Raw genomic sequence first — 57,671 nt, 5'->3', positions numbered from 1 at the left:
GCCCGCAAAACCACGATGCTGATCTGCGCGCTCTGCGTTGTCCCGATTTTCTTTGCCGCCCAGACGAGCAGCCTGACGGTCGCTATCGCCCTGATTGCGCTGGCAACGGCGGCCCATCAGGGCTGGTCGGCCAATATGTACACCTTCGCGTCGGATCTGTTTCCTCGTAACGTGGTAGCGTCTGTAACGGGAATCGGTGGTATGTTTGGGGCAGTAGGCGGCATTCTGCTGGCGTTGCTGGCCGGGCGTATCATCACCAGCTTCGGCTACGTACCGATGTTTATCATTGCCAGCTGCGCCTACCTGATTGCGCTGGTTATTATCCACCTCGTTCTCCCCCGTATGGAACCCGTCCGGGCGGAAGAACTGACGAATGAGTTTGTATAGGGTGCCCTGGTTTAACGTTTGTGCCGGGCCGCCGGGCGGTTTAATGTTTAAGGTTGAGTAAATGACCTTAAACATTAAACCACAAACGTTAAACCAGAGGTCCCACTCCTACCATGAAGAAAATTGTAACATTTGGCGAGGTGATGCTGCGGCTGAGTCCGCCCGGCGTGGGTCGCTTTGCCCAGACCGATACGCTGACGATGCATTTCGGCGGTACCGAAGCCAACGTGGCCGTGTCGCTGGCGCAGTTTGGGTTGCGGGCGCAGCATGTCACGCGCTTCCCCGACAACGGACTGGGGCGGTCAGCAGCAGGATATCTGCAACGCCACCACGTCGATACGCAGCACGTGCAGTACGGCGATGGGCGCATGGGCCTGTATTTTCTCGAAACGGGAGCCGGTAGCCGCGCCAGTCAGATCATCTACGACCGGGTGAACTCGGCCTTCACCCGAATCCAACCCACCGACGTCGACTGGGACGCGGTGCTCGACGGGGCCGACTGGTTTCACTGGACGGGCATCACCCCCGCGCTGTCGCAGGGTGCCGCCGACTGTCTGCTGGCCGGAATTCAAACGGCCAACCGACTGGGTGTTCCGGTGTCGGGCGACATCGTGTACCGCAGCAATTTGTGGCAGTACGGCAAAACCCCGCAGCAGATCATGCCCGCCCTGACCGAAGGATGTACGCTGGTGCTGGGCGGCAAAGCCCTGTTCTCGGAAATCTACGGCGTGGTGGGCAGCACCTTTCAGGAGGCCGGCCGGGCCATGATGGAACGCTTCCCAACCCTGCGCTACATCACCGACACTAAACGCAACTCAATCAGCGCGTCGCACAACCAACTGTCGGCCAAGCTGTTCGACGGCACGACGGTTTACAAATCGCGGATTTACGACGTGCAGCCGATCATCGATCGCATTGGCACGGGCGACGCGTACATGGCCGGGCTGATCTATGGCCTGCTGATGTTCAACGACCCGCAGCGGGCCGTGGAGTTCGGCTCTGCCGCGTCGGCCCTGAAACATACGATCACTGGCGACGTCAACCTCGCCACCGTCGCCGAAGTCGAAACCCTCGAACAGGGCGACAGCTCCGGCAAGTTGAAGCGGTGAATCGCTGGTTTGAGGTTTGTGGTTCAAGGTTTAAGGTTGCTCAGCCGACCGCTAGGCCATAACAGACAAACATTAAACCTTAAACCACAAACTTTAAACCAGACCCATGTCCCGCATACCGCGTCTTACTGTTTATCATACCATCCGGCGGGTGCCGCTGGTGCCTGTTTTTTACCACCCCGATACCGACGTGTGCGAGGGGGTGCTGGATGCCTGCTACCGGGCGGGCGTTCGCGCGTTCGAGTTCACCAACCGGGGCGATTTTGCCCACGAACGGTTCGCCGAACTGAGCAAACGCTGCGCCCGCGACTACCCCGATATGGTGCTGGGAGCCGGTACGCTGCTCGACGCGCCTACGGCCGCGCTGTACCTGCAACTGGGTGCCGACTTCATCGTTGGTCCGAACTTCAACGAAGAGATCGCCCGGCTGTGCAACCGGCGGAAGATTGCCTACCTACCCGGTTGCGCGACGCTGAGCGAAATTGCCACCGCCCACGAGTGGGGCGTCGAAGTCGTCAAGATTTTTCCCGGCGATGTGGTGGGGCCGAATTTCGTCAAAAGCCTGAGCGGCCCGATGCCGTTTGCGAGTGCGATGGTGACGGGGGGCGTCGAGCCGAACCGCGAGAGCCTGTCGCGCTGGTTCGGGGCGGGCGTCGTTGCCGTCGGGATGGGTTCGCAGCTTTTCCCGAAGGATGTGCTGGCAAACCGTGCATTCGATAAAATTGAAACCACCGTTCGCGACGTAGTTCGTATTATTGCTGACTTGTAATCTAGTTTAAGGTTTGACGGTCAAGGTTTAGGGTTATCCGATGCCGACTCTGGCAACAGTAAACTGTAAACCGAATACTGTAAACCGCTTTCCAGCCCATGCTTACCGATACCATGCCCCCGCTGAACAGAACCGTTCACCCCGCCCCGAAGCGGCCCGAAAAAGTGCTGCAATTTGGCACGGGTGTGCTGCTGCGCGGCCTGCCCGATTATTTCATTCAGAAAGCCAACGAGCGCGGCAGCTTCGACGGGTCTATCGTCATCGTCAAGTCGACGGATGGGCAGACCGACGAGTTTACCAGTCAGGACAATCTGTACACGGTGGCGGTGCGGGGAATTCAGCAGGGTAAAGCCATTGAAACGAATACGGTGGTATCGGCCGTGAGCCGGGTCATGGCGGCACAGACGCAGTGGAACGAGATTCTGATGCTGGCCCGCAATCCGCACCTGCAAATCATCATCTCCAACACCACCGAAGTCGGGCTGGACTATGTGGAGGAAAGCATTTTCCAGAAACCGCCCATGTCGTTTCCGGCTAAGCTGACGGCTTTTCTGTACGAACGTTTCCGCAGCGTGGGTGGCTCGAAAGCAAAGGGCATGATCGTGATTCCGACCGAACTGGTGACGGATAATGGCCTGAAACTGCGCGACGCTGTCGAGCGACTGACGGCCTACAACGAACTGGGTAAGCTGTTTACCAAATGGCTCAAATTCCACGTTCGCTTCTGCAATTCGCTGGTCGACCGAATCGTGACGCGCCCCACCGACGAAGCCCGGCAGGAGTTGCAGGCCGAAGTAGGCTACACCGACGATTTGCTGACGTTTACGGAGCCGTATCACCTCTGGGCTATCGAGGGCGACGACCGGGTGAAGGAAATGCTGCCCTTCGCCGATACGCCGGAGATCATCATCGACGAAGACATCAATTTTTACAAGGAACGCAAGCTGCGCGTACTGAACGGCACCCACACGCTGACCATGCCGCTGGGCTATCTGCTGGGGCTGGAAACCGTCGCCGACGAGATGAAGCACCCGCTGATGAGCCGGTTTATCGAGTCGCTGATGCTGGATGAAATCGTGCCGACGGTGCCGCATTACGACGAGCCGGGGATGGACGCAGCCGCCATTAAATCATTCGCCAACGACGTTCTCGACCGCTTCCGCAACCCCTACCTCGACCATTTGCTGCTAAATATTTCGATGCAGGAAACGGCCAAGATGCAGGCCCGTAACGTCGCGACACTACAACGCTATTACGAGCAGGGCAAGGGCGTACCGAAGCGGATGGCGTTTGGCTTTGCGGCTTACCTGCTGTTTATGCGGGCCGTGCGCGAAGAAAACGGGCAGTTTATGGGCGAAATCAGCGTACCGGGCGGGGGTGTATTAACCTACCCCGTCCGCGACGACAAAGCCGGTTATTTCTACGGTGACTGGCAGACGGTGAAAGACAAGTCGCTGACATCCGTTCAGACCTTCGTCAAAAGTGTACTGTCGGACGCCAAGCTCTGGCAGGCCGATCTGAACGCACTACCGGGTTTTTGCGAAGCTGTGGCCAACGACCTGCACGCTATGCTGACCAACGGCGTTGAATCGACGCTGGAAAAGCACATGGGCGCGGCCTAGTCCCGGCGAGCCTGCTTACCTTTGCGGGCATGAACTACGTTTTCATTCTGCTGGCTTTCCTGACGGGCGTAGCCATTTCCATTCAGGCGGGCGTCAATGCCAATCTGCGACAAACGCTGGGTAACCCAGTACTGGCCGCTGCCGTTTCGTTCGGCAGCGGCTTTTTGTCATTAGCCATCGCGCTGCTGTTCATGCGGGTTCCCCTTCCGGCGCTCGACACCATCCGGCAGGTAAGCTGGTGGAAATGGACAGGCGGCCTCATCGGGGCGGTGTACGTCACGACGGTTATTATCAGTGTGCCGCGCATCGGTACGGCCAACCTTGTCAGCCTGAGCGTGGCGGGGCAGTTGCTGGCAGCTGTCGTACTCGATCATTACGGCCTGCTGGGCTTCGCGCAGCACCCCGCCAACGCCTGGCGACTGCTGGGTCTGCTACTGATCGTGGGGGGCGTTTTGTTGGTGGTGAGAAACTAATCCGGTGGTTTCGCGTTCGGTTTCTACGCTCCCTTTCCGACGCTACCATGCCGATTCAGTACCGTTTTTACCCATCGCTGCTCAACACCTTTTCGCGTTATATGCAGGGCGGCAACCTGTCCGTTCAGCAACTTATCGACAGTATCAACCGGGTGCCGACACCGACTACGGCCGCGCAGGAACGCGGTACGTCGTTTGAAGAAGCCATCGTCAAAGGCACCGACGAAGACCGCTTCGACGCCGACATCGTCAAGCGCGTCAGAAAACTCCTCCCCCGCCCCATCGTCGATACGCAGGTGTATTGTCAGTGGGAAGTTGAGGATGTGCTGTTTTACGGGTATGTCGACCTGATCGGTACGTTCAAGGCGGTGGATTTAAAAACAACAGGCAGTTACCAGCCGGGCCGCTTCGCGCACAACCATCAAAACCTGTACCTGCACGCGCTGAAGCGTAAAGGCATCAAGCTGATGGAATACGTGATTACGGATTTTACCGACGTTTACGTCGAAAGCTACAGCCTGACGCACCCAATTGACAGGCAGATCGAAGAAATCCGGCAGTTCAAAGCGTTCTTAGACGAACACCGTGCCCTGATTACCGACAAAAAAATCTTCGTCACGCCCGGCGACAATCCCGACGCCCGACGCCGGTAAATCGGCTACTGGAATAGGTTGGCAAGTGGCAGCGAGATATTCAATCGACTGTCCGTGAGCGTTCCTTCGGTTACGTTTGTGTATTCGTCGCGGCTGTGCAGGATGTGTACAATCCGAAAGACGGGATTTACCAGCCAGTACGATTGTACGCCTGCCTGAAAGTAAGCCTCTGCCTTGTCGATCAGTTCGTCCTGAGTTTGGGAGGGCGACATGATTTCGATGACGCCAAGCGGTATCTGATTCAGTCTGACCTCGTCGTGCAGCGGGTCATACGGCATAGGCGAAAATATAGCCACGTCGGGTACGGCGCGTGGGTTTTCTAAACTGATTTCAGATAGAAACTGATACGTTCCCCGGTAATTCAGGGTTAGCTCAACCAGTAAGTTACTCTGGATAATTGCGTGATTTTTACTGGGTATGGGCTTACCGCGTTCGGCTTCATAATCTGGTAACTCAACGACCGCTTCCATATCGCACCTTTTTTGTAAACTTATCATTTTCCGGCCTGAACCGCAATCAGTCGGATAGGCTTGCAGTACTATGATTCAGCAGACATTTCGGCTTTACCGACGAGCGTATACGGGGTTGTCGCCGACGGTCTGGTTATTGGCGGGCGTCATGCTCATCAATCGGATCGGGACGATGGTGCTGCCGTACCTGACGCTTTACATGACCGAACGGCTGCACTATACGGTCGCGCAGGCCGGTATCGTGATGGCCGTGTTTGGCAGCGGGGCACTCATCGGTACGTTTCTCGGCGGTCGCCTGACCGACCGGTTTGGGTTTTACTATGTGCAGTTACTGAGTCTGGTCTTCGGCGGTCTGGCACTGGTCGGGCTTCAGTTCGTCACCAATTTTTACGCGCTCTGCGGCAGTGTATTTCTGTTTACCCTGCTGGGCGATTCCTTTCGGCCCGCCAACCAGGCGGCACTGACTTATTACGCTACGCCCGACACCCGCACCCGTTCGTTTTCGCTGAATCGACTCGCCATTAACCTCGGCTGGACCATCGGCGCGTCGCTGGGTGGTTTTCTCGCCCAACTCGATTACCGACTTCTGTTCTGGACCGACGGACTAACCTGCCTGCTGGCCGCGCTGATTCTGTTTATGCGACTGCCCATACCCGCCCGGCAGGTGGACTCAGTCACACACCCGGACACTCCTCAACTGCCCCGGCTATCGCCTTACCGCGACCGGGCCTATCTGTTTTTTGCCCTCCTGGCGACGCTGTATTTCATGGGCTTCATGCAGTTTTTTAGTATCGTCACGCTGTATTTCCGGGAAGTACTGCACCTCACCAAATCGCAGATTGGTTTGCTGATGTCGCTGAATGGCCTGCTGATCGTACTGATTGAGGTGGCGCTGGTTTACACGCTGGAACAGCGTTTTCGGAACCGGCTGATGCTGGCCGGAATGGGTACGCTGCTGCTCGGAGTGGCCTACCTGCTCATGACGCAGTCGCAACTGGCGGGGGTAGCCCTGTGGACGGTGCTTATCATCACGGCGAGCGAGATGCTGGCAATGCCGTTTATGCAGTCGTTTGCGGCCAACCGGGGCACCCCGCAGAACCGGGGGCAATATCTGGCGTTGTATTCGATGGCGGGAGCGCTGGCTCAGACCACATCGCCCGCGCTGGGCGCGCAGCTCGTAGCGCACGTCGGTTTCTCGGCCAACTGGCTTCTGTTGGCCGGACTGTGCGGCCTCGCTACGGCTGGGTTCTGGTGGCTGGGACAACGCGAAACCGATCAACCCCATCCCGAAACGGCTCCCGTTGCTTCGTAAATCAACAGTAGCCGCGACGCCCGCCCGGCTTCGGTAGGTATGACAAGATCGACTGTGTTGCCACTGCTGTTTCGTGCGTTACTGCTCACGCTGGGGATGGGCGTTGTCTGGGGATTGCTCGACTGGTGGCTGAGTGGGACTATCTGGCAACCGATGGAGATAAGCCGGTCGGCGAAAATCGTCGAATACTGCGAGTTCAACCACATTCATCGCTTTTTCCACCAGCCCAGCAACACCTATTCCAACCTGGCGTACGTGTTCTTCGGTGCATTTATCCTGCTACTGGCGAATGCCGACAGCAGCCGATCCGGCAATGCGCGGCTAAACCGGCTCGAACGATTCCCGGCACTGTCGGTACTGGTGGGTGGGTGCTTTGTGTACCTCGGCGTCGGCAGCGCATTTTTTCACGCATCACTAACGACCATCGGGCAGCGCGTCGATATGAACGCGACTTACGGGCTGATGCTGTCGCTGATTAGCGTGGCGGTGTATCACATCTTCCATACCGTCCGGCTTAACCCACGCCGACAACTGATCTGGGTACTGATTGTGCTGGTCGTGATCGCGTATTTCTGGCTGTTGGCCCCGCGCCTGCCCAGTTCGCGGCTGCTACCCGCGCTGATTGTGGCCCTGACGCTGGGGATGCTCATCAACTACGTACAGTTCCGCCGGCAACGGTCACTGTGGCTGGTGCTGGCCAGTGTCGCGCTGACGTTTATCGCCATAAAAATCAGGACGATGGACGTGCAGAAAATCAACTGCGACCCGTATTCAATCCTCCAGGGTCACGCCATCTGGCATCTGCTGACGGGACTGAGTAGCTTTTGCGCGTATCTGTTTTTTCGTCTGACAAGTATCAACATAGAGTCACGGAGAACACGGAGTACAGGGCTAGTGCAGTAAAGTCTGTGCTCTCTGTGTCTCTGTGTTGAAAACCCCTTAACCATCCCGCAAAATGTCCAGCCTGTCAATCCCTAAATCCATTGGCATTCAGTTGTTTTCACTCCCCAAACGCCTGAACAACGATCTACCCGGCACCATCGATATGCTGGCGCAGATGGGCTACACCGAAGTTGAACTGTTTGGGCCGTACCCGTTCAGCACCGACATGGCGCTGGCCGAATGGGAAGCCATCACGCCCTATCTGGGCTTTTCGGGCAGTGGCTTCTTTGGCCGGACGGTGCGGGAGATGCACGGTATTCTGTCGCAAAACGGAATGAGCGTTGCGGCCTTGCATACCGATCTCGATACGCTGCAATACCGCATGGACAAACTCGGTGAAGCCGCCCAGACGCTCGGCACCAACTACGTTGTGCTACCCGCGATTCCCGAACAGCACCGCCAAACGATGGATGACTATCGGCGTATGGCCGACACCTTCAACCAGATTGGCGAGTCGGCACGGCAGGCGGGAGTCCGGTTTGCGTACCACAACCACGGTTACGGACTGCACGAACAGGATGGGCAGACGCCCCTGCAACTGCTGCTGGACCATACCGACCCGGAGCTGGTCTTTCTCGAACTCGACATTTACTGGACCACCGCCGGAGGTGCCGACCCGATAACGCTGCTGGACAGCTACTCCGACCGCTACCGCCTGATTCACCTTAAAGACATGGCCGAACCCGTCCGGTTTTCGGGCGACGGCAGCGTATCGACGGAGTGGATGTCGCTGTTTCCGTACATGACCACCCTGGGCAATGGCGTGCTCAACGTGTCCGACATTGTCGCCAAAGCGCAGGCGGCAGGCGTCGAGCATTTCATCGTTGAGCAGGATCTGGTAGCCGACCCCGACGTGTCGCTTCGAAAAAGCAGCGACTTCCTGCGGCCGATAGGCTAACCTGTGGACGAATTCCCGTGTCTGTGTCCTCACCGCGCCACGGAGGCAGACACGGGAAACGGTATTCCTATCAAAACGCACCCCTGTTACTTGTGCCTGTTCTCGGCTATTTGCTGCGTTCTTCCCCGGCAAGTCCAGTATATTATTTTGCTGAAACCCTCTTTAAACAAATAGCAGAGCAGAATCAGCCTGTATATTCAGGCCGAAAGCGCCGTACGTTGTCATTCACTCCACAATCAGCTCTTGTATGAAGCAACCTCTTCTAATCCTATCTTTTTTAACGGTTAATCTGCTGCTGAACGACACGGCCGCTGCGGCCCAGACACTGGCCACGGCCCGGTCGGTGCAAGTTTCGTCGCAGCGCACGGCCGACCAGACCATTACGGGGCGCGTGACGGATGGGTCTACCAATAGCGGTTTGCCGGGAGTTAGCGTTGTGGTGAAGGGCACCAGCCGGGGCACCACCACCGACACCGATGGTAACTACCGCCTGAGTGTTCCGGATCAGGGTGTTACGCTGGTGTTTTCGTTTATCGGCTATGCCACGCAGGAAATCGTCGCTGGCAACCGCAGCACCCTCGACGTTACGATGGCCACCGATGATAAAACGCTCAGCGAAATCGTCGTTGTCGGCTACGGCACCCAGAACCGGCGCGAACTGACCGGTTCTGTGGCGTCGCTGAAAACGACCACCATCAAAGACCAGCCCGTTCCGAACGTGGTTGAAGGGCTGGCGGGCCGGATGCCGGGTGTGCTTATTCAGCAGAACACCGGTTCGCCTGGCAACGCGCCGTCCATCAAAGTGCGCGGGCTTGGGTCGATCAGCGCGGGCAATGGGCCGCTGGTCGTCATCGACGGGCAACCGCTCAACTCCGGCACCCAGACTAATGCCGGTGGCCTCAATCAGCTGAACCCCAATGATATCGACAAGATCGACGTACTGAAAGATGCGTCGGCAACGGCTATCTACGGGTCGCGGGGAGCCAACGGGGTCGTGATGGTCACAACCAAACGCGGCAAGGCGGGGCAAAACCGGATCAACTTCGACTACTACATCGGTTCGCAGGAGGTCAGCAAGAAGATGAGCGTGCTAAACGCGCAGCAGTTTGCTGAATTCAACAAGGAAGCTACTAATACGGCCTATCTGGAACGGGTTGCGGGGGCGTCGGTCAACGATCCCAACAGTGCGCGGCCGGCCGGTTTACGGTACCGTTACCCGCAGGGCGTGGAGTTTCCCGGCGTGAACTTCAACGACCCCAACAGCCTGACTTCCTACGACTATCAGGACATGATTTTCCGCAAAGCACCCATCAGCAACTACCAGTTGTCGGCGTCGGGCGGTAGCGAGAAAGTGCAGTATTTCCTGTCGGGCAACTACCTCAAGCAGGACGGTATTATCCGCAAGTCGGGTATCAACCGCTATACCGTCCGCTCCAACGTCGACGCCCAGCTTAGTTCGAAACTGAAAGTCGGCGTCAGCTTCAGCCCGACCTATCAGACCGAAAGCCGGGTCAATTCCGATGGTCACTGGGCCAGCAACGGGGTTATCAACGCGGCCCTGACGCTACTGCCGTTTATCCCGATCTACCAGCCCGGCACCAGCGTTTATAACTCGGAACTGTACTACGCCACGCCCTACGACTGGTCGGGCGTAACGAACCCGGTGGCCAACATTACCGAAGTCGACAACAACGTGTCACAGCTTCGCTTGCTCGGTAATGCCTACGCCGAACTGGCCATCTATAAGACGCTGCGGTACCGGGGCACCGTCGGGGCCGACCTGAACTACCTGCGCCAGAACTACTACCAGACGTCGGCAATCCCCACCAGCAGCCTGCTCCCGCTGACGCCGAACAGTGCGTACGCCTACACCAACCAGAACATAAACTGGGTTACGAACCACACGCTGAATTACACGCTCGACCTAAGCAATACGCATCATGTCGAAGCCCTGGTCGGGCTGGAGTCGCAGCGCAACGATTTCGAGGAAAGCCAGGTCAACGCCAACAACTTCCCCAATGACATCGTCCGCACCATCAATGCGGGCACCATCACGGGCGGTACGTCTAACCGGACGCAGTGGACGCTGGCGTCGTACTTCGCGCGGGTCATCTACAATTACAAAGACCGCTACCTGTTCAATGCCTCGATTCGGAGCGACGGCTCATCGCGGTTTGGCCCAACCAATCGCTTCGGTACGTTCCCATCGGCGTCGGTGGGCTGGCGCATCATCGAGGAGCCGTTTATGAAATCGGTACCCGTCATTACCGACCTGAAACTCCGCGCCAGCTACGGCCTGTCGGGTAACAACGCCTTTACCACCAACTACCCCGCCATCGGTGTGCTGACCAAAGACAACTATGTATTTGGCAACGCCCTGTCGAACGGACTGGCCACCAGCAGCATCGCCAACAACCGGCTCGGCTGGGAAAAAAGTCGGCAGACCGACATTGGCCTTGATTTGGGGCTGTTTCAGAACCGCGTTTTCCTGACGGCCGATTACTACAATCGGATAACGACGGACCTGCTGCTATCGGTGCAGGTGCCAACGCTGACGGGCTTCTCGACGGCGGTGCAGAACATTGGTAAGGTCAAAAACGAAGGGATGGAGTTTGCCCTCTCGACGCGCAACATCGACGGTGGCGGCAAGGGTCTCACCTGGACTACCGACCTGAACCTGTCGTTTAACCGCAACACGGTGCTGGCCCTCGGCCCCAACGGCGACGCCATCATCAACAACTCGGGTATCGGGTCGACCAATATCACCGTTGTCGGGAAGCCGCTGGGCAATTTCTACGGCTACCAGCAGCTCGGCATTTTCCAGAATCAGGCTCAGCTCGACGCATACCCGCACTTCTCCGACAGCCGGCCGGGCGACATCAAATACGCCGACGTCAACGGCGACGGGAAGATCGACGCCAACGACCGGACCATTATCGGCAATAACCAGCCCGATTTCATCTACGGCATCACCAACTCGCTGTCGTTTAAAGGCTTCGATTTGAGCATAGTTGCGCAGGGGGTGCAGGGTGGTCAGATTCTGAACCTGTCGCGCCGGTTTTTCGAGAACCTGGAAGGCAACCAGAACCAGCTGACGGTGGTGGAAGGCCGGTGGCGGTCGGAGCAGAACCCCGGCGATGGCAAAACCCCGCGCGCCAACGCCCGCTCGACGGGCAGCAATGGCCAGGTGTCGAGCCGGTGGGTTGAGAACGCGTCGTACTTCCGGATTCGCAACATCACGCTGGGTTACAACTTCCCGCAGGCACTGACGCAGAAGGCCAAAATCCAGACGCTGCGCCTGTATGCGGGGGTGCAGAACGCCGTTACGTTCTCGAAATACCTCGGCTACAACCCGGAAGTAAGCGGCTACGAAGGCCCGCTGACCGGTGGCGTCGACTACGGTTCCTATCCGCTGGCCCGCACCTACACCGTTGGCTTAAACCTGGGCTTCTAATCAACCTGACATCGATGAAAAAATCATATATCCTGGCGGGTCTGCTAACCCTAAGCCTGACCGCCTGCACCGATAAATTTCTGGACCTGGCGCCGATCTCGTCCATCAATACCTCGTCGTATTACCAGACCCAGTCCGACATTCTAACCGCTCTGAGCGGGGCGTATGGTGCCTTGCAGGCGCCCGGCCAATACGGGCAATACTACGTCATGACCGAAATACCGTCCGACGATACCTACCCCGTGCTGTCGGGTACCGTTACCGATCAGGATCAGTTCGATAAGTTCTATCTCATTACCACCAACCCGTACCTGCTGGCAGCCTGGAGCGACGGCTACCGGGGTATTTACCGCTGCAACACTGTGATCGGGCGTATCGAGGGCGTTACGATGGATGCGACGCTGAAAAGCCGCATTATCGGGGAAGCCAAGTTTCTGCGCGCGCTGATGTATTTCAATCTGGTGCGGTTTTTTGGTGATGTACCGCTGGTGCTGACCGAAATCACCGATCCGTTGCAGGGCTACGATTACGGCCGGACGCCTACTGCCGATGTGTATGCTCAGATCAACAAAGACCTGACGGATGCCGAAGCCGCGCTGCCCGTCAGCTACACGGGTGCCGACATCGGACGGGCCACGTCGGGAGCCGCCAAAAGCCTGCTGGGGAAAGTGTACCTGACCCAGAAAAACTACACCGGAGCCGCGACCAAACTCAAAGAAGTGATCGACCGGGGCACCTACTCGCTCCTGCCCAGCTACGCCAACCTGTTCACACCCGCCAACAAAAACAGTCGGGAGTCGATCTTCGAGGTGCAGTACAAGAAAGGCAACATCGGCGAGGGTAGCAACTACGCCAACACCTACGCCCCGACCAACTCAGGGAGCGCAGTCGTGGCATTTGGCGGGGGCGGCAACAACATCCCCACCGCCGACCTAGAACGGAGCTACGAAGCCAACGACCCGCGTAAAGCAATCTCGATGGCTACCAGCTACACAAGCACCAGCGGGGCGCGGGTCGATGCGTACTATATCAAAAAATACCTCGATCCGCCGGTCGTCGTCAACGACTCCGAAGACGACTGGTACGTGCTGCGCTACGCGGATGTGCTGCTGATGTATGCGGAAGCGCTCAACGAAACCGGCAAAACCACCGACGCCCTGCCGTACCTCAACCAGATTCGCCGTCGGGTGAGTCTGGCCGACAAAGCCATCGGCACCCAGGCTGATATGCGGCTGGCGCTGGAGCAGGAACGGCGGTCGGAGCTGGCGTTTGAAGGGCACCGCTGGTTCGACCTCGTCCGCACCGACCGCGCCATTCCGGTACTTAACTCGAAAGCGTCAGCTATCGGTATCAAAACCACGCTCACGCAGAACAACCTGATTTTTCCCATCCCGCAAAGCCAGATCGACATCAATCCGGGCAAACTCAAACAGAATTCCGGCTATTGATACCCGGTTCCCGCTGGTAGCCGTACTTTTGCGGACGCGTTCAAGGGTTTACCCCCAGCCCCCTGAGAGGTTGTTTGGGGAGCGAATTTTTGTCATCCCGACGACAGGAGGGATCTCCGGTAACAGGCGTTTTTCTGCTCCTAGCGAAGATCCCTCCTGTCGTCGGGATGACAAAAGGCACTTTTGACCCGGATTGTGCTTCCCCAAACAACCTCTGAAGGGGGAGTAGTTCATTCGCGGAATGCTCCCCCTTCAGGGGGCTGGGGGGTAAACGGGCTAGAATTTGACAGCACTGCCCCTTAGGGGTATGTCCAGTTCATGAGCCAAACGGTAGACCTTGAACCACAAACTTTAAACTAGATTCCATTGAAACTCTGGCAGAAAGAAGGCGTCTCGACGGCCGAACAGATTGAACGCTTCACCGTCGGGCGCGACCGCGAGATGGACCTGTATCTGGCTCCGTTCGATGTGCAGGGCAACCTCGCCCACGCCCGGATGCTCGAAACCATCGGCCTGCTCACCACCGATGAACTGACCCAGCTAACGACCGAACTCAACGCCATTTACGCGCAGATCGGGCAAGGGCAGTTTGAGATTGAAGACGGTGTCGAAGATGTGCATTCGCAGGTCGAGCTGATGCTGACGCGCAAGCTGGGCGATGTGGGTAAGAAGATTCACTCGGGCCGGTCGCGCAACGATCAGGTACTGGTCGATCTGAAGCTGTTTACCCGCGACCGGCTCTGGCAGGTTGCGCAGGCCATTGAGCGGGTATTTAATCAGTTAGTAAAGCGGTCGGAGCAACACAAGGATGATTTGTTACCGGGCTACACGCACCTGCAAATCGCTATGCCATCGTCGTTTGGGCTGTGGTTCGGCGCGTATGCCGAAGCCCTGTCCGACGATATGCTGACGCTGCAAACGGCCTACCGGCTGGCCAACCGCAACCCGCTGGGGTCGGGCGCGGGCTATGGCTCGTCGTTCCCGCTGAACCGAACGCTCACGACCGAACTGCTGGGCTTCGAGGGGATGCACGTCAACGTGGTTTACGCGCAGATGAGCCGGGGCAAAACCGAACAGACGGCCCTGACAGCCATTGCCGCCATTGCCGCCACCATCGGTCGAATGGCGATGGACGTCTGCCTCTACAACAGTCAGAATTTTGGCTTCCTGATTTTGCCCGACGCCCTGACTACGGGCAGCAGCATCATGCCGCACAAGAAAAACCCCGACGTAGCCGAACTGTTGCGGGCTAAGAGCAACCGCCTGAAAGCGCTGCCGATGGAAGTAACGATGGTACTAAGCAACCTGCCATCCGGCTATCACCGCGATATGCAGTTGCTCAAGGAAATTCTGATGCCCGCTTTCGACGAAATCCTCGACTGTTTGAGCATCAGCGAGTTTATGCTCGAACACCTGCAAGTAAAGCCAAACCTGCTTGATGACTCGAAGTACGACCTGTTGTTCAGCGTGGAGCGGGTCAACGAGCTAGTCTTGCAGGGTGTGCCGTTCCGCGAAGCCTATCGCGTCGTTGGGAAAGAAATCGCGGAGCACACCTACGAACGACCAACGCAACTCAACCACACGCACGAAGGCAGCATTGGCAACCTCGGCACCGACCTGATCGTCGCGCAGATGAAACAGGCCCTCGACGGCTTCGGCGCCACCCGCGCACAAGAAGCCATTCGGCAGCTAGTTGGAATGATTGAATGATGGAGTGATAGAATGAGTGAATGGGCTGTTTTCAACCTTATTCACTCATTCTATCACTCTATCATTCAATCATTGCCATTTGTACGCCACCAGCTTGTTCTTGAAGAACGTCGGGACGATCAGCAGTTTGCGCTTGTTGATGTAGGCGATGTCGGCGGAGTTAATTTTGTCGGTGCGGGTGTCGAGTACCTGCTGTTTGTTACCATCGGCGGTAACATGAAAAACCTGCCCGTTCCAGTCCGACACAAAGTAGTTTTTCTTTCCCTCCGGCTCGATACCGTCCGTAGCGGCCATGCCGTCGGCCAGTTTGGTGATGGCTTTCGTGTTGATATCGACAGCCTGCAACGCACCCAGCTTGCCGCTACCGATCAGCAGCTTATCGGTACCCACCACCAGCAAGCCGTTGGGTCCGTTGAGTTGTTCACCCTCCATCCAGACCTCCCACTTGTCGTCTTTCAGGCGGTAAATCTTGTTGTTCCGGTTGTCGGAGACGTAAACTGTACCGGCTTTATCGATGGTCACGTCGTTGAGGAAAGCCCCCTGCTGCGGTACGGCGTCCCACGTTTTTTCGGCTTGCCCGGTTGCGGTGTTGATGGCCACCAGCCGGTACAGGTCCGTCACGTACAGCCGGTCTTTGTGCAGGCCCATTCCCTTCGGCGCGTTCAGCCCCGACGTCCAGCGCAGGTTGGTGATCTTACCATCGGGCGACACTTTCGAGATAAAGCCGCTACCATCCAGCTCGTCGGATTTACCGTCGATGTTACTCACGTACAGGACGTTTTCGGAGGGATCGAACAGCACCGATTCGGGCGTTCGCAGGGTAGAGTCGGTTTCCCACGCTTTCACCAGCTTACCGGGCTTCGGTTTAGCCTGCGTCGGTAGGCTGGCGCAGACCACCAGCATACCCAGGCACAGAACAGTAGTCGATTTCATCATATAAAATTGATAATCAGTACGTTTAGGGAATGGAAAATATTTCTGATTTGGATCTTGCCGGGTTAGTGAGGGCGTCGGGTGTTGGAAAGCGTGGTTACGGTTGAACTATTCCTATTGCTCAGACCATGCGCCCAAAATTTTAACGAACAATCTCAGAATCAGCGGGTTTATGAACCCGCCTATATACCATAACCAACCGATACCAATGGAACAGTATTCGTCAGTCAACCCGCATTCTTCGCCCCTATTCTACCAGCTAAAGGAAAGCATGCGCGATATGCTTCGGCTCCAGTGTGACTACCAGCTTTCCGACGAATTATTCTGGGAAGCCTTCGACAACCGGGTTTTACTCAATATGCCGCTAAACGTTAGCCTGTACGCGGCTATGGCAGCACAGCGCTGACGGCGTATCAGCTCAGTCGTACCGAAAACAGGTTTTTCGAACGCAGGTACACGTACGAGACCACGATTATCGTGAACGCACCACCGATCAGCACCGACGGTACAGTGCCGAACAGACGAGCCATCACGCCCGATTCAAATGCACCAATCTCGTTGGACGAGCTGACGAAAATACCGTTAACAGCCGCGACTCGACCCCGCAGGTGATCGGGTGGGAAAATCTGCAAAATCGTTTGTCGGATGATAACGCTCACGCTGTCGAATGCGCCGGTCAGGGCCAGCATAAACAGCGACAGGTAGAAATTGGTCGACAGTGCGAAAATGACCGTAGCCACACCGAAGCCTGCCACCGCCAGCAACATGTTGCGCCAGGCGTTATGCGTCGGCGGGTACTGGGTCATGACCGCTAACGTCAGCACGGCCCCGACCGATGGTGCGGCCCGCAAAAAGCCGAGTCCTTCGGCCCCAACGCGCAGAATATCTTCGGCGAAGATGGGCAGAATAGCCACAACCCCACCGAACAGTACCGAGAACAGATCGAGCGAAATGGCGTACAGCACAATGGGCGTCTTGAACACAAACCGGAAGCCTTCTTTGAGGCTTTCGCGCAGGCTTTGTACCGGCCCGGCACTGACCGGTACCGGCCTGCGGTCGATCAACGTAATCAATAGCAGGCAAACCACTAGCAGGGCAATGATGATAATCAGCGTATTATCGAAGCCGAACCAGCTGTAGAAAAAACCGGCCAGCCCCGGCCCGACGATAGCCCCGGCCTGCCAGGCCGAACTGCTCCAGGTGGCCGAGTTAGCGTATAGTTCGCGGGGCACCAGAAACGGTTTCAGCGACGAACTGGCCGGCGAATAAAACCCCTTCGCCGTACCGATTAGCATCAGTACACCGTAGATGACGCTCAATTGTGTCGTCTGGGATAGCTGGCTCACGACATTGGGCTGAAACACGCCGTACAAAATCACCGATCCCAGAATAATCACCAGCAGGCTCCATTGCAGCAATCGTTTTTTGTCGCGCCGGTCGGCGAGGTGCCCGCCAAACAGCGACAGGGCGATAAACGGCAGGGCCTCCGCCAGACCGACCAATCCCAACGTCAGCGGGTCGTGGGTCATCTTGTACAGCTCATAACCCAGAATTACCTCCTGAATCAGCAGCGTGGCGGTGATCAGGAAACTGTTGGAAATGAAATAGCGGAATTCGGCAATGCGAAGCGACGCATAGGGATCGTGGGGCGGGGGGGCATCAACCATTTCAGAAAAAGGGGGTTCGGAGGGGTAACCCGAAACGGCGTATTTTTGTCCCGCCTTCATACTCATTTCACCACCGGACTATGTTTACCTGTACCCGCCTGAAAGTTTGCTGCATCAGCAGTCCCGACGAAGCCCGGCTGGCTATTCAACTCGGTGCCGACGCGCTGGGGCTGGTTGGGGCCATGCCCAGCGGCCCCGGTGTTGTGGCCGATTCGCTAGCCGCCGACATTGTTAGGCAGGTACCGCCCCCCATCGCAACCTTTATGCTGACGTCGGAAACCACGGCAGCCGGTATTCTGGCGCACCACAGCCGGGTGCAGGCTAGCACGATTCAACTCGTCGACGCGGTTCCGGCCGATACCTACGCCCAACTGCGCGACGCCCTGCCAACGGTAAAGCTGGTACAGGTTATTCACGTGACCGACGAACGCAACGTGGCCGAAGCACTAACAGCCGTAGCCAACGGAGCCGATGCCCTGCTGCTCGATTCGGGTAACCCCAACCTGAGCGTGAAAGAACTGGGCGGTACGGGCCGGGTGCATAACTGGCAGATCAGCCGGGCTATAGTCGACCAATCGCCGGTCCCCGTTTTTCTGGCGGGGGGTCTCAACCCAGCCAACGTGCGCGAGGCTATCGAGCAGGTTCGCCCATTCGGCCTCGACATTTGCAGTGGCGTTCGGACCGATGGGCAACTCGACGCCGACAAACTTCGGGCTTTCGTCGATCGGCTACGATAGCGCACAAAAAAAGGTGACCCGAAGTCGGATCACCTTTCTGCATTACCGGTACGTTTCTGGCTATTCAGATTAGCCAATCACGATTTCTTTTACTTCAGCTTCTTTAACAGCCACCTTGGGCAATTCAATGGTCAGGATACCATCCGTGTAGCTGGCTTTGATCTGCTCAGCATCGACGTTTTTAGGCAGACGGAAGCTACGCTCAAACTGACTCGTGCTGAACTCCTGACGGGTGAATTTCTCCGTCGTTTCGTCGGTTTTGTTTTCCGATTTGTAAGCGATAGTCAGTTGATCTTTCAGCACGCTTACTTTGAGATCTTCTTTTTTCAGACCGGGTGCAGCAAGAGCTACTTCAAAAGCGGCTTCGGTTTCTTTCACGTTCACAGCCGGTACGCTGGGCATGGTGTTCTGATAGCGGCTAACTATCGGACGGCCAAAATCAGCGGCAGCGTTGAATGGATTGAAGAACGTTGGGATGCGGTTGTATCGAACGAGGGTTGACATGACTAGTTTAGTTTTTGTTGTTTACTGTTCTGTTGCGAACACATCTCTCTATTTACAAACAGCGTACCAAGGCAAAAACAGCCAAAGAACACGCCATTTTGTCTTATTTTCTCAAGAAGACAAAGCGAAAACAGACAAAATGACACATGCAGATTGTATACGTTGATAAAAATGACGCATTTACCGACCTCGTTGTGTCCTGAGTGTGTTTCTTTACGTCTAAATAGTCGGATTACCCCAACAACCGTAACTTATCATGAATCAGCTTTTCCGGGCCACTACTGCCCTGGTCATCTCCTGCTTTGTTTCGTCGGCCACCACGTACGCCCAGCAAACAGCCGCTGACTACTTCGATACCGGCATTACGAAGAGTAAATCAGGTGATTTTACCGGTGCTTTGCAGGCGTTCAGCATGGCAATTACGATGAATCCGGAGAACGGACCCAGTTACTATAACCGGGGGCTGGCAAAGGCAAACCTGCGCGATCATCGCGGGGCTATTCTGGACTACGATCGGGCGGTTGAGATTAACTCGAAGGATGAACTGGCTTATCTCAGCCGGGGAATCAGCAAAAGCCGGCAGGACGATCACCGGAGTGCGCTGCTTGATTTCAGCCGGGCCATCGAACTCAACCCGACCGACGCCGTAGCCTACTACAGCCGGGGCGTTAGCCGGACGCGGTTGGGGCAGGATCGGCTTTCGCTGGTCGATTTTTCCAAAGCCATCGAAATCGAGCCAGCCAACGCGCAGTACCGCTACGTTCGGGGTATTAACCGGCAGCGGCTCAACGACTTCACGGGTAGCCTGACGGATTTCGACAAAGTGGTCGAAGCCACCCCCAAGCGGGCCCAGGCATTCGCCGGTCGCGGCTACACCCGGATTGAGTTACAGGATTATACGGGCGCTCTGGCTGACCTCAACAAAGCCATTGAGCTGAACCCGCAGGACGGCGAATCGTTCTACTACCGCGGTTTTGCCAAGAGCAAACTGGAAGATTACAAAGGTGCCATTCCTGACTACGATCAGGCGATTGCTCTGCATCCCATCAACTATAACGCTTACTACGGTCGGGGATTCTGCCGCAGCAAACTGGGGGATCAGAAGGGTGCCAGCCTGGATTTTACGCAGGCTATCGATATCAATAACGAAATCGCTGACCCCAAGACACAGGTTTATCCGGGGCGCATGACGCGGGCAATCCTCGATCAGTTGCGGAATGCCGTGGCCGACAACCTCAGGATCAACACCCTGTCGGCGGACCGGTCGGAAGCCTTTCTGGGCCGGGGAATCAGCAAAAATCGGCAGGGCGACAGCCGGGGCGCGCAGATCGACCTGAACCGGTCTATCGAACTCAACCCGACCTACACCGACGCTTATTTTACGCGGGCACTGATCCGGTCGGCACAGGGCGATCAGCGGGCCGCTCTGACAGACTGTAACAACACCATCCGGCTGAATTCGCGGTACGCCGAAGCGTACTACGTAAGAGGGCTTATCAACTACACGCTGGGCGACGACAATGCCGGGTGCCTCGACCTCTCGAAAGCGGGCGAGCTAGGCTACACCCCTGCCTACAAAATCATCAGCCAGTACTGCAACTAGCTTTCGCCAGACGGGATTTCTAGCTGACAGGATTTGTGTTCGACAGGATTACAGCCGGGCCGCCGGGCGGATTGACAGGATTTTTTCAAGTAATTGAGATCCTGTCAGTCATGTAATCCTGTCGAAATTCTTTCTACTCGAAGCGCAGGTGCTTCACCGAGTCGCCCGATGATTCGAGTTCGATCAGAGCGTCGATACCGATTTCGAGGTGTTTGTTGACAAACTGACCCGTTACGCGCTTGTCGCTTTCTTCGGTCTTCACCCCCTCCGGCACCAGCGGATTATCCGACACCAGCAACAACGCCCCGTGGGGGATTGAGTTGGCAAAGCCGACGGTGAAAATTGTCGCCGTTTCCATGTCTATCGCCATCGCCCGAATTTCGCGCAGGTAATCCTTGAACACCTCATCGTGTTCCCAGATGCGCCGGTTCGTCGTGTACACCGTGCCCGTCCAGTAGTCGAGTTCGTAGCGTTTGATGGTTGACGAAACGGCCCGCTGCAACCGAAATGAAGGCAGCGCCGGTATCTCCGGGCGCATATAGTCATTACTGGTACCGTCGCCCCGGATGGCAGCAATGGGCAGAATCAGGTCGCCGAGCTGCGTTTTCTTTAGCCCCCCGCACTTGCCCAGAAACAGCACGGCCTTCGGGCTAATGGCCGACAGCAGATCCATGACGGTAGCGGCCATCGGGCTGCCCATCCCGAAGTTGATAATCGTGATATTATTAGCCGTCGCCGTTTGCATGGCCCGGCCCCGACCCTGCACCTCAACGCTGAACTTCTCAGCGAACAATTCGACGTAGTTGATGAAATTAGTAAGCAGAATGTATTCGCCAAACTGCTCTGGTGGCGTTCCGGTATAGCGCGGTAGCCAATTGGTTACGATTTCTTCTTTTGTTTTCATAAGTAGTATAAAGAGCGAAAGAATGAAAGAGCGAAAGAGTGATAGTGGAGCAAAAAAGTTAATCGCTTATCAGTCGCTCTTTCACTCATTCGCTCTTTCACTCTTTATATTCGTGTATGGTTACGTTAAATCTGCCGACGTTCGAGCACAAAACTAAACAAGTCGAAGGCAAGGATTATATTTTCGATTTGTTACGCCGGAAGTACGTCCGGCTGTCGCCCGAAGAGTGGGTGCGGCAACACATCGTCAACCTGTTGCTGACGCATTACGCTTATCCCAAAGCCCTGATCCGTTCGGAGGGTGGGCTGGTACTCAATCAGACAATGAAACGTACCGACGTGATGGTGTTCGACCGGCAGGGACAGCCGTTTCTGATTGTGGAGTGCAAAGCCCCCACATACCCCTGAGTCAGGCCGTATTCGATCAGATTACCCGGTACAACCACGTCCACCGGGCTCCGTACGTGGTGGTGTCCAACGGCCTGACGCATTACTGCTGCGGGATCGACCACGACACGGCGCAGGTGCGCTTTCTCGACGATTTTCCGGCTTACGACTCGATTACTGGCTAGCACAGGTCTTTATAAAAACGAAAAAGCAGCAAACATAGCTGTCTGCTGCTCCCGCGTGCTTGTGTGAGGGTATCCGAACCGGGCTGACTGCGCATTCAGCTGGCCGGGCCTCAACCGGTGCCGGTCCTACTGCTCGGTGTGATTACCGTACATCCGCTCTTTGTAGGTGGCTTTGATGATTTCGGTGCGACGCTTTACCGATGGTTTCTGGAAAGCCGTCCGCGACCGCAGCTGCCGCAACACGCCCGTCTTCTCGAATTTCTTCTTGAAACGCTTCAGGGCTTTGTCGATCGACTCGTTGTCTTTGACGTTAATAATGAGCATTGTTGTAAAAAGTCTATTTTAGCTAAAACCGGACGGCAAAGGTAATAGATTTGCGGGCATGAAGCAAGCCATTATCGACTTAGGAACCAATACGTTTCATTTATTGATCGCGGATCGGCAGAATGAAGGTACAGAAACACTATTCCGCGAAAGTCGACCCGCCCGTATTGGTCAGGCTGGCATCAATCAGAGCCTTATTACGGAAGAAGGTATCGGCCGCGCCCTCGACGTGCTGACGTATTTCCGCCAGAAACTCGATGAGTTCGGCGTCGGCGACGATCATGTGCTGGCTACTGGTACGAGCGCGATTAGGGTGGCGAGCAATCAGGCCGAGTTCATCGAGCGTGTGTTTGCCCAGACGCGCATCCCGATTCGGGTACTGTCGGGCGAGCAGGAAGCCGAATACATCTATCAGGGAGTCAGGGCGGCCGGTGCGCTCGATGAGCAGACCGCGCTCGTAATCGACATTGGCGGGGGTAGTGTCGAGTTCATTCTCGGCAATCAGTCGCGTATTTTCTGGAAACAAAGCTTCGAGATCGGTGGGCAGCGCCTGCGCGAGCGGTTCATGAGCAGTGACCCGATTTCACCCGGCAGCATCCGGCGGCTGACCGATTATTTTCAGGAGCAGCTTTTGCCGCTGGCCAACGCCGTGCATCAGTACCAGCCAACGGTACTGGTCGGTTCGTCGGGTTCGTTCGATACGCTGATCGATATGTACGCCATGCACGAGAAAGGGCATCTGCCCGACCCGGATCAGACGACGTTCCTGCTGCCCGTCGCGGAATTTTACCGGGCCTACAGTCAGCTCATAACCCGCAACCACACTGAGCGGATGCAGCTACCGGGTATGATCGAACTACGCGTCGATATGATCGTCGTGGCCGTTTGCCTGATTGATTATGTGCTCAAACAATACGGAATCAGCCAGATTCGCACCTCGACTTATTCGCTGAAAGAAGGTATCTTGAGCAGCCTCGTCTAACACCATGACCGAACACCACCTGACCGTAGCCCGCACGGCCCGCTATTACACGCTCGGCAAGTTCTCTGAACACACCCGGAACGTCTGGTTCTGCCTGCACGGCTTCGGGCAGCTGGCGTCGTATTTTGGCCGCAAGTTTACGGGCCTGCCCGACGAGCAGACCGTGGTGGTGGTGCCGGAAGGTCTATCCCGACTCTACCTCGACAATACCTACACTCGCATCGGGGCGTCGTGGCTGACGCGCGAAGACCGCGACGCCGAAATCAGCGATTTTGTCAGCTACCTCAACACGCTTTACGACCAACTCCTTACCCCCCACTCATCGGCCCCGTTGCACATTACGCTCTTGGGTTTTTCGCAGGGAGCCGCAACGGCCTGCCGATGGATCGACAATGGCCACATCCGCGTCGACCGGCTCATTCTCTGGGCAGGCTTCTTTCCCAACGGCCTTACCGACATCATCAACCCCGCCCGACTCGCGGGCCTGGAAACGCACTACGTCTACGGCTTGCAGGACGAACTTCTCCAGCGACTACCTGACACTGACACGTACATTGATCGCCTGAAAGCCGACGTACCAAACCTGCTCGTAACGACCTACGACGGTGGCCACCGCGTCGAACCAGCCGTTCTTAACACCCTACTTGCCTAACTCATCAGTACGTAAAAGGCCAGCACCGACGAATCAGTGCTGGCCTTTTACGTATCTGCCGATCTGCCTTTATTGCCGAATCAGCTTGACTGTCTGGTGCTGATTCGCCGTGCTCACCTTGAGGATGGTCATGGCCTGACGAGTCGGAACGGGAATAATAACCCGCTCATCAGCCGATACCTGCGGAAGCCGTTGCAGATGCAGCCGATTACCAGCCAGATCTGTCAGACTTAGCTCCACCGACTGCCCGTCCACACCACGAATCGCCACCTCGACCGACTCCCCGACCACCGGGTTGCCCAGCACAACAACAGCTAACTGACTACCGGCTTCGGCCACCGCCTGACGACCATTTGGACTCGTCGCACAAGCCGCCAGCCACTCGAAGCGGTAGCTGGCTTGGGTGCCGCCCTGCGTAGCCTGCAAGGTAATGGTCGGATTATCGGTGTATAGCTTGAGCGAGTACGGACCCGGAGCCGTAGTCATGGACAGTTCGTTGGTGACACCAAAGCTTACGGGTGCCCCCGTCAGACCGGTGTAGACTGGCGAGAAGCTCAGGCGTCGCTCACCCACGCTCAGCGTTTCGCAGCGCACACCCGTTACCCCCGCAATCGAGAACGTACCCGGTGTCGGCGTTGGCGTGGTCGCAGCGGGCTGAACCGTCAGTACGAAGCTGGTGCTGACCGACAAACCACCCGGATCAGTCGCCGTCACCTGAATGGTCGACGTGCCCGCCTGGACGGGTGTGCCCGTAATGGCGTTCTGAGCCGCCGAGAAGTTAAGACCAGTTGGCAGACCGCTTACGCTAAGCTGGAGTTGGTCGTTGTCTGGGTCAACGAACGTACCGGCCGGAATGAAGAGCGTAAAGCCCTGACCAACCTGCGCCGTCTGGTTAGCCAGCCCGGTTCCCACCGTCGGCGGGCGATTACCCGTTGGTGGCGTGGTCGGGTTGGTCGGGCAAGCCGCTAACCACTCGAAACGATAGCTGGCCTGTGTGCCGCCCTGTGTAGCCTGCAAGCTAATGACCGGATTATCGGTGTATAGCTTGAGCGAGTACGGACCTGGTGCGGTGGTCATGGCCAGTTCGTTGGTGATGCCGAAGCTCACCGGAGCACCCGTCAGGCCGGTATAGACCGGCGAGAAGCTCAGGCGTCGCTCACCCACGCTCAGCGTTTCGCAGCGCACACCCGTTACCCCCGCAATCGAGAACATGCCCGGTGTTGGGGTCACTGGGGCCGGGTTAACCTGGAGGACTACGCTGCCCACGACCTGCGCCCCGGCCGGGTCAAGGGCCGTTACCTGCACCGTCGACGTACCAGCCTGCGTGGGGCTACCGCTGATGCGACTACCGCTCAGTTGCAGGCCGGTGGGGAGTCCCGTGGCCGTAAAGGTCAGCGTCTGCCCGTCTGGATCGGAGAAATAAGTCGTCAGGTCGAGCTGGTATGGTTGCCCTACGACCAACACCTGATTGGGAATAGGCTGTACCACGGGGGGACGGTTAGGCGCTGGTTGCGTACTGTTACAGGCGGCCAGCCAGTTATAGCGGTACGTGGCCTGGGCGTTAGCCTGCGTAGCCGCCAGCGTAATCGTCGCGTTGTCGGTGTAGAGCCGTAGCGTATACGGCCCCGGTGCGGTGGTAGCGGCCAGTTCGTTGGTAACACCGAAGCTTACCGGCGAACCGTTCAGACCGCTATACTGGGGCGTCAGACTGATTTCGTATTGACCCCGACCCGCATCGAGCAACTGACAACGAACCAACTCAACACTACTGATAGCAAATCCGCCGGGCCGAATCTGTAGGGTCAGCGATGGCGCACTCGGACTGACACAGGTACCCACGGTGCAGGTAGCCGTCAGTGCATAGTTACCGACCTGCGTGAAGGTATAGACCGATCCGTTGGCCGTACCGGTACCGCCCGTAGCCGTCCAGTTGATCGTGCCGCTACACCCGCTGGCCGTTACGCTGATGGGCGTATTTTCGGTGCTGAGCGCGGACGCGGTCAGGGTGGGAGCCGCGACGGTGGTATTTACTTCAACGGTGGTCTGGGCAGTAGCCGAGCAGCCATTCGTTGCCGTTACCGTCACGCTGTAGACGCCCCCGGTGTTGACTGTTGCCAGGTTGCTGGTGCCGATCTGGGTAGCACCGTTGCTAAACCGGTAGCTACCGTTTCCACCAGCCGTTAGGGTAACCGTCGTTTTAGCGCAGGTCAGCGGGCCGTCGTTGGTCAGGCTGGCCTGCGGATTATCCTGATCGCTGCCGACTGTCGTTTGCGCCGAAGATGAGCAGCCATTGCCGTCAGTGACGGTCACGCTGTAAGGGCCACTCATACTGACTGTAGCGATGTTGCTGCTGCTAACCTGACTGGCACCATTGCTGAACCGATAGCTGCTGCCCGGGACGCTGGCCGCCATCAGCGTAACGGTTAGCTTCGCGCAACTCAGCGGTCCGTCATTGTTCAGAGCCGCAACAGGTAGCGGGTTGACGGTGAAAATTATTGCAGCCCGGGGACCTTCACAGCCATTGATAACCTGACTAACGTAGTAGGTGATCTGCCCAACCGCATTGGTCTGCGGGACAGGTGCAACCCCCGACGCCACTCCACCCGTTGCCGTCATGTACCAGTTTAAGGATGCTCCCGGCGAGGCCGTAACACCAGTAGCCAACGAAACGGGCGTCGTATTCTGGCAAACGGTGACCGGCGTCGTCGATGGTGCCTGTGGCAACGGAGTGACAGTTACGCTGATCACAGCCCGGGGACTTTCGCAATTGTTGGCCGTCTGACTCACGTAGTAATTTATCGTACCTGGTATCGAAACGATTGGAACAGGAGCGGTACCGGATGGCACTCCACCTATGGCGTTGGTACCATACCAGTTAAGACCTGCCCCGGAAACTGGCGTCGCGCTAAGCGGGCTGGCGGGACCATTCTGACAATATACAACCGAACCAGATACAGTTGGTGCAGGCGGTATCGCGTTCACCGTAACGTTAACGCTGCTCGACGTGGTGCCGCCCCCGCTGAGGTACACCGAATACTGACCCGCCACTTGGTTCGCCGGAATAGCCGCCGTAATCGTACCGCTGGCCTGGCTGGACGCCAGTGTAGTCAACAACACGCTGGTATTGGATGGCCCGCTGAGGTATAGCTGTAGTGGTGTACCCAGCGATGAACTGGTATACGCAACACTGATCGTTGCCCCCGCACAAACCGCCGACGGCGTTACCGAGCCAATCGAAAGCGAAGTCCCGGTCGAGAACGTCTGCGTGGTTCCGTAGCTGGTACCTGCCTCGTTGATGGCGTACGCCCGCACGGAGTAAGTCGTTGACGCCGTCAGGTTCGTTACGGCCTGCGCGAAACTTCCCACTCCGGCACCGATGATTACTTTCGTATCGCTCGTCGTGGGGGTGCCATTGCCAGCGACGTAGACAACGCCCCGTTCACTAACCGTACCCGCACCGGCGTCGGTGACGTTCCCACCCAGTGTGGCTCCGCTGCTGGTGACCGCCGTAGGCGTTACCGTCGCTACGGTTACAGGAATAACCACGGTGAAGGTGTTTGTATTGCTGTTACCACTCACCGCCTGACCACTGAGTTGAGCCGTTGCCCGCACCCGGTGGCTACCCTGAGCCAGCGCCGTCGGCTGGGTTAGGTTCCAGTTACCCCCACCCGTCGTCGTGGTGGTACCGATGCTGGTGTCATCGACGTAGACGGTCACCGTACTGCCCGCTGGGGCCGCACCGGTGTAAGTGGGCGTGGTTATGTTAATCAGTGCCCCGTTGGTCGGCGAGGTCACGATGGGTGTCGATGTTTGGGGCTGGGGCGCGATAGTCAGGGAATAATCGCGGAAGCCGCTGTACGGGCCCGGTGCTGCCGATGCGTCGGTGGCCGTCACCCGGAAGTTGAACGTACCACTGCTCGTGGGCGTACCGGAGAGCGTACCACCCGACGAAAAGCTCATACCCGACGGCAATGCCCCGCTGGTTATGGCGTAAGCGTAGGGGGTCGTACCGCCCAGGGCCGTAAACGTCTGACTGTAGGCTGTACCCTGCGTACCATCGGGCAGCGAAGCTGGAGACAGCGTGATGGTGGGTGCCGCAATAGTGACCGTGTAGCCCCGCGCACCGGTGTACGGACCCGAGCCCGTCGACGCGTCTCTGGCCGTCACGGTGAAGGTAGACGTACCCCCCGAGGGCGTGCCCGAAAGCGTACCGTTACTGGCCAGCGTCAGGCCCGCTGGCAGCGCGCCCGCCGTGATGGCATACGTATAAGGGCTAGTGCCGCCCGAGGCCGTGATAGCCTGACTGTAGGCCGCGCCCACCGTGCCAGCGGGCAGCGTAGTCGGCGACAGCGTGATTGTAGGTGCGTTGATGGTAAGCGTGTAGTTCCACGCACCGCTGTAGGGCCCCGGAGCTGCCGATGCGTCGGTAGCCGTCACGGTGAAGACGAACGAACCACCAGCCGTGGGCGTGCCCGAAAGCGTACCGTTGCTGGCCAGCGTCAGCCCCGCCGGCAGCGCGCCCGCCGTGATGGCATACGTGTAAGGGCTAGTGCCGCCCGAAGCTGCAATGGCCTGGCTATAAGCCGTGCCTTGCGTACCGGCCGGCAGCGTAGTCGGCGACAACGTGATAGTAGGAGCCGCAATAGTGACCATGTAGCTCCGCACGCCAGTGTAGGGGCCCGGTGCTTCCGATGCGTCGGTGGCCGTTACCTGGAATGTGAACGAACCGCCAGCCGTGGGCGTGCCCGAAATTATGCCGGCCGACGAGAGTGTCAGACCCGCCGGTAGCGCGCCGGCCGTGATGGCATACGGGTAAGGTGCCGTACCGCCCGAGGCCGTCAGGGCCTGGGCGTAAGCCACGCCCACTGTGCCGTCCGGCAGCGTAGCCGGCGAGACGACAATGGTGGGGGCCGCAGTGATGCTGAACTGCGGAGCCGCCGTGTTGCCGTTGCCGGCCGGGTCCTGGGCCGTGTTAGACGCCACGTTTACTACCACGGTGGTGCCGCTGCTGGTGGGCATCACATTGAAGGTGTAGGTAGTGCCCGAGCCCGAGAAGCCCGAAACGGTGCCACCCGTTACTGACAGGCCGCCTTGCACGAAGCCCGTCACGTTCTCCGAGAACGTAACCGTGAACGGAATAGGTGAAGTGCGGGTGATGCTGTTGTTACCACCCGCCGACGAGCTGATACTCACGCCGGGCCGCACCGAGTCCACCGTAAAGTTGTTTGTATTGCTGCTGGAACTGACGTTACCTACCGCGTCAGCAGCCGTGGAGCGCACCGTATGACTACCCTGAGCTAGAGCCGTAGGCGGGGTTAAAGACCAGTTACCCGACCCGTTGGCCGTAGTGGTACCAATGCTGGAACCGTCAATTATCACGGTCACCGTCGAGCTGGCTTCGGCTACACCGACGTAGGTAGGCGTTGTCGTAGATACGAAGCTGCCGTTGGACGGGATGGTGACTACTGGCGCGGCCGGAGCCGTCTTATCGATCGTATAGACCGAAGTACCGGTGAAGGGCTCGTTGGAAATGCTGGGCGTGATGCCGGTATCGTTGGCCAGCGTCAGGCCGAGTGTACCATTACCACTGCCCGTATTCACCGTTACGGTGTACGTCGTACCCGAGCCACTGACGCTCGCGATGCCGCTGCCAGTAATGCCGCTACTTGGTGACGTAGCGAAATTACTCGTCGTAATTCCCGCGACGCTACTAGCAAACGTAACGGTAAACTGCACGCTACCTGCATTGGCGGGACTAGTGCCATTGGGAATGATGGATGTGACCGTCGTGTTGGTCGTGAAAGTCACATTGTTACCGTAACTGGTTCCGATCGAATTGATGGCATAAGCTCTCGCCGTGTAGGTCGTACCCAATGTCAAATTTGTCACCTGCTGGGAGAAAGAACCTGGCCCGTTACCAATAACTACCTTGGTATTACTCGTTGTTGGCGTTCCGCTACCTGCTACATAAACGATACCCCGTTCCGTTACAGTCGCTCCACCATCTGCTGTAACGTTGCCACCCAGTGTAGCACTAGTTACACTGTTGACGTTAGCAGAAGCAGTTGTCACAGTCGGAGCAACTGCTGCCGAGGCCGGTCCAACAATCAAATCATCCAGGTACAATGTATTTAAACCGCTGAATGTCAACGTTACTCCTTGCCCGGTCACAGCGACCCCGTTTGCCTTCGAAAGCGTTACTGTCTGATCGGCATCATATAATTCATCGGCCTGTGCAGCTCCCGTTGTTGCATATTGTGCCCTTAGAAAAGGATACTCGTAGAAACCGGCGATCCTGTAATTAGTGTATTGAAGTTTGACGCCGTAGAACTTGAACGCCCCCCCGTCTTTTCGTTTAATATGAAGACTCACGGTGCTTGCCGGTTGTAAACGAATAGCCGACCCGGTCCAGACAAAACTGTCGTTAATAGCGTCAGTAATTAAATAGTCTACTCCACCCAACGTGACAGTGACTGTTGGGTTCCAAGGCCAGTTAGCCGGAAAACCATACTTGTCGATGGTAGGCTGTGTAGAGAAATTTGCAGTATACTGTTGCGCATGTGCTGTGTTGAAAGACAGTGCAACTACAAAAAGCAGAAACAGGTTAAACCATAGAGGTCGTCTTCGTCTTGAAATTCCGTTGGTAACATAATCAACGAGAAAAGGGGTAGAGTTGACCATATACAGATTGAGTTGAGGTTGAAAAAAAGAGCGGTGTTTTGTGTAGTGAACTACCATGGTACAACCGGTAGCGTAGATCGTTCATACGCGTCGTGCACAGCGTTAAACAATAGTACTGGCATGTAACTGATAAGCTAAACATTTAGATGATCATATATCAATTTTCACATGATACCTTCTATGCGGAATGTCTTAGTTACCGTATTCTCATTTAGAACAACTAGAAGCAAAACTGCATTGTATTTACGCTAATTGCGACAAAAGATTACGAAATGCTACTATTTGTATATGAATACGATATAAAAACTTCTTATGAACACTTTATTTTATTATATCTACTTTTTAAGTAACAATAGGGTAATATAGTAATATAACAATATGCTGTACCAGCGGATGTGCATTGCTGGATAAGTTCGCTTCAAACCATTCTAAGTACTCAATAGATGTAGCCCGTATACTCTGTAAACTTCGGCTAGTTTATTTCAGCCTGGATCAAAATCTGCTCGTCAAGCTGCCTATAGATACGCATAGACCATAAAAAAAGCACCCGCGTTTACACGCGGGTGCTTTTTGCAAGTGGGCCAGCCAGGGCTCGAACCTGGGACTTACTGATTATGAGTCAGGCACTCTAACCAACTGAGTTACAAGCCCGTTGTCGCCTGATTGCTCAGATTCGACAGGGCAAATTTACGCTTTTTTCGTAGCCGAAGCCAGTTTAGCACAAAATTTAAGCAACCACTCCTATCCGGTCGGCATCAGGGCGGTATCTTTGCGATATGGCAGTAGCGAACAAAAAGAAGATTCTTAACGATCCGGTTTACGGCTTCATCACGATACCGACCGAGCTACTGTTTGACTTGGTCGAACACCCGTATTTCCAGCGGCTTCGGCGTATCCGGCAGATGGGTCTGGCCGATTATATCTACCCCGGTGCGCTGCATACCCGCTTTCACCACGCGCTGGGGCCATGCACCTGATGGGGCAGGCAATGCAGACGCTGCAAAGCAAGGGCCACCGCATCAGCGACGACGAATGCGAAGCTGCGCAGATCGCTATTCTGCTGCACGACGTGGGACACGGCCCTTTTTCGCACGTGCTTGAATCATCGCTGCTCGATCACGTAAACCACGAAATTGTCTCGCTGCTGCTGATGCAGGACCTGAACCGGCAGTTCAATGGGCGGCTATCGCTGGCGATTCAGATGTTTGAGGGCACCTACCCGCGTCCGTTTTTTCATCAACTCGTGTCGAGTCAGCTGGATATGGACCGGATGGATTACCTCAACCGCGATGGCTACTATACCGGTGTGGCCGAAGGCGCTATCGGGGCCGAGCGCATCATCAAAATGCTCGATCTGGTCGACGATGAACTGGTCGTGGAAGCCAAGGGCATTCTGAGCGTCGAGAACTTCCTGAACGCCCGGCGACTGATGTACTGGCAAGTGTATTTGCACAAAACGTCGATCTGCTGCGAATCGATGCTGGTGCAGATTCTGCGCCGGGCCCGCTTTCTGATCCGGCAGGGCGCTGACGTATTTGCCCCGCCCGCCTTCCGCCTGTTTCTGGCCGAAAGTGTATCGCTTGAGCAGTTCAGCCGGGAACCCCGTTACCTGCACGCCTTCACCCAGCTCGATGACTACGATGTGTGGTCGTGCGTGAAGCAGTGGGCGCAGCACGACGATTTTGTACTGGCCACGATCAGTCAGATGCTGCTCGACCGGCGGCTGTTCAAAATCATGCTCTCCACCGAACCGTTCTCCGGCGAACTACTGACCGAACTGGAAGCCCAGCTGCGCCGGAAAGGGCTATCGGACGACGCACTATCGTACTTCCTGATCGAAGGGCAGGCTACCAATGCAGCTTACCTGCCCTCGCAGGAGCGAATCAATATCAAACTACGATCGGGAAAAGTAATCGACATTGCCGATGCGTCGGACCTGTCCAATATTCAGGTGCTGACCAACATTGTGCGTCGATATTACGTTTGCTGGGCACGGGATCTGGTAGTGCGGGAGCCGGTCGGGAGTGTCTGACCGGAAGGTGATACTACCCCGACAAACGGATACACGGCATAATCAGTCGTCTACCCCAACAAAGTGCAATTTGTTACCTACCTTAGCGGCCGAAATTCCGGCTGGTCCGGGCGCTGGCGAAGGCCATTAAATCACTATGGAGTTTACTGTCAGGCAGATTGCTACACTGCTGGGTGGCGAGGTTGAAGGCGACGAAACGCTTGCTATCCGAAATATTGCAAAAATAGAAGAAGGGGCCGCGGGCGACATTTCGTTTCTCGCCAACCTGAAATATGAGCCGCACCTGTACACAACGGGCGCGTCAGCAGTTATCGTCAATCGGGATTTTCGGCCCCAGAAGCCCGTTACGGCCAGTCTGATTTACGTCGACAATTCGTACTCAGCCTTCACCCAACTGCTGGAGCAATATTACCAGCAAATCAACTTTGCGCGGGTCGGCGTCGAAGAACCGTCGTTTGTTGGGGCAGGTACCGAAACCGGCGACGGGATTTATCGGGGTGCTTTTTCCTACATCGGCCGGAACTGCCGCCTGGGTCAGAACGTCAAGATCTACCCCCACGCCTACGTCGGCGATAACGTCAGCATCGGTGATAACACAATCATCCACCCCGGCGCGCGCATTCTCAACAACAGCGTCGTTGGGCGGTACTGCGTTGTTCACGGCAATGCGGTTGTCGGCGGTGAAGGCTTCGGATTTGCCCCCCAGCCCGACGGAACATACAAAACGATTCCTCAACTGGGCAACGTAATTCTGGAAGATTACGTAAACGTAGGATCAGGCACAACGATCGACTGTGCAACAATGGGCTCAACCATCATCCGGAAAGGAGCCAAACTCGATAACCTGATTCAGATCGGTCACAACGTCGAAATTGGCCAGAACACGGTTATTGCGGCACAGTCGGGCATTTCGGGTTCGACGAAAATTGGGGCCAACTGCGTCATCGGCGGGCAGGTCGGTTTTGCCGGTCACCTGAACATCGCCGACGGTACGAAAGTCGGCGCACAATCGGGCGTGGGCAAGAACGTAACCGAAGTCAACACCGCAATCAACAGTTCGCCCGCCTTTGGCCTGAAAGAAAGTATGCGTTCGCTGGCCGTGTTCCGGAAACTCCCGGACCTTGACCGGCGACTCACGGATTTGGAAAAGAAAACGAATAAGTAGTGGTGAGGCCAAGTTTAAGGTTTAATGTCTAACGTTTAAAGTTGTTCTACACTGACCTGGTGCAGAACCTTAAACATTGAACCAAAAACCTTGAACCCGGCTCCCCCACTGGACACGAATGAATACAAAACAACAGACTATTCGGAAGGCCGTTTCGGTATCGGGCGTGGGCCTGCATACGGGTGTGACGGCAACGATGACGTTTCTGCCCGCGCCGACCAACCACGGCTATAAGTTTCAGCGGGTCGATCTGCCGGGACAACCCATCGTCGATGCCGACGTGGACAACGTGGTCGATCTATCGCGTGGTACGACCATCGAGCAGAGCGGGGCGCGGGTCCATACGGTCGAGCATACGCTGGCGGCACTGGTCGGCCTGCAACTCGACAACGTACTGATTCAGCTCGACGGCCCCGAACCGCCCATCATGGACGGCTCTTCGATCCAGTTTATCGACGCCCTGCGCGACGCGGGTATCGAAGAACAGAACGCCCAGCGGAACTACTTCGAGGTCAATGAATACGTTCATTACCGGAATCCCGACAAGGATATTGAAATGGCTGCGCTGCCCCTCAACGATTACCGCCTGACGGTGATGGTTGATTACAACTCGCGGGTCATTCCAAGCCAGCATGCGTATCTGAACGACATCAGCCAGTTTCCGGAGCAGATCGCCAGCTGCCGGACGTTCGTGTTTCTGCACGAACTGGAGGCTCTCTACAAACAGAACCTGATTAAAGGGGCGACCTGACCAATGCCATCGTCATCGTCGACCGGGAAGTCAACGACGGCGAACTCGACTACCTGGCGGAGCTTTTGAACAAGCCGAAGGTCAGCGTCAACAAAAACGACGGTATTCTGAACAACCTGGACCTGCACTACCCCAACGAGATGGCCCGCCATAAGTTGCTCGACGTAGTTGGTGATCTGGCCCTGATCGGTCGGCCCATCAAAGCGCAGATTCTGGCGGCCCGACCCGGCCACGCAGCCAACGTTGCCCTCGCCAAGAAAATAAAGAAGCTGATTCAGAAAAACGCGGCTAACCAGGTTCCGCAATACGATCCGACCCAGCCTGCCGTTCTCGATATCAACCGGATCTCGCAAATGCTGCCCCACCGGTACCCGTTCCAGATGATCGACAAGATCATCGCGCTGGACGAAAACAGTGTGGTTGGCATCAAGAACGTGACGATGAATGAGCCGTTCTTTCCGGGCCACTTTCCGGGCAACCCGGTGATGCCCGGCGTGATGCAGCTGGAAGCTATGGCACAAACGGGTGGTATTCTGGTGCTTAGCACCGTACCCGATCCGGAGAATTACTGGCCATTCCTGGTTGGTATTGAAAACTGCCGGTTCCGGCGCAACGTTTTACCGGGCGACACCGTGATTTTCCGGTGTGAATTTACCAGTCCGATGAAGCGGGGAATCGTGAAGATGCAGGGACGCGGCTACGTAGCTAATCAGCTGGTTTGCGAAGCCGACATGATTGCCAGTCTGGTTAAGAAAAAATAGTTTAACGTTCAATGTTTACCGTTTACTGTTCCGAGCGAAACCCGCCAACTCCGAACGTTAAACAGTAAACGTTGAACTCGTTGATGGACAACAATGATTCAACCATTAGCATACATTCACCCGGAAGCCCGAATCGCGCAGAACGTGGTGATCGAACCGTTTGCCATTATTCATAAAGACGTTGATATCGCCGAGGGCACCTGGATCGGGTCGCACGCGGTCATCAACGAGGGGGCCCGGATTGGCCGCAACTGCAAGATTTACCCAGGTGCGGTGATTTCATCGACTCCGCAGGATCTGAAGTTCAAAAACGAGTATACGCTGACATTCATCGGCGACAACACCACGATACGGGAGTACGCGACAATCAGCCGGGGTACCGAAGAGCACTGGAAAACGGAGATTGGCACCAACTGTCTCATCATGGCCTATGCGCACATAGCCCACGACTGCCGGATTGGCAACAACTGTCTGGTTATCAACAACGTGCAGATGGCAGGTCACGTACACATGGGCGACTGGGCAATCATCGGCGGGTCGAGTTCAGTGCATCAGTGGGTGAAAATTGGTGCGCACGCTATCGTTTCGGGCGGATCGCTGGTGCGGAAAGACGTGCCACCATTTACCAAAGCGGCCCGCGAGCCCCTCTCCTACACGGGTATCAACTCCGTCGGTCTGCGCCGACGCGGATTCGATAACGACAAGATCAATCAGGTTCAGGAAATCTACCGGTACATCTATCTGCGCGGTCTCAACAACGCAGATGCGCTGACCCAGATTGAACTCGAACTGCCCCCCTCCGACGAGCGCGATGAGATCGTTAACTTCATCCGCAGCTCCGAACGCGGCATCATGAAGGGCCCGGCGTCGGGTGGTATAGACAGAGACTAAGGGCCGTTTACGGTATTCGGTTTACGGTTTACAGTGGCTATCGCATTAGGCTACCAACGCACTGTAAACCGTAAACCGAATACCGACCACCGCAGCATATGCAGATCAAGGCTGAACAGCTAGGGAAAAAATACCGCCGGGAGTGGATCGTCCGGCGCGTCGACCTGACGCTTACAGCTGGAACGAGTTACACGTTTGTCGGCCCCAATGGCAGCGGCAAATCGACGCTGCTTCAGTTGCTGGCCGGGAATCTGCCCACCACCGAGGGCACCTTATCGTATTCCCTGAACGGCCGTGTGCTGGAGGCCGACAACTGGTTTCGGCAGATCAGCATAGCCGCGCCTTATCTTGAACTGGTGGAAGAGTTGACGCTCGACGAGTTGCTCGTTTTCCACCAGACATTCAAGCCCTTCAAAGCGGGCCTTACCCCTTCCCAGATTGCCGATCGGCTCTGGCTGACCAACGCCCGGCATAAGGAAATCAAATATTTCTCGTCTGGGATGAAGCAGCGCGTTAAGCTGGGGCTGGCCTTCTTCTCCGACGTCCCCGTCGTGATTCTGGACGAGCCAACGGCCAACCTCGACCGGCAGGGCGCTGACTGGTACCAGGAGCAGGTCAGGCTGCTTGGGGCTAATCAGTTGCTGCTTATCGGCTCCAACCAGCCCGACGAGTACGATTTCTGCCCCAATGTGCTCGATGTGAGCCAGTGGAAACGCTAGTCTGGCTCACCGTCTTTCCAAACTATTGCTCCCAACGGTCGTTCTATCGAGAAAGCATTCTCTCGTTATGGAACACTCACTGGCGGGTAAAACCGCACTCGTTACCGGAGCTTCGTCGGGTATTGGCAAGGCCGTTGCTCTCCTATACGCACAGCACGGTGCCAACGTTCTCGTATCCGATCTGGATGCCGAAAAGGGGCAGGTCGTTGTCGAGCAAATTCGCGGCATGGATGTGCAGAGTCAGTTTATTCTGGCCGATGTTGGCGACCCCGCCGATTCCGAACGACTGGTCAACGAGGCTGTCAATCGCTACGGCAAACTCGACATTGCCTGCAACAACGCGGGTATCGGTGGCGAACAGGCCAAAGTCGGCGATTATAGTCTGGAAAGCTGGCAGAGCGTGATCGACGTGAACCTGAACGGCGTTTTCTACGGGATGAAGTACCAGCTTCGGCAAATGGAAAAGCAGGGGTCCGGCGTCATTATCAACATGGCGTCGATACTCGGGCAGGTCGGTACGGCGATGTCATCGGCTTACGTGGCTACCAAACACGCCGTTGTGGGGCTGACGAAAGCGGCTGCACTGGAATATGCCGCCAGTGGTATCCGCGTCAACGTGGTCGGGCCGGGTTATATCGAAACGCCGTTGCTGACCAAAAGTCTTGACGAAGCAGCCATGAACGCCCTGACCAGCATCCATCCCATTGGTCGGCTGGGCAAGTCCGAAGAAGTAGCCGAACTGGTTATCTGGCTATCGTCGCCCAAAGCGTCATTCGTTACCGGTGCTTACTACCCGGTCGACGGCGGTTATCTGGCGCAATAATGGTTTAATGTTCAAGGTCTAATGTTTAAAGTTGCCTGTCGGTAAAACTTTAAACATTAGACCTTGAACATTAAACCCGCTATCGCAATGCCTGCCGGATGACGTCTTCGACGGAAAGCGTCGGGTCGGTGCGGAGGGCGTCGTCTACGCTCTTCTCGGCAGTCGGTTTGGGGAAACCCAGTGCCATAAGTGCGGCCAGCGATTCTTCACGAACCGGGTTGCTGGTTTGCTGCCGGTAGCTTGGCCCATCGGGAACAACGCCCGACTTCTTCATCTTGTCGCGCAGTTCCAGAATGATGCGCTGCGCCGTTTTGGCACCAATGCCTTTGATCGCCTGTACCGCCCGGACGTTTTCACCCAGAATAGCCAGTCGCAGGTCAGCCGGTTGCATCGCCGACAGCATGCCCAATGCCGTATTTGGCCCAACACCCGACACTCCGATCAGATCGAGAAACAGCGATTTTTCATCGGCATTGGCAAAACCGTACAGCAACTGCGCATCCTCCCGGAACAGGTGGTGGATAAACAATTTGATACGGTCGCCCCCGCCCGGCAGGGTCGCATACGTTTGCAGCGAGATATGAACCCCGTAGCCTACACCATGCACATCAATGATGGCATAGGTGGGTTCTTTAAAGGACAGTTGCCCGTCTAAATAAGCAATCATTCAGTGATTTACCAGCTTGTTAATTAAGCCATTACAGCTACGTAAAAATACGCAAAAAAGCTTATTTTCGGGCTATACGGTCGAGCAACCGGGCCATCATTTCGGAGAAATAAGCGCCATTGTACGGGCCGAACCAGTTCATCTCCCGCACTTCGTATTGCTGCCGATCGTAATAGCGGTCGGGTGTAATATACCCTACGTAGCCGCCCTCAAAACTGGTGATCATCAGGTTGACACTGTCACGCCGGGCTACCGGCAACAGGCCGACGGCCAGTTCACCGGAAAAATCGCAGGGCGTTCCCAGCATAACCGTGTTGCCGATGTGCAGAGCTTTCAGATCCGACGGATAGTCGCCATAGATCGCGTAAAACAGCCACGGACGTACCCGCCAGTTGCCCAGTACGCGCGGGTTCGGTTCGCGCAGACCCAACGGCAGCGACAGCATAGCCAGTGTACTGTCGGTACGTGTTTTTATAGCGGGCAGGGTCTGCTCAATTCGACTGACCAGCGCGCCGGAGTATGCCTTGATTTCAGCAGCGTCGTTGGGAGCCTTGACCTCCGGCCCCGTACTACCCACGGCCCCGGCCATAAACAAGGCAAAATCAACGTCGTTTTTCTCCAGTCGATCAACCAGCGCGCCGGGATAATCACGGCTCAGGTAATCGCTGGCGGTGTCGTCGTATAGTGTCGCGTGCCCCGCGAACGTACAAAGCAACGCCGTCTGACCGGTCTGCTTCTTCAGTTTCAATAGCCGGACAGTTCCATCGAGCGGGCCGGTTGGCCCAGAACTAGCCATCCGGTTGTAAATCAGATCGCTGCCGTTGGCTTGTCCATACCCCAGTTCGGCGGGCGCCATCGTTGCCTGCGCTTTTTTGATGGCCGATAAAATTCCGTTTGTAATCAGCGGCACCACGCGTTCATCGTACCCCCCGGCGATCAGTTGCCCGACCAGCCCCGGTGCCCAGCCGCCCATACTGTTGTGCGAATGAATAGCCCCCATGTACACATTCTCCCAACGCATCCCGACTTCGGGCAGTCGCTTTTTCAGGGCTTCGACAACGGTAGGCGGGGTGATGAGCAGATCGAGCCCGACGATAGCGACGCGATTGCTGCCATTGTCGAGCATCACGGCCCGGACGTAAATGGAATCGTTGACGACGCGCCAGTGCTTTCCCTGCCGGGCACCATAGCCGCCGGTAGCGGTTGTGAAATTGGGGGTGATATTGACTTTGGCCCAGCCGGCCCGGAGTGCCGCTGTCGGTGGTGGGGGTGTCGGCAACGCTGTCAGTCGCTCCCGGGTTTGTTGGTAATAGGGCATCTGCTGGTAGGGCGTATCGTCGACCGGGGCCAGGCCAACGACCGCGATCACCAACACCAAAGCAACTACCCCCAGCAGGGCATACAGCAACACACGAACAACCTTCATACGCAGATAACGGCCCCACCGGCCGAATGGGGGCGCAAGCAACGAAAAAAGCGCCGTTAAGCGCCTTTTGTACGCAAAAAAAGCATCGAAGAGACTCCGATGCTTTTCTACAACCTACCGGATATCCGGTCTCCCTATATAATCTTTACCGGTTGGATCACAGTTTGCAGTGCGTGGCACTCGTCAAAACTGTATCTGGCAAACCAGCATTTTAGTTTCGTATCGATCTGTTGATGCCCTACTCCTTGACGTTGGTTTCGGGCGAGTCGGTAAACAGTATGATTCACCTTACTGACACTGACAATATATGTACGAACAAGAGTTAAGTTTGGATTTATAACCGATAAAAAAAATTTTCTATCCTGACCAAAATTCAATCCTGCCAGACCGCCAACGCCTTAAAAATAGCTTAAAGAAAATGGCAATTAGTTGATTGTTACCCCCTTAAAAAAATAACCTGATTTTAAAAAATATGTCGGCAACTGACCTCAATAAACGAACCGTTCTGGCTTTTTACGAACGGATGTTCAACGAAAATGAGCCTGCCGATGCCATCAGCAGGTACACCGGAGATACGTACATACAGCACAACCCCGCCGTAGCGGACGGAAAAAACGGGTTCGTTGCGTATTTCGAGCGGATGAATCGCGAATACCCGGGCAAACGAGTGGTGGTCCGGCGCGTGGTTGCGGAAGGCGATCTAGTCGTACTGCATTGCCAGCAATTCTGGCCCACCGCCGACGGTACTGGCATTGACGAATGGGCGGGCATGGATATTTTTCGCCTTGATGAGGCCGGAAAAATCGTTGAACACTGGGATGTTCTGCAACGGGTTCCCGGCGAATCGGCCAACGCCAACACAATGTTCTGATTCCTGATTCATTGGTTGAACAATGCCGGGGATGAGCCGTTTGGGTTACATACTCAACTGGTCAATACTCATGCTCAAATCCTATTTCAACGCGTTTCAGATCGGCATCATCGCCGGGATGCGCGCCATGACTGCCCCCGCGCTCGTTAGCAATAAAATTTCGTCGGCTACGGTCAACCCGATGGGTGACAGTAAACTTGGTTTTCTCCATTCGTCAACCACGGCTACCCTGTTTAAAGTAGCGGCTGTCGGTGAATTGATTGGCGATAAACTGCCGCAGGCTCCGTCGCGCATTGAGTTTCCTGGCATTCTGGGCCGTATCGGATCGGGGGCCTTGTCGGGTGGAGCACTGAGTCAGGCAGAAGGGAAAGAGTTGCCCTACGGTGCCGTTGCCGGTGCATTGGGTGCGGCTGTTGGCAGCTACGCATTCTACTACCTCCGCCATTGGCTGACCACCGAACAGGACATTCCGGATCCGTACGTTGCCCTGGCGGAAGACGCGCTGACGATCGGCGCGGGGTACCTGATTGTCAGCAAATCGGAAATACGGGGAGTGATGAACTAACCGACGAACGGTTCCTGATCGGCAATTCGCAATGGTCGGCCCCACGCCGGCCATTTTTTCTGTCTACTCCAGAACAGCCCGTTACCCACCGAGCGACGGGTCATTGAAAACTGAACCCCAAAAACGGTAAACCAGCACAGACCCTTATCTTTGTCCTCCAGATTACACGCATCAACGTCTTCCTGATTAATTTGTGAAAAGTGACCGGCAACAGTCACTCTTTCGCTCGTTCACTCTTTCGCTTTTTATTTCCCTGATGCAGGTTCTTAAGTTTGGCGGTACTTCGGTAGGGTCCGTAGAAAGTATCAAGCAGGTTATCCAGATTATCGACAGTTATCGGCGCGATGATGGGTCGCAACCGGGCGATCTGATTACGGTGGTGTTTTCGGCAATGGGTGGGGTAACCAACCAGCTTATCGAGATTGGACGCATGGCCACCACCGGCGACACTGACTACATGGAACTGGTCCGGCGCATTGAGGACCGCCATTTCAACGTCATTAAAGCCCTGATTCCGGTTAAGGAGCAGAGTAAAGTGTTCGCGCAGGTGCGTGGGGTAATTAATGAACTCGAAGATCTGCTACGGGGTGTCTCGCTCATTCGTGAACTGTCGCCCCGCACGCTCGACCTCATCACCAGTTTCGGCGAACGCCTGTCGACCGCCGTCATTACCGAGTGTATCCGCAGCAGAGGTATCTCGGCGCAGTTTCTGGATGCTCGCACGGTGATTAAAACCGACGATCAGTTTGGGCAGGCCGATGTAAACTACCCACTGACGAACCAGCTGATTCAGGATCATTACGCCAAAACTGACGCCCTGCAACTGGTCACTGGCTTTATCGGTTCAACCGACAAAAACGAGACGACCACACTGGGTCGGGGCGGGTCAGACTATACGGCGAGTATACTGGGCGCGGCCCTTAACGCCGAAGTCATCGACATCTGGACCGACGTCGACGGGATGATGACGGCCGATCCGCGCAAGGTGACCAACGCCTTCAACATCCCGACCATTACGTACGCCGAAGCGATGGAACTCAGCCACTTCGGTGCCAAAGTAATTTACCCGCCCAGTTTGCAACCGGCTTTCGCGCGCAACATCCCGGTGCGGGTGCTGAACACGTTCAATCCCACCCACGAGGGTACGCTCGTTAGCCGGACGGCCGAACGGCGGCAGTACACTATCACGGGTATTTCAAGCATCGACGACATCGCCCTGGTCAACGTGCAGGGTTCGGGGATGATTGGTGTTGCGGGGGTGTCGGCCAAGCTATTTGGCGTACTGGCCGCTCACAAAATCAGCGTAATCCTGATTTCGCAGGCATCGTCGGAACACTCGATCTGTTTTGCGCTCGACCCGCGCGGGGCCGAGAACGTCAAAGCCATTCTCGACTCGGAATTTGCCACCGAAATCGCCCACGGCCACATCGATAACATCGCCATCGAGCGCGACCTGTCGGTGATCGCGACGGTGGGCGAAGGTATGCGCAAATCGTCGGGTATTGCGGGTAAGCTGTTTTCGGTGCTGGGTAAAAACGGGGTCAACATCGTGGCCGTCGCGCAGGGATCGTCGGAGATCAACATCTCGGTGGTCATCAACAAAAACAACCTGTCGAAAGCCCTCAACGCGCTGCACAACATTTTCTTCCAGTCGGAAGCGCGGGTGCTGAACCTGTATCTGGTCGGGACGGGGCTGATCGGCAAGACGCTATTGCAGCAGATCGCCAAGCAGGCCGATTACCTGAAATCGGAGAAGCTGCTGAAAGTGTGCGTGGTGGGCATGACCAATACCCGTAAAATGCTCCTCGACCCCAAAGGCATCGACCTCGACGATTGGTCAGAACGCCAGCTTGCTGAAGGTGTCACGACGTCGCTGCCCGCCTTTGTCGAGAAAATCAAAGACTATAACCTGCCCAACTCGGTATTCATCGACTGCACGTCAGACAAAGACGTGGTGCAGTTTTATGAGTCGCTGCTTGATGCCAACATCTCGGTTGTAACGCCGAATAAGGTGGCCAACTCGGGTTCGTATGCCGAGTACCGGCGGTTACAGCGCACAGCCCTAAACCGGGGTGTCAAGTTTCTGTACGAAACCAATGTTGGCGCGGGGTTGCCGATCATCAACACGGTGCAGGGCCTGATGACAGCGGGCGATCAGTTTCTGAAGATCGAAGCCATCCTGTCGGGCACGCTGTCATTCATTTTCAACACATTCAGCGCGGGTACGTCATTCGCCGATGTCGTACGCGAAGCCAAGACCAAAGGCTACACCGAACCCGACCCGCGCGACGATCTGAGCGGTCAGGATGTGGCCCGCAAAATCCTGATTCTGGCCCGTGAAGCTGGCTTTCCGCTCGAACCGCAGGATGTTACGATCAACAACCTACTTCCCCAATCGTGCCTCGACGCGCCTACGGTACCCGCTTTCTTCGACGAGCTAGAGCGCAACAACGACTACTTCGAGAACCTGCTGGCATCAGCCGACGCGAAGGGTGAAAAACTGCGGTTCGTAGCCAGTTTTGAGAACGACAAAGCGGTAATTGAGCTACGGTCTGTCGGTCCGGAACATCCGTTCTACCAGTTGACCGGTGCCGATAACATTGTTTCGTTCACGACGGAACGCTACAAAGATCGCCCCCTCGTGGTGAAAGGCCCCGGCGCGGGTGCTGAAGTAACGGCCTCCGGTGTTTTCGCCGACGTCGTCAGCATCGGTAGCTATCTGGCGTAAGAACTTGTGCCCAGACATGGACGTTAGTAGTGAAAACGAGTCTCCATCGAATGAACGAGAACGCTACGTACCTCAACGAGTACCACCGGCAGCAGAGCGAGCGAATGGTCAAGAAAGTCTCCGAGCAGCCCTTGATGTCATTGCAGGAGTGCATCGAGCAAGCAAAGCGGCTCAGGGACCAGCCCCAGCCAATAAAAGTGAAAAAATAGCACTAGATCGTGCGTTGAAAATTGGAGAGGAAAAGTTACTCAGACGATGGGCAACGTCGCGTCAGTTACTTATTCCGGATGAACCGTTTACCGACGCCTGGCAGGCTCAGGGTGGCGAAGGTGGTGCTGAGCATCAGGTGTATGTGCAGTTAGGTACGTACTACAAACGTAATAACCTCAACTACCACGGGACCTGGCTAAGTTATCTGCATAATCTACTGCTACACAACTGGCTTTTTCCGGAAACAGCCTATATGTTTTTAGGACTAATGGATGTCGATGGCATATTGATGTCCGTTGTCAGTCAGAAAGCGTTGCGAGGTATTCGGGGAGCAACGCCAGAAGAAGTAGCTGCCTACATGGCACCTTTCGACTTCGTTGCGCTACACGGTAACGATTACAGGAATGACAACTTTGGTATTATCGTCGGCGATCTTCACCACAGGAATGTTCTGGTAGCCGACGACGGAGAGTTGCTTGTTTTTGATCCAGTCATCTATCTCAGATAGAACGTTACGCCACTACAATCGGCCCGGGCCGGGGATGGTCTGATGGCTGATTACCGGCGATAAATGGCCAGCCATCAGCGGTGTACTGCACCCGGTCCATGCACATCTTGCGGAGAAACCGATCCGTACTAGGAATAAACCGGTCGTTCGCGTCGACGGCGTGATAGATAATCCAGTCCTGCCCCTCGGCATCGGTAACCAGGCAGTTCTGACCGGGTGAGTCCCAGGCCGCGCCCGGCTGCAAAATGACATGCTGGTCAGGAATAGGCTGAAAGTTCGTCAGTGGGTTGTCAGACCAGTACACGCTGACGGCGTACCCACCGCTTGCCCAGGTGTTGTCGCCCGACACCCAGATAAAATACCGCTTCGTTTCTGGCTTGTACACGACGAACGCCCCTTCCCGCAACGTTTCGAATTTAACACCGGGTCGCGCGGGCAGCACGTCTATGGGGTCGCTGATGAACGTGAACCCGTCGTTTGCCAGCTCATACGCCCGGATTGGCTCGTGGGCCGAACCATAGTACAGGTAGTGTCGCCCCGTTTGTGGATCGGCGAAAAAATGGGGGTCGATCATCGTGTATCCCCCACCCGACTGCGTTGTCAGCGGCTTACCAACGTCGATGAAGTTATCGGGTGTTTTCGATGTAGCAAGTGCCAGCTGCATATCAGCACCGTTGTCAGGCTTTGCCGCGTAGTAGAGCCGGTACTCACCCTCCACGAACACGACCTGCGGACACCAGAATTCCTGACAGTTTTTACCCCAGACAGGCGGTTCAGCCAGCGCACCGACCGGCTCCGACCAGTTGACCAGATCCGTTGAATGACTGAGCTGGATACTGCACATCGTGGGTGAAAACCGGTCGTGGGTAGCGTAGGCGTAGTATCCGCCCGTCTGCGCAGCGATGACCGACGGGTCGGGGAAGTCAGTAGGCAAAAGCGGATTCTGGTAGGTAGTCTGTTTCATGGGCGATACGAAGCGTCGACGGTAGGCGGCTGGGCGGCACGAGTTACCCCTCGGCAATTTTACTTCGATTATAATAAGCGAATTGCCACCCGTGGGGTTTTCGCCAAATAGATCCTTATCAACGCTGGTTAGTATAAGCCCATGAGATTTACAGACAAAGTCATTATCGTTACCGGTGCGGCCGGGGGTATTGGTATGGCAATTGCCCGGCGATTTGCGTCGGAAGGGGCCCGCATCGTGCTGGCTGACCTGGATGGCGACGCGCTGAAGAAGGCGGTACCCGACATCAAAAAAGCGGGAGCACCCGATGTGTGGCCCAGCATCTGCGACGTGTCGAACGAGCAGCAGGTTGAGGCAACGGTAAAGGGGGCGTTTGATAAATTCGGTCGGCTCGACGTCATCGTCAACAACGCGGGGCTGATGCAGTTCAAGGCGCTTGACGAACTGACCGGCGACGACTGGATGCGGATTCTGAACGTCGACCTGATGGGCGCGTTCTATTTCACCAAACACGCCTTTCTGACCATGAAGCCCGGCGGCTGCATCGTCAACGTATCGAGCATCCACGCCATTGAAACCGAACCACTGGTAGCCCCGTATGCAGCGGCAAAAGCCGCCGTACTGTCGCTGACCCGTTCCTCGGCACTGGAAGGCAAGGCGAGAGGTATCCGCATCAACGCCGTACTGCCCGGCGCTATCGACACACCTATGCTCTGGGATAATCCGAACGTGAAGCGGGGCGTTGAGAAAATCGACAAGGCCGATGTAGGTCGACCAGAAGACGTAGCCGCTACGATCGCTTATCTGGCCTCCGACGACGCGGCATTCGTACAGGGCGCCGAAATTCGCGTCGACGGCGGGCGGCTGGATCGGCTGTAGCACTTTCCTCTTATCTTGGCCGTCGATGAGTCTATAAATCGGCTATCGACTACACAGCCCGGACGCTTACGTTGAGCCAGCTAACTGCCCGCCCCCGTTCCACGGTTAGGAACCAGCTCGATGGCAGTCGTCCGATGGTCGTCGTACAGAATGGTTCGGCCTACTACCTCACGTTGTTTCTTGACACTGGTTCCGACGAACTGATTACGCTAACCCCGGCATGGATATTCGGTTGGGTGTTGGCGAATGCGTACGAATCGACGGGGTTATTGGCAGTCACTTTTTTTCAAAATGGGCGGCTTACACTCGACCCAGCAAACGCTTATTACGAGTACCGACTGGTAAAGTGAGTACAGACAAGCTCTCCCTGTTTCAGCTACGTATACCGGTCATTCAGACCGTCATTCTGCCCGATTAGTGGCGCAGGTCAACTCGCTTTACGTCTAAAATTTGTAAATTTTGGGAGCGACATGCTTCGTGTATGACGTATTGACTAAAAAGTTGGGTTTTGCCTGATTTCCATTAGCCGTTCGGGTCAGTTGATTCGAAGGTGCCTGTAATTCGCTTAACTGCGTTATGAATTTAATCCGTTCGGCTCTACGGAAGCCAATCACAATTCTGGTTCTGGTAGCGAGTTTGTTTTTCTTCGGTATCAACGCCGTCAGGAACATCAAGATCGACATTTTCCCCAACCTGAATCTGCCGGTCATCTACATTTCCCAGCCATTTGGTGGGTACACGCCGAACCAGATGGAGTCGTTTTTCGGCAAACAGTACATCAACCTGCTGCTGTATGTGTCGGGGGTGAAGAGTATCGAAACCAAGAATATTCAGGGGCTGACCCTCATCAAGCTCACGTTCTACGAAGGCACGAATATGGCGCAGGCAGCTGCCGAGGTGTCGTCGTACTCCATCAGGGCGCAGGCTATTTTTCCGCCCGGTTCGCAACCGCCTTTCATTTTGCGCTTCGATGCCTCCACACTACCCGTTGGGCAGTTGGTATTGAGTAGCCCGAAGCGTACCAACAACGAATTGCAGGATCTGGCCAACGTCTACGTCAGGGCGGGGTTTAGCTCCATTCCGGGGCTGGTGGCGCCGGCCCCCTTCGGCGGTAACTCCCGGACGGTTGTGATTCGGGCCGACCCGGAACTGATGCGGGCACACAATCTGTCGCCCGATCAGCTGGTAGCGGCCTTGCGGATCAACAACCAGGCGACACCCGCCGGCAACGTGCGCGTGGGCGATTTCAACTACTTCACGCCCGCCAATACGACGGTCAGGAATATCGAGGATTTTGGCAACATCCCGCTTTTCACCGGCGGGGTGCAGAATCTAGCGTTGAAAGACGTCGCGACGATTGAAGATGGGGCCGACATTACGCAGGGGTACGTACTCGTCAACGGAAAACGCTCGGTCTACCTGCCCATCACCAAATCGGCCGACGCATCGACCTGGGAGGTGGTGCAGAATCTCAAGGCCGCCCTCCCCCGCTTTCAGGCCCTGCTGCCGGAAGACGTCAAACTGACGTATACCTTCGACCAGTCGGTGTACGTCATCAACTCCGTAGAAAGTCTGCTGACCGAAGGAGCCATCGGCGCTGTGCTGACGGGGCTGATGGTACTGCTGTTTCTGGGCGACGTACGGGGTGCGCTGATCGTGATTATCACCATCCCGACCTGTATCATTTCGGGGGTGCTGTTTCTGTCGCTGTTCGGGCAGACGATCAACATCATGACCCTGTCGGGCCTCTCGCTGGCGATCGGTATTCTGGTCGACGAATCGACGGTTACGATTGAGAATATCCACCAGCACCTCGACATGGGCAAGCCCAAAGCCCTCGCCATCTGGGACGCCTGTAAGGAAATCGCGTTCTCGAAGCTGCTGATTCTGCTGTGTATTCTGGCCGTGTTTGCCCCCGCCTTTACCATGTCGGGCATTCCGGGTGCGCTGTTTCTGCCGCTGGCGCTGGCCATTGGCTTCTCGATGATTACGTCGTACGTGATGGCGCAGACGCTGGTGCCGGTGCTGGCCAACTGGATGATGAAGGGGCACGATCACGCGTCGACTAATCACGCGCCGGTATCGACCCTGAACGGGAAACCAATCAATGGCAATGGCCACATTAACGGTCAGAACGGTTCCGTCCAGAACGGCACTGTCAAGACCATGACGGGGCGCAACACAGACGACGATATTCTGGCCCAGAAACAACAGCTGGCCCACAAAAAAGACTTCGATGGCGACGGTAAAATCGGTTTGTTTGAGCGTGTCAGGGCGCGGTTCGTCCGATCGATCAACCGCTCGCTTCCCTACCGCCGACCCATTGTACTGGTGTACGTGGTGGGTGCGCTGGCACTGGCGGGTCTGCTGGTTTCGCTGATCGGGCGCGACGTGCTGCCGAAGGGTAATGCCGGGCAGTTTCAGGTTCGGTTACGCTCGGCCGACGGAACCCGACTGGAAAAAACCGAAACGACAATGTTAAAAGCGCTCGACGTGCTGAACGGCATTGTCGGCAAAGAAAACATCGATATCACATCGGCGATGGTCGGTATGCACGGCGCGCAGTTTTCGACCAGCCCGATCTACCTGTTTATGGCCGGGCCGCAGGAAGGCGTTTTGCAGGTCAGCCTGAAGGAAGACTACGATGTTGATCTGGATGAGCTGAAAGACGAGTTTCGGGCAAAGATGGCGAAGGCGTTACCCGACGTTAAGATGTCCTTCGAGCCGATTGAACTGACCGACAAGATTCTGAGTCAGGGGTCGCCTACGCCGATTGAGGTGCGGCTGGTGGGTAAGAACAAAAAGCAGAACGAAGAATACGCCAACAAGGTCATCGCCAAACTCCAGCAGATTCCGTACCTGCGCGATGTGCAGCTCGGCCAATCGACCAAATACCCGACTATCGACGTCAACATCGACCGGACGCGGGCCGCACAGCTGGGCACCGACGTATCATCCATCTCGCGCTCGCTGATTGCGTCGACGTCATCGTCGCGTTACACCGAAAAAAGCGTCTGGATCGATCCCAAGTCAGGGCAGAGTTACAGCGTGCAGGTGCAGGTGCCGGAAAACCGGATGAGCAGTGTCAGTGACCTGGGCGAAATTCCGGTGACACCCAACAGCAACCGGCCCGTGCTGGGCGACGTAGCCACGATTCAGAAGGGCACAACCTACGGCGAAAACGACAACCTGGGCGCGGTACCGATGATGTCGGTTACGGCCAACCTCAACGACATTGACCTGGGCACGGCCGCGCACGACGTTCAGAACGCCATCAACTCGCTGGGCGAACTGCCGCGCGGCCTGACGGTGAAGCTACAGGGGCTGAGCGAAGTACTGATCGATACGCTCAACAGCCTGCAAACGGGCCTGATCGTTGCCATCGTCGTTATTTTTCTGATGCTGGCGGCCAACTTCCAGTCGTTCAAAGTATCGCTCGTTGTGCTGTGTACAGTTCCGGCCGTGCTCGTCGGATCGCTGAGCCTGCTGATGCTGACGGGGTCGACGCTGAACCTGCAATCGTACATGGGCATGATTATGTCGGTCGGGGTATCGATTTCCAACGCCGTCCTGCTGGTGACCAACGCTGAAGAACTTCGCCTGAAAAGCGGTAATGCCCTGCAAGCGGCCCGCGAATCGGCATCGGTGCGGCTCCGCCCGATCCTGATGACCAGCGTGGCGATGGTTGTCGGCATGATTCCGATGGCGTCGGGGCTGGGCGAAGGCGGTTCGCAGTCGGCTCCGCTGGGCCGGGCCGTCATTGGTGGCCTGATCGCGTCTACCTTTGCCGCCTTGTTTATCCTGCCGCTGGCGTTTGCCTGGGTGCAGGAAAAAACAACCACCGACTCCGTATCACTCGATCCCGAAGACAAAAACAGTAAGTTTTACATTCCCGCAACGTATGAATCGGCTACCCAAAAAGACATGGTCTAGTCTGCTGGCAGCAGGCAGTTTTATCCTACTCAGTTCGTTATCCGGCTGCCAATCGTCCGCAGGAAAGGAAGATAGAGAAAAGAAAGCCGACGAGGCCAAAGCGGCCGAAGGCCCGGCCACAGTAGAAACCTTCGCGCTGCAACGCGGCAAACTGGCGTCGGCCCTGCACCTGCCGGGTGAGTTGATCGCTTACCGCGACGTCGACATCTACGCCCGCGTAACCGGCTATATCAAAACGCTGAACGCCGACGTCGGCACGGAGGTTCGGCAGGGGCAGTTACTGGCACAGGCCGAAGCCCCCGAACTCAACGCACAACTGGCATCGGCGGAGTCGAAGCTGAAAGCGCAGGAAGCCCTGTCTATCGCCAGCCGGGCCAACTACGCGCGGGTGACCGAAGCGGCCAAAAACCTGCCCGGCGCCGTATCGAAAAACGACATCGATCAGGCAATGGCCCGGCAAAACGCCGATCTGGCCCAGCTGGCAGCGGCCAAATCAGCCTACCGCGAAGTCGCCGACCTGCGGCAGTACCTGCAAATCCGCGCGCCGTTCGACGGTATCATCAGTGCCCGTAACGCCAGCACGGGTGCCTACATCGGACCGGCGGGCAAAGGCTCGGAATTTCCACTGTTTGTCCTGACCGAACAACGACGGCTGCGTCTGGTGATTTCGGTACCGGAAGCCTACACCGGTTACGTCGATCAGGGCGACCCGATCTCGTTCAGCGTCCGCGCGTTCCCCGACCGTACCTTCAACGGACAGGTGAAGCGCGAAGCCGGTGCGCTCGACAAAAAGCTGCGTTCCGAACGCGTCGAAGTCGATGTGCAGAACAGTGACCGGAAGCTGTTGCCGGGTATGGTTGCCGAAGTAAACGTACCAATGCCGACGAGCAGCAACGCGCTGATCGTACCGAAATCGGCCATTGTCAACGCGTCGACGGGCGTATTTGTGATTCGGGTGAAGGGGCAGAAAGCCGAGTGGGTGCCCATCAAACGCGGACTGGAAGCCGACGAAAAAGTAGAAATATTCGGCTCACTCACCGAAGGCGACAAGCTCATCACCGACGCCACCGAAGAAATCCGCGACGGCTCGCCGGTCAGTGTGAAGTAATGAATGTACAGTACAATCCCAGCGTAACAGATTAATGATGCTGTTTGTCAGAATTTTACTGTACAGTTTCATTATCGCAATGGTACTCAGTTGCGGCTCACCGGTAAAACAGTGCCCCCCACTACAGTATCGCTACGGGAAACAGTTGATTCAGTTCCCGATAACGGTTGAGCAGGCAAAGCAAGACTACGGTGCTCCTTTTGACTTGAAGAACGTAGTTACTGATCATCCAGATTACGAAAAATGGACGACAATTATATACTGCGCAGATTATCAAAGAGCTACGGACTCCGTTTCTGCGAGTGACACATACCGTTCCGTCTATGCTGTAACGATAAACAAGCCTGTTCAGCCCGATAGTACGCGACGAAAGATCTCAGCAGATTTCAAGAAGCCGTTTGGCAAGAAGAGGTGGGGTACCCCGCAATGGTCTGAAGACTATTACATGCTGCGTATTAACGAGTGTCATGTAGTGCTTATTCACCGATCATTTACCACGTCTTCTCCTGAGCGTCCCTGGGTTATTACGTTTGGTTACGACTTTACTGATGCTGAGGCCGAGCGATTTGTCAGGAGGGGTGGCGACATAAGTGAATTCAGTGATTATCTAAAATGATAACGAGATTGTGCATTGAATCACCCGGAGATTAACAGACCCTATTCACACAAATACCCGAACGTTTGGCGGTTCTTTTTAGTGATGGGCGTCGGGACGCTGGACTGGTAGAGCAACGCCATTTGCTCACGGGTCGTTAGTTTATTGTCGGCGTCGTAGGTCAGCGTGTACGTACTGTTTTCCCGCATGTCGGCACGGGCACCGCTGCTGGTTAGGTTGTACGATTGCAACGACGTCATGGCCAGTTGCTGCCAGAACCGGCCCGGCACCGTCTCGACGTTCATCGCCAGGGCAGCTACCGTCAGCAGGGGGCGGTACGCAAATCGGACGTAGGGCGACGGCTTCGTATCAAACGTAAAGACTTCTTCCTGCGCCAGCACCAGCCCATCACGCAGGGTAAAAACGTCGCGTTCGGTGGTCAGATTTCCCGACGCGTCGTACGTAAACGAGTAGTCGCGCAGGCGGGTCAGGGAGTTGGCCGGCAGCACTAGCCGGGTTTCCAGAATGCGCGTCAGCGTACTCGCAGCGCCGTACTCTAATGAATACGTCGCCTGCACCGTTCCACCCCGGCTGAACGTGGCGCTAACCGGCAACGAGCTGGCCCCGTAGCCCATCGTAATAACGTCCTGCCCATTGGTCAGGCGGGTAGGCAGGTTATCGTTCAGGTCGACACCGAACGTGGCACTCTGGCTGGCGGTTCGGGCCGAGATGGTGTTTACGCCCGACGTGCCGTAGGTAAACGACCAACTGGTTTCGTCGGTCAATTTGCCACTGGTTTCCACCAGTTGATCAGTTACGGTGCTCAACCGGCAGGTATCCGTAGCCGCCGGATCGTCGTGGCGGCAGCCTGAACCGATGAGCAGGCCCGCGATGAGCAGGCTAAAACAGCGGAGTAGAATTGTATGCATAGTTGTTTTGCGTATCAAACAAATATAGGTCCAGCCTGATTGACACCGACCGCTTTACGGCGGAATTTTACGGGCTCAATCTCTCGCACTATGCACCTCTCTTTCCATTGGCTTACCCGCAGCATTGGGCTGTTTATTGGCAGCTATTTTTTAACGACCAGTACCGGTTGCCAGGGGCAGCCGCAAGCGCCCGCTACCCTTGTCGTCAACCCAGCCCAAACGTTCCAGCGCATCGACCATTTTGGCGCGTCTGATGCATGGTCGTGCCAGTTTGTTGGTCAATGGCCCGATGCCAAGCGCAACGCCATCGCCGATCTGCTGTTCAGCCGGGACACGCTGACCAACGGGAATCCCATCGGTATCGGCCTATCGATATGGCGGTTCAACGTCGGTGCCGGAACGACGGAGCAGGGCAGTGCTAGCGGCATACGCGACGAATGGCGCCGGGCGGAGTCGTTTCTCAACACCGACGGCACCTACGACTGGAACAAGCAGGCCGGGCAACGCTGGTTTTTGCAGGCGGCCAAACGGCGGGGCGTTGCCAGCTTTCTGGCGTTTACCAACAGCCCGCCGGTACAATACACGATCAACGGCAAAGGCTTCGCCACCAATAAAATCCCGAATCTGGCCCCCGACCGGTACGATCAGTTCGCCCGCTTTCTGACCGACGTAACTACGGGCGTTGGCGCGAAGACCGGCGTTACGTTCAACTACATTAGCCCGGTCAACGAACCACAATGGGACTGGAGCGACGGTGGACAGGAAGGTACCCCGTTCTACAACAAGCAGATCGCGGGCATCACCCGATCGCTCAGCAAACAGCTACAGACCAGCCAGTTACCAGCCAAAACCAGCATCGCCGAAGCGGGGCAACTTGATTTTTTAGTTGGCGACAATAAGAAACCCGGACAAGGTCAGCAGATTCAGTCCTTCTTCGACAAGGCTTCGCCCGATTACGTCGGCGACTTGCCTACGCTGGTTCGCGCGGTGTCGGCCCACAGCTATTTCACGACCTCGCCCTATGCGAAAGCCGCCGAAACGCGTCAGCAGATACGCAAAACGCTGAACGGCGTGGCTGATTTGGGCTACTGGATGTCGGAATATTGTATTCTGGGCGATAACGATGGGGAAATCAACGGCTCCGGCAAAGGGCTGGGCATCGACCCGGCGGTGTACGTCGCCAAAGTGATTCACAACGATCTGGTCAACGCAAACGCATCGGCCTGGCATTGGTGGCTGGCGATTAGCCCGTATGATTACAAAGACGGGTTGATTTACATCGACAAGAATAAAACCGACGGTGCCTATCAGCCCTCGAAAATGCTCTGGGCACTGGGTAACTACAGCCGTTTTATTCGCCCGGGCGCGGTTCGGATCGACGCAACGCTGCCGCAGAATACAAGCAATTTGCTGGTTTCAGCGTACCAGAACACAGATCGGAAACTCGTTATCGTCGTGATCAATACCGGCACCGATTCCCAACTGATAACGCCGGTACTAGCATCGGGGCAGCCGGCGAATCTGGCCATGTACACGACCTCGGCCACAACGAATCTGTCCCCTTCGGCCCGGCCAAAACCGGGAACGCCACTTACTATTCTAGGCCGGAGCATTGTCACGCTGGTAGGCGATCTACCAAAGTAAGGCGCACGGGTTCGTCTTGTTCGAGAGGTTATTCATAGATTTCACTGTTTTGTACAAGCCATGATTTTTGTCATCCCGACGACAGGAGGGATCTTCGGCAGGTAGTCGAAAATTTCCCTCTTACCGAAGATCCCTCCTGTCGTCGGGATGACAAAAACGGTTTCTGAAAGATCGCTCAAAACGACCTTTTGCCGTTTACCCAGTAGCGGAATGATTCTGTTTGAGCCGGATTAAGTTGTAGCTTCGCTGACGGCAAACGCGGGTATTTTCGTTCTGGATTATACCCTATTTTCGGTTGCATCCCCCTTATTTGTGTTGATCGATACCCCACAACAGGCACTCATCGAACGAATCCGCGACATCGGCCACGCCGAAGCCGTCCGGCGTTTTTTTGGGTTGCTGAAAGAACTAATTGATGTTGTCAACCTGCCCAACGGCGACGCGCGGCTGGCATTCACGATCCGAAAAGATCAGAAAGCCATCACGGCGAATGTCAACTTTTTCTGGGCCTTACGGCTGGTGAAACCGCACCGGGGCGAACCCGAATTCTGGCTGACGATCAAGAAGTCGGCGCAGGACCAACTGGTTGATTTCCCCGAAATTGATTTCAGTGGTGTTAGCCAAAAGTCCGGCTATGTGGCGGCTGTCATCGGGCAGTCGAGCGCGCACCTGCTCTACCAGCCCGCCGTTCAACAATGCTGGCTCGACTGCCTGCCCGAACTGGTTGAAACGGGCAAGCGTGGGCCCCACTCGGCCCGGCACAACCCCGACGTGTACCGTGCTGCTGAAGACGAAGCGTTTCTGAGCGAGCTGATCCGGCTGGCCGACGACCCCTCGCTGGGCGAACGCCACCTGAACGGTCACACCGTCGAAGAACTTGGTGCTGATTACGAAACGCCCGACCGCAACGTCCCCGACAATCAGCCGCACAACCTGATTCTGTACGGACCACCGGGCACCGGAAAAACCCATGCCCTGCAACCCTACCTGCGCGACGGTCGGGCCAGTCTGATTACGTTCCACCCGGCCTACGGCTATGAAGAGTTTGTCGAAGGCATACGGCCGGAAGTGGTGGGCAGTCAGGTCAGCTACAAAGTCAGGAAAGGCATTTTCTACAAAGCCTGTCTGTCGGCGGTACAACTGGCGGGTTACGCAACGCTGGCCGACTGCCTCAACGATTCGCCCGACAATCGCCAGCGTAAACTGGCGCAGGCACCGGCTCATTTTCTGCTGATCGACGAGATCAACCGGGCCAACATCGCCAGTGTGTTCGGCGAACTGATTACGCTCCTCGAAGCCGACAAACGACTCGGTGCCGAACACGAACTCTGGCTGACGCTCCCCTACTCACAGGAGCGTTTCGGCGTACCGGCAAACCTGTATGTGGTCGGAACGATGAACACGACCGACCGCTCGATTGCCCTGCTGGATATTGCGCTGCGTCGCCGGTTTTCGTTCCGCGAACTCCGCCCCGATCCGTCGGTGCTGCCTATGGTGGAGGGTGTCGATCTGGCGCAACTGTTACGGACGATCAACGAACGTATCGAATACCTGCTCGACCGCGACCATCAGCTCGGCCACGCCTATCTGCTCAACATCTCGACGCACGCCGAGTTGTGCGACGTCTTCCGCGACCGCATCATACCCTTGTTGCAGGAATATTTTTTCAACAACTGGGCACAGATTCAGCTTATACTAGGCGATAACATGGCGTGGGGAAAAGAACCCGAGCAACGCCTGATCTGGGTTCGCAAGAAGTACACCAGCACCGCCACAACCAACTTGTTCGGCGACATCCCCGACACGGTAGATGACGTCGTCAGCTACGAAATCAACCCGCATTTGCTGGCGCATGAGTATGAACAGGTACCCCCCGCTGCTTTTGTCCGCATCTACCAAAAACCGGTGTAGGCAAATGTAGCCTAGCGTAAAAGTAGCCTGGACGTCCGGGCTACAAATAACCTACTCACGATGAAAGCACTCGTTCTGACCGAATACAACCACTTTGAGATACAGGACCTACCCCAGCCGAAACCCGGCCCAAACGAGGTACTGGTGCGGGTACAGGCCGTAGGTATATGCGGCTCCGACGTACACGGTATGGATGGGAGCACTGGCCGGCGCGTCCCGCCGATTGTGATGGGACACGAAGCATCGGGTATCATCGCCGAAGTCGGCAGCGACGTGAAAGACTGGTCCGTTGGCGACCGCGTCACCTTCGATTCGACGGTCTATGCGCTCGACGACTGGTACAGCCGCCGGGGGCAGTATAACCTCAGCGACGGCCGCGAAGTCGTCGGCGTATCAGCGCCCGATTTCAAGCGGCAGGGTGCGTTCGCCGAGTTTGTAACGGTACCGCAGCATATCCTGTACGCCATCCCCGACAATGTCAGCTTCACACAGGCGGCACTGGTCGAGCCGGTAGCGGTGGCCCTGCACGCGTTGAGCCTGACGCCCGTTCAGGTCAACGACTCGGCAGCAGTCGTTGGCGCGGGGATGATCGGGCTGTTCATTATTCAGGCGCTCAAACTGGCAGGCTGCTTCCCCATCATCGCCATCGACCTCGACGATGACCGGCTTACCCTGGCACAGACACTCGGTGCCACCCACATCATCAACGCACACTCCGCCGACGTATCGCAGCAGGTGCAGGCACTTACGCACGGACGCGGTGCCGATGTTTCGTTTGAAGTCGTC

At 56.3% G+C, this 57,671-nt stretch carries 42 protein-coding genes, 1 tRNA gene and 3 pseudogenes (2 of these 46 running past the window's edge); 34 read left to right on the top strand and 12 right to left on the bottom strand.

The features are described 5' to 3' along the window. The 6 genes from HH216_RS10400 to HH216_RS10375 all read left to right on the top strand — a co-directional run. Positions 1 to 387, top strand: the final stretch of a protein-coding gene (locus HH216_RS10400) for an MFS transporter (protein ID WP_169550759.1). 954 nt of this gene lie to the left of the window's left edge; 387 of the gene's 1,341 nt are visible here — the last part of the coding sequence; its start codon lies beyond the left edge, outside the window; the stop codon is at positions 385 to 387. Positions 388 to 500: 113 nt separating this feature from the next. Then, on the top strand, positions 501 to 1,496 hold the full coding sequence (locus HH216_RS10395; RefSeq protein ID WP_169550758.1) for a sugar kinase: 996 nt from the start codon (positions 501 to 503) through the stop codon (positions 1,494 to 1,496). 106 nt (positions 1,497 to 1,602) lie between these two features. Then, positions 1,603 to 2,265: a bifunctional 4-hydroxy-2-oxoglutarate aldolase/2-dehydro-3-deoxy-phosphogluconate aldolase gene (locus tag HH216_RS10390; protein WP_169550757.1), complete on the top strand. Its 663-nt coding sequence runs from the start codon at positions 1,603 to 1,605 to the stop codon at positions 2,263 to 2,265. A 113-nt stretch (positions 2,266 to 2,378) separates the two neighbouring features. Beyond that, positions 2,379 to 3,887: a tagaturonate reductase gene (locus HH216_RS10385; protein ID WP_169553333.1), complete on the top strand. Its 1,509-nt coding sequence runs from the start codon at positions 2,379 to 2,381 to the stop codon at positions 3,885 to 3,887. Positions 3,888 to 3,916: 29 nt separating this feature from the next. Continuing rightward, a complete protein-coding gene (locus HH216_RS10380) occupies positions 3,917 to 4,360 on the top strand; it encodes a DMT family transporter (RefSeq protein ID WP_169550756.1) in 444 nt (147 codons plus the stop codon). Between the two features lie 47 nt (positions 4,361 to 4,407). Next, positions 4,408 to 5,013 carry a PD-(D/E)XK nuclease family protein gene (locus tag HH216_RS10375; RefSeq protein ID WP_169550755.1) on the top strand — a complete coding sequence of 202 codons (606 nt, stop codon included), beginning with the start codon at positions 4,408 to 4,410 and terminating at the stop codon, positions 5,011 to 5,013. 5 nt (positions 5,014 to 5,018) lie between these two features. On the opposite strand, the gene HH216_RS10370 is transcribed toward HH216_RS10375, so the two are convergent. Continuing rightward, the gene (locus tag HH216_RS10370; protein WP_169550754.1) at positions 5,019 to 5,483 is read right to left on the bottom strand and encodes a Uma2 family endonuclease; all 465 of its coding nucleotides are present in this window, start codon (positions 5,481 to 5,483) and stop codon (positions 5,019 to 5,021) included. A gap of 70 nt (positions 5,484 to 5,553) precedes the next feature. Between HH216_RS10370 and HH216_RS10365 the strand changes: the two genes are divergently transcribed. From HH216_RS10365 to argH, 6 genes are all read left to right on the top strand, one after another. After that, entirely contained in the window at positions 5,554 to 6,795 is a 1,242-nt protein-coding gene (locus HH216_RS10365) for an MFS transporter (protein ID WP_169550753.1), read from the top strand. 39 nt (positions 6,796 to 6,834) lie between these two features. Further along, on the top strand, positions 6,835 to 7,698 hold the full coding sequence (locus HH216_RS10360; protein ID WP_169550752.1) for a ceramidase domain-containing protein: 864 nt from the start codon (positions 6,835 to 6,837) through the stop codon (positions 7,696 to 7,698). Positions 7,699 to 7,750: 52 nt separating this feature from the next. Further along, a complete protein-coding gene (locus tag HH216_RS10355) occupies positions 7,751 to 8,635 on the top strand; it encodes a sugar phosphate isomerase/epimerase family protein (protein WP_169550751.1) in 885 nt (294 codons plus the stop codon). Positions 8,636 to 8,882: 247 nt separating this feature from the next. Beyond that, positions 8,883 to 12,089 (top strand): SusC/RagA family TonB-linked outer membrane protein, encoded by a 3,207-nt coding sequence (locus tag HH216_RS10350; protein WP_169550750.1) that lies wholly within the window; start codon positions 8,883 to 8,885, stop codon positions 12,087 to 12,089. Positions 12,090 to 12,103: 14 nt separating this feature from the next. Continuing rightward, positions 12,104 to 13,537 (top strand): RagB/SusD family nutrient uptake outer membrane protein, encoded by a 1,434-nt coding sequence (locus HH216_RS10345; protein WP_169550749.1) that lies wholly within the window; start codon positions 12,104 to 12,106, stop codon positions 13,535 to 13,537. A gap of 366 nt (positions 13,538 to 13,903) precedes the next feature. Beyond that, a complete protein-coding gene (gene argH, locus HH216_RS10340) occupies positions 13,904 to 15,247 on the top strand; it encodes an argininosuccinate lyase (RefSeq protein WP_169550748.1) in 1,344 nt (447 codons plus the stop codon). Positions 15,248 to 15,316: 69 nt separating this feature from the next. On the opposite strand, the gene HH216_RS10335 is transcribed toward argH, so the two are convergent. Continuing rightward, positions 15,317 to 16,180, bottom strand: a complete 864-nt coding sequence (locus HH216_RS10335) for an SMP-30/gluconolactonase/LRE family protein (protein WP_169553332.1) — start codon at positions 16,178 to 16,180, stop codon at positions 15,317 to 15,319. Positions 16,181 to 16,388: 208 nt separating this feature from the next. On the opposite strand from HH216_RS10335, the gene HH216_RS10330 reads away from it, so the two are divergent. Beyond that, entirely contained in the window at positions 16,389 to 16,586 is a 198-nt protein-coding gene (locus tag HH216_RS10330) for a hypothetical protein (protein ID WP_169550747.1), read from the top strand. 7 nt (positions 16,587 to 16,593) lie between these two features. Here the strand turns inward: HH216_RS10330 and HH216_RS10325 are convergent, their stop codons facing one another. Continuing rightward, a complete protein-coding gene (locus tag HH216_RS10325; protein WP_169550746.1) occupies positions 16,594 to 17,847 on the bottom strand; it encodes an MFS transporter in 1,254 nt (417 codons plus the stop codon). 80 nt (positions 17,848 to 17,927) lie between these two features. On the opposite strand from HH216_RS10325, the gene HH216_RS10320 reads away from it, so the two are divergent. Continuing rightward, positions 17,928 to 18,584: a phosphoribosylanthranilate isomerase gene (locus tag HH216_RS10320; protein ID WP_169550745.1), complete on the top strand. Its 657-nt coding sequence runs from the start codon at positions 17,928 to 17,930 to the stop codon at positions 18,582 to 18,584. A 69-nt stretch (positions 18,585 to 18,653) separates the two neighbouring features. Here HH216_RS10320 and HH216_RS10315 read toward each other — a convergent pair whose 3' ends face one another. Then, complete coding sequence (locus HH216_RS10315; RefSeq protein ID WP_169550744.1) at positions 18,654 to 19,088, bottom strand: Hsp20/alpha crystallin family protein; 435 nt, start codon at positions 19,086 to 19,088, stop codon at positions 18,654 to 18,656. 256 nt (positions 19,089 to 19,344) lie between these two features. On the opposite strand from HH216_RS10315, the gene HH216_RS10310 reads away from it, so the two are divergent. Beyond that, complete coding sequence (locus HH216_RS10310; RefSeq protein ID WP_169550743.1) at positions 19,345 to 20,691, top strand: tetratricopeptide repeat protein; 1,347 nt, start codon at positions 19,345 to 19,347, stop codon at positions 20,689 to 20,691. 133 nt (positions 20,692 to 20,824) lie between these two features. On the opposite strand, the gene HH216_RS10305 is transcribed toward HH216_RS10310, so the two are convergent. Then, positions 20,825 to 21,595, bottom strand: a complete 771-nt coding sequence (locus tag HH216_RS10305; RefSeq protein WP_169550742.1) for an AMP nucleosidase — start codon at positions 21,593 to 21,595, stop codon at positions 20,825 to 20,827. Positions 21,596 to 21,711: 116 nt separating this feature from the next. Between HH216_RS10305 and HH216_RS10300 the strand changes: the two are divergent. Beyond that, positions 21,712 to 22,166: pseudogene (locus HH216_RS10300) on the top strand (type I restriction enzyme HsdR N-terminal domain-containing protein). Positions 22,167 to 22,292: 126 nt separating this feature from the next. Here HH216_RS10300 and rpsU read toward each other — a convergent pair. Further along, positions 22,293 to 22,490: a 30S ribosomal protein S21 gene (rpsU, locus tag HH216_RS10295; protein ID WP_093830837.1), complete on the bottom strand. Its 198-nt coding sequence runs from the start codon at positions 22,488 to 22,490 to the stop codon at positions 22,293 to 22,295. 58 nt (positions 22,491 to 22,548) lie between these two features. Here rpsU and HH216_RS10290 point away from each other — a divergent pair, with 58 nt between their 5' ends. Continuing rightward, positions 22,549 to 23,472 (top strand): Ppx/GppA phosphatase family protein, encoded by a 924-nt coding sequence (locus HH216_RS10290; RefSeq protein ID WP_169550741.1) that lies wholly within the window; start codon positions 22,549 to 22,551, stop codon positions 23,470 to 23,472. A 4-nt stretch (positions 23,473 to 23,476) separates the two neighbouring features. Then, positions 23,477 to 24,124 carry an alpha/beta hydrolase gene (locus HH216_RS10285; RefSeq protein ID WP_169550740.1) on the top strand — a complete coding sequence of 216 codons (648 nt, stop codon included), beginning with the start codon at positions 23,477 to 23,479 and terminating at the stop codon, positions 24,122 to 24,124. 69 nt (positions 24,125 to 24,193) lie between these two features. Here the strand turns inward: HH216_RS10285 and HH216_RS10280 are convergent, their stop codons facing one another. Together HH216_RS10280 and HH216_RS10275 are read right to left on the bottom strand one after the other, a co-directional pair. Then, positions 24,194 to 30,196 (bottom strand): putative Ig domain-containing protein, encoded by a 6,003-nt coding sequence (locus tag HH216_RS10280; RefSeq protein WP_169550739.1) that lies wholly within the window; start codon positions 30,194 to 30,196, stop codon positions 24,194 to 24,196. A gap of 1,186 nt (positions 30,197 to 31,382) precedes the next feature. After that, positions 31,383 to 31,456: transfer RNA gene (locus tag HH216_RS10275), tRNA-Ile, on the bottom strand. A 125-nt stretch (positions 31,457 to 31,581) separates the two neighbouring features. On the opposite strand from HH216_RS10275, the pseudogene HH216_RS10270 reads away from it, so the two are divergent. The 6 genes and pseudogenes from HH216_RS10270 to HH216_RS10245 all read left to right on the top strand — a co-directional run bounded on the left by HH216_RS10270 (position 31,582) and on the right by HH216_RS10245 (position 37,947). Continuing rightward, positions 31,582 to 32,837: pseudogene (locus HH216_RS10270) on the top strand (HD domain-containing protein). A gap of 136 nt (positions 32,838 to 32,973) precedes the next feature. Continuing rightward, positions 32,974 to 34,002 (top strand): UDP-3-O-(3-hydroxymyristoyl)glucosamine N-acyltransferase, encoded by a 1,029-nt coding sequence (gene lpxD / locus HH216_RS10265; RefSeq protein ID WP_169550738.1) that lies wholly within the window; start codon positions 32,974 to 32,976, stop codon positions 34,000 to 34,002. A 118-nt stretch (positions 34,003 to 34,120) separates the two neighbouring features. Next, a pseudogene (locus tag HH216_RS10260) lies at positions 34,121 to 35,514 on the top strand (bifunctional UDP-3-O-[3-hydroxymyristoyl] N-acetylglucosamine deacetylase/3-hydroxyacyl-ACP dehydratase). A gap of 93 nt (positions 35,515 to 35,607) precedes the next feature. Continuing rightward, a complete protein-coding gene (lpxA, locus tag HH216_RS10255) occupies positions 35,608 to 36,405 on the top strand; it encodes an acyl-ACP--UDP-N-acetylglucosamine O-acyltransferase (RefSeq protein ID WP_169550737.1) in 798 nt (265 codons plus the stop codon). A gap of 98 nt (positions 36,406 to 36,503) precedes the next feature. Then, positions 36,504 to 37,124, top strand: a complete 621-nt coding sequence (locus HH216_RS10250; protein ID WP_169550736.1) for an ABC transporter ATP-binding protein — start codon at positions 36,504 to 36,506, stop codon at positions 37,122 to 37,124. A 67-nt stretch (positions 37,125 to 37,191) separates the two neighbouring features. Next, complete coding sequence (locus tag HH216_RS10245; protein WP_169550735.1) at positions 37,192 to 37,947, top strand: SDR family NAD(P)-dependent oxidoreductase; 756 nt, start codon at positions 37,192 to 37,194, stop codon at positions 37,945 to 37,947. A 79-nt stretch (positions 37,948 to 38,026) separates the two neighbouring features. Here the strand turns inward: HH216_RS10245 and ruvA are convergent, their stop codons facing one another. Together ruvA and HH216_RS10235 are read right to left on the bottom strand one after the other, a co-directional pair. Beyond that, positions 38,027 to 38,614 carry a Holliday junction branch migration protein RuvA gene (gene ruvA, locus HH216_RS10240; protein WP_169550734.1) on the bottom strand — a complete coding sequence of 196 codons (588 nt, stop codon included), beginning with the start codon at positions 38,612 to 38,614 and terminating at the stop codon, positions 38,027 to 38,029. A 61-nt stretch (positions 38,615 to 38,675) separates the two neighbouring features. Then, on the bottom strand, positions 38,676 to 40,040 hold the full coding sequence (locus HH216_RS10235) for a neutral/alkaline non-lysosomal ceramidase N-terminal domain-containing protein (protein WP_169550733.1): 1,365 nt from the start codon (positions 40,038 to 40,040) through the stop codon (positions 38,676 to 38,678). A gap of 472 nt (positions 40,041 to 40,512) precedes the next feature. On the opposite strand from HH216_RS10235, the gene HH216_RS10230 reads away from it, so the two are divergent. The 4 genes from HH216_RS10230 to HH216_RS10215 all read left to right on the top strand — a co-directional run bounded on the left by HH216_RS10230 (position 40,513) and on the right by HH216_RS10215 (position 44,922). Beyond that, positions 40,513 to 40,911 carry a nuclear transport factor 2 family protein gene (locus HH216_RS10230; RefSeq protein ID WP_169550732.1) on the top strand — a complete coding sequence of 133 codons (399 nt, stop codon included), beginning with the start codon at positions 40,513 to 40,515 and terminating at the stop codon, positions 40,909 to 40,911. 70 nt (positions 40,912 to 40,981) lie between these two features. Continuing rightward, complete coding sequence (locus HH216_RS10225) at positions 40,982 to 41,476, top strand: DUF4126 domain-containing protein (protein ID WP_169550731.1); 495 nt, start codon at positions 40,982 to 40,984, stop codon at positions 41,474 to 41,476. Between the two features lie 256 nt (positions 41,477 to 41,732). Continuing rightward, positions 41,733 to 44,204, top strand: a complete 2,472-nt coding sequence (gene thrA / locus HH216_RS10220; RefSeq protein ID WP_169550730.1) for a bifunctional aspartate kinase/homoserine dehydrogenase I — start codon at positions 41,733 to 41,735, stop codon at positions 44,202 to 44,204. Between the two features lie 16 nt (positions 44,205 to 44,220). Continuing rightward, entirely contained in the window at positions 44,221 to 44,922 is a 702-nt protein-coding gene (locus HH216_RS10215; protein ID WP_169550729.1) for a putative polyvalent protein kinase domain-containing protein, read from the top strand. Positions 44,923 to 44,926: 4 nt separating this feature from the next. Here HH216_RS10215 and HH216_RS10210 read toward each other — a convergent pair whose 3' ends face one another. After that, positions 44,927 to 45,886: a glycoside hydrolase family 43 protein gene (locus HH216_RS10210; protein WP_169550728.1), complete on the bottom strand. Its 960-nt coding sequence runs from the start codon at positions 45,884 to 45,886 to the stop codon at positions 44,927 to 44,929. Positions 45,887 to 46,027: 141 nt separating this feature from the next. Here HH216_RS10210 and HH216_RS10205 point away from each other — a divergent pair, with 141 nt between their 5' ends. The 3 genes from HH216_RS10205 to HH216_RS10195 all read left to right on the top strand — a co-directional run bounded on the left by HH216_RS10205 (position 46,028) and on the right by HH216_RS10195 (position 51,806). Beyond that, entirely contained in the window at positions 46,028 to 46,765 is a 738-nt protein-coding gene (locus HH216_RS10205) for an SDR family NAD(P)-dependent oxidoreductase (protein WP_169550727.1), read from the top strand. Positions 46,766 to 47,341: 576 nt separating this feature from the next. After that, the gene (locus tag HH216_RS10200; protein ID WP_169550726.1) at positions 47,342 to 50,698 is read left to right on the top strand and encodes an efflux RND transporter permease subunit; all 3,357 of its coding nucleotides are present in this window, start codon (positions 47,342 to 47,344) and stop codon (positions 50,696 to 50,698) included. Then, on the top strand, positions 50,667 to 51,806 hold the full coding sequence (locus HH216_RS10195; RefSeq protein ID WP_169550725.1) for an efflux RND transporter periplasmic adaptor subunit: 1,140 nt from the start codon (positions 50,667 to 50,669) through the stop codon (positions 51,804 to 51,806). The genes HH216_RS10200 and HH216_RS10195 overlap by 32 nt, the downstream gene beginning before the upstream one ends. A 657-nt stretch (positions 51,807 to 52,463) precedes the next feature. On the opposite strand, the gene HH216_RS10190 is transcribed toward HH216_RS10195, so the two are convergent. Continuing rightward, a complete protein-coding gene (locus tag HH216_RS10190) occupies positions 52,464 to 53,330 on the bottom strand; it encodes a hypothetical protein (RefSeq protein ID WP_169550724.1) in 867 nt (288 codons plus the stop codon). A gap of 90 nt (positions 53,331 to 53,420) precedes the next feature. On the opposite strand from HH216_RS10190, the gene HH216_RS10185 reads away from it, so the two are divergent. The 3 genes from HH216_RS10185 to HH216_RS10175 all read left to right on the top strand — a co-directional run. Further along, positions 53,421 to 54,974 (top strand): glycoside hydrolase family 30 protein, encoded by a 1,554-nt coding sequence (locus HH216_RS10185; RefSeq protein ID WP_169550723.1) that lies wholly within the window; start codon positions 53,421 to 53,423, stop codon positions 54,972 to 54,974. A gap of 312 nt (positions 54,975 to 55,286) precedes the next feature. Next, entirely contained in the window at positions 55,287 to 56,885 is a 1,599-nt protein-coding gene (locus HH216_RS10180) for an McrB family protein (RefSeq protein ID WP_169550722.1), read from the top strand. A 60-nt stretch (positions 56,886 to 56,945) separates the two neighbouring features. Then, positions 56,946 to 57,671, top strand: partial view of a galactitol-1-phosphate 5-dehydrogenase gene (locus HH216_RS10175; protein WP_169550721.1) — the 5' portion only. The gene runs 306 nt beyond the window's last position; only the first 726 of its 1,032 coding nucleotides appear in the window; its start codon is at positions 56,946 to 56,948; the stop codon falls past the right edge of the window.

Source organism: Spirosoma rhododendri, assembly GCF_012849055.1.
Classification (GTDB): domain Bacteria; phylum Bacteroidota; class Bacteroidia; order Cytophagales; family Spirosomataceae; genus Spirosoma; species Spirosoma rhododendri.
This window is presented reverse-complemented; position numbering and strand designations above follow the sequence as displayed.

Excerpts from the sequence above, each read along its gene's own strand:
- HH216_RS10395 (WP_169550758.1), top strand. The coding sequence starts at position 501 with ATGAAGAAAATTGTAACATTTGGCGAGGTGATGCTGCGGCTGAGTCCG.
- HH216_RS10390 (WP_169550757.1), top strand. The coding sequence starts at position 1,603 with ATGTCCCGCATACCGCGTCTTACTGTTTATCATACCATCCGGCGGGTG.
- HH216_RS10385 (WP_169553333.1), top strand. The coding sequence starts at position 2,379 with ATGCCCCCGCTGAACAGAACCGTTCACCCCGCCCCGAAGCGGCCCGAA.
- HH216_RS10380 (WP_169550756.1), top strand. The coding sequence starts at position 3,917 with ATGAACTACGTTTTCATTCTGCTGGCTTTCCTGACGGGCGTAGCCATT.
- HH216_RS10375 (WP_169550755.1), top strand. The coding sequence starts at position 4,408 with ATGCCGATTCAGTACCGTTTTTACCCATCGCTGCTCAACACCTTTTCG.
- HH216_RS10370 (WP_169550754.1), bottom strand. The coding sequence starts at position 5,483 with ATGGAAGCGGTCGTTGAGTTACCAGATTATGAAGCCGAACGCGGTAAG.
- HH216_RS10365 (WP_169550753.1), top strand. The coding sequence starts at position 5,554 with ATGATTCAGCAGACATTTCGGCTTTACCGACGAGCGTATACGGGGTTG.
- HH216_RS10360 (WP_169550752.1), top strand. The coding sequence starts at position 6,835 with ATGACAAGATCGACTGTGTTGCCACTGCTGTTTCGTGCGTTACTGCTC.
- HH216_RS10355 (WP_169550751.1), top strand. The coding sequence starts at position 7,751 with ATGTCCAGCCTGTCAATCCCTAAATCCATTGGCATTCAGTTGTTTTCA.
- HH216_RS10350 (WP_169550750.1), top strand. The coding sequence starts at position 8,883 with ATGAAGCAACCTCTTCTAATCCTATCTTTTTTAACGGTTAATCTGCTG.
- HH216_RS10345 (WP_169550749.1), top strand. The coding sequence starts at position 12,104 with ATGAAAAAATCATATATCCTGGCGGGTCTGCTAACCCTAAGCCTGACC.
- HH216_RS10335 (WP_169553332.1), bottom strand. The coding sequence starts at position 16,180 with ATGAAATCGACTACTGTTCTGTGCCTGGGTATGCTGGTGGTCTGCGCC.
- HH216_RS10330 (WP_169550747.1), top strand. The coding sequence starts at position 16,389 with ATGGAACAGTATTCGTCAGTCAACCCGCATTCTTCGCCCCTATTCTAC.
- HH216_RS10325 (WP_169550746.1), bottom strand. The coding sequence starts at position 17,847 with ATGGTTGATGCCCCCCCGCCCCACGATCCCTATGCGTCGCTTCGCATT.
- HH216_RS10320 (WP_169550745.1), top strand. The coding sequence starts at position 17,928 with ATGTTTACCTGTACCCGCCTGAAAGTTTGCTGCATCAGCAGTCCCGAC.
- HH216_RS10315 (WP_169550744.1), bottom strand. The coding sequence starts at position 19,088 with ATGTCAACCCTCGTTCGATACAACCGCATCCCAACGTTCTTCAATCCA.
- HH216_RS10310 (WP_169550743.1), top strand. The coding sequence starts at position 19,345 with ATGAATCAGCTTTTCCGGGCCACTACTGCCCTGGTCATCTCCTGCTTT.
- HH216_RS10305 (WP_169550742.1), bottom strand. The coding sequence starts at position 21,595 with ATGAAAACAAAAGAAGAAATCGTAACCAATTGGCTACCGCGCTATACC.
- rpsU (WP_093830837.1), bottom strand. The coding sequence starts at position 22,490 with ATGCTCATTATTAACGTCAAAGACAACGAGTCGATCGACAAAGCCCTG.
- HH216_RS10290 (WP_169550741.1), top strand. The coding sequence starts at position 22,549 with ATGAAGCAAGCCATTATCGACTTAGGAACCAATACGTTTCATTTATTG.
- HH216_RS10285 (WP_169550740.1), top strand. The coding sequence starts at position 23,477 with ATGACCGAACACCACCTGACCGTAGCCCGCACGGCCCGCTATTACACG.
- lpxD (WP_169550738.1), top strand. The coding sequence starts at position 32,974 with ATGGAGTTTACTGTCAGGCAGATTGCTACACTGCTGGGTGGCGAGGTT.
- lpxA (WP_169550737.1), top strand. The coding sequence starts at position 35,608 with ATGATTCAACCATTAGCATACATTCACCCGGAAGCCCGAATCGCGCAG.
- HH216_RS10250 (WP_169550736.1), top strand. The coding sequence starts at position 36,504 with ATGCAGATCAAGGCTGAACAGCTAGGGAAAAAATACCGCCGGGAGTGG.
- HH216_RS10245 (WP_169550735.1), top strand. The coding sequence starts at position 37,192 with ATGGAACACTCACTGGCGGGTAAAACCGCACTCGTTACCGGAGCTTCG.
- ruvA (WP_169550734.1), bottom strand. The coding sequence starts at position 38,614 with ATGATTGCTTATTTAGACGGGCAACTGTCCTTTAAAGAACCCACCTAT.
- HH216_RS10235 (WP_169550733.1), bottom strand. The coding sequence starts at position 40,040 with ATGAAGGTTGTTCGTGTGTTGCTGTATGCCCTGCTGGGGGTAGTTGCT.
- HH216_RS10230 (WP_169550732.1), top strand. The coding sequence starts at position 40,513 with ATGTCGGCAACTGACCTCAATAAACGAACCGTTCTGGCTTTTTACGAA.
- HH216_RS10225 (WP_169550731.1), top strand. The coding sequence starts at position 40,982 with ATGCTCAAATCCTATTTCAACGCGTTTCAGATCGGCATCATCGCCGGG.
- thrA (WP_169550730.1), top strand. The coding sequence starts at position 41,733 with ATGCAGGTTCTTAAGTTTGGCGGTACTTCGGTAGGGTCCGTAGAAAGT.
- HH216_RS10215 (WP_169550729.1), top strand. The coding sequence starts at position 44,221 with ATGGACGTTAGTAGTGAAAACGAGTCTCCATCGAATGAACGAGAACGC.
- HH216_RS10210 (WP_169550728.1), bottom strand. The coding sequence starts at position 45,886 with ATGAAACAGACTACCTACCAGAATCCGCTTTTGCCTACTGACTTCCCC.
- HH216_RS10205 (WP_169550727.1), top strand. The coding sequence starts at position 46,028 with ATGAGATTTACAGACAAAGTCATTATCGTTACCGGTGCGGCCGGGGGT.
- HH216_RS10200 (WP_169550726.1), top strand. The coding sequence starts at position 47,342 with ATGAATTTAATCCGTTCGGCTCTACGGAAGCCAATCACAATTCTGGTT.
- HH216_RS10195 (WP_169550725.1), top strand. The coding sequence starts at position 50,667 with ATGAATCGGCTACCCAAAAAGACATGGTCTAGTCTGCTGGCAGCAGGC.
- HH216_RS10190 (WP_169550724.1), bottom strand. The coding sequence starts at position 53,330 with ATGCATACAATTCTACTCCGCTGTTTTAGCCTGCTCATCGCGGGCCTG.
- HH216_RS10185 (WP_169550723.1), top strand. The coding sequence starts at position 53,421 with ATGCACCTCTCTTTCCATTGGCTTACCCGCAGCATTGGGCTGTTTATT.